Source organism: Proteiniphilum acetatigenes DSM 18083, assembly GCF_000380985.1.
Lineage (GTDB): Bacteria > Bacteroidota > Bacteroidia > Bacteroidales > Dysgonomonadaceae > Proteiniphilum > Proteiniphilum acetatigenes.
In genome coordinates this window covers 200,221-257,891 of the sequence record NZ_KB905696.1, presented here as the reverse complement: position 1 = coordinate 257,891, position 57,671 = coordinate 200,221, and the positions used below count along the sequence as shown (strand labels likewise).

Annotated in this window: 36 protein-coding genes (1 of these 36 running past the window's edge); 31 read left to right on the top strand and 5 right to left on the bottom strand. The window is 43.4% G+C overall.

Translation table 11 applies throughout. The annotated features are described in order from the left end of the window. Positions 1-1,313 carry the 3' portion of a methionine--tRNA ligase gene (metG, locus tag F597_RS0109430; protein ID WP_019539488.1) on the top strand. 730 nt of this gene lie to the left of the window's left edge, so only the last 1,313 of its 2,043 coding nucleotides appear in the window; the start codon falls outside the window, past its left edge; the stop codon is at positions 1,311-1,313. Positions 1,314-1,427: 114 nt separating this feature from the next. Further along, the gene (locus F597_RS0109425) at positions 1,428-1,967 is read left to right on the top strand and encodes a hypothetical protein (protein ID WP_019539487.1); all 540 of its coding nucleotides are present in this window, start codon (positions 1,428-1,430) and stop codon (positions 1,965-1,967) included. 187 nt (positions 1,968-2,154) lie between these two features. Here F597_RS0109425 and F597_RS0109420 read toward each other — a convergent pair whose 3' ends face one another. Further along, a complete protein-coding gene (locus F597_RS0109420) occupies positions 2,155-3,087 on the bottom strand; it encodes a manganese catalase family protein (RefSeq protein WP_019539486.1) in 933 nt (310 codons plus the stop codon). Positions 3,088-3,565: 478 nt separating this feature from the next. On the opposite strand from F597_RS0109420, the gene F597_RS0109415 reads away from it, so the two are divergent. The 3 genes from F597_RS0109415 to F597_RS0109405 all read left to right on the top strand — a co-directional run bounded on the left by F597_RS0109415 (position 3,566) and on the right by F597_RS0109405 (position 7,722). After that, positions 3,566-6,076 (top strand): YfhO family protein, encoded by a 2,511-nt coding sequence (locus F597_RS0109415; protein ID WP_019539485.1) that lies wholly within the window; start codon positions 3,566-3,568, stop codon positions 6,074-6,076. A 90-nt stretch (positions 6,077-6,166) separates the two neighbouring features. After that, on the top strand, positions 6,167-6,982 hold the full coding sequence (locus F597_RS20485; RefSeq protein ID WP_019539484.1) for a copper resistance protein NlpE N-terminal domain-containing protein: 816 nt from the start codon (positions 6,167-6,169) through the stop codon (positions 6,980-6,982). 77 nt (positions 6,983-7,059) lie between these two features. Then, positions 7,060-7,722 carry an HAD family hydrolase gene (locus F597_RS0109405; RefSeq protein WP_019539483.1) on the top strand — a complete coding sequence of 221 codons (663 nt, stop codon included), beginning with the start codon at positions 7,060-7,062 and terminating at the stop codon, positions 7,720-7,722. Here F597_RS0109405 and F597_RS0109400 read toward each other — a convergent pair. Beyond that, positions 7,700-10,702: a PD-(D/E)XK nuclease family protein gene (locus tag F597_RS0109400; protein ID WP_019539482.1), complete on the bottom strand. Its 3,003-nt coding sequence runs from the start codon at positions 10,700-10,702 to the stop codon at positions 7,700-7,702. The genes F597_RS0109405 and F597_RS0109400 overlap by 23 nt on opposite strands. A 327-nt stretch (positions 10,703-11,029) precedes the next feature. On the opposite strand from F597_RS0109400, the gene F597_RS0109395 reads away from it, so the two are divergent. Next, the gene (locus F597_RS0109395; protein ID WP_019539481.1) at positions 11,030-11,578 is read left to right on the top strand and encodes an RNA polymerase sigma factor; all 549 of its coding nucleotides are present in this window, start codon (positions 11,030-11,032) and stop codon (positions 11,576-11,578) included. A gap of 5 nt (positions 11,579-11,583) precedes the next feature. Here F597_RS0109395 and F597_RS0109390 read toward each other — a convergent pair whose 3' ends face one another. Then, positions 11,584-12,153 carry an HdeD family acid-resistance protein gene (locus F597_RS0109390; protein WP_019539480.1) on the bottom strand — a complete coding sequence of 190 codons (570 nt, stop codon included), beginning with the start codon at positions 12,151-12,153 and terminating at the stop codon, positions 11,584-11,586. A 343-nt stretch (positions 12,154-12,496) separates the two neighbouring features. Between F597_RS0109390 and F597_RS20480 the strand changes: the two genes are divergently transcribed. The 9 genes from F597_RS20480 to F597_RS0109340 all read left to right on the top strand — a co-directional run bounded on the left by F597_RS20480 (position 12,497) and on the right by F597_RS0109340 (position 29,666). Continuing rightward, the gene (locus F597_RS20480) at positions 12,497-13,681 is read left to right on the top strand and encodes a FecR family protein (protein WP_019539479.1); all 1,185 of its coding nucleotides are present in this window, start codon (positions 12,497-12,499) and stop codon (positions 13,679-13,681) included. Positions 13,682-13,907: 226 nt separating this feature from the next. Further along, complete coding sequence (locus tag F597_RS0109380; protein WP_044060212.1) at positions 13,908-17,159, top strand: SusC/RagA family TonB-linked outer membrane protein; 3,252 nt, start codon at positions 13,908-13,910, stop codon at positions 17,157-17,159. A 10-nt stretch (positions 17,160-17,169) separates the two neighbouring features. Continuing rightward, complete coding sequence (locus F597_RS0109375; RefSeq protein WP_026327318.1) at positions 17,170-18,783, top strand: RagB/SusD family nutrient uptake outer membrane protein; 1,614 nt, start codon at positions 17,170-17,172, stop codon at positions 18,781-18,783. An 11-nt stretch (positions 18,784-18,794) separates the two neighbouring features. Next, complete coding sequence (locus tag F597_RS0109370; protein WP_019539476.1) at positions 18,795-20,657, top strand: glycoside hydrolase family 127 protein; 1,863 nt, start codon at positions 18,795-18,797, stop codon at positions 20,655-20,657. 14 nt (positions 20,658-20,671) lie between these two features. Beyond that, positions 20,672-23,146, top strand: a complete 2,475-nt coding sequence (locus F597_RS0109365) for a glycoside hydrolase family 127 protein (RefSeq protein ID WP_019539475.1) — start codon at positions 20,672-20,674, stop codon at positions 23,144-23,146. A 4-nt stretch (positions 23,147-23,150) separates the two neighbouring features. Then, positions 23,151-24,746, top strand: coding sequence for an MGH1-like glycoside hydrolase domain-containing protein (locus F597_RS0109360; RefSeq protein ID WP_019539474.1), 1,596 nt, complete (start codon positions 23,151-23,153; stop codon positions 24,744-24,746). A 67-nt stretch (positions 24,747-24,813) separates the two neighbouring features. After that, the gene (locus F597_RS0109355; protein ID WP_019539473.1) at positions 24,814-26,859 is read left to right on the top strand and encodes a beta-L-arabinofuranosidase domain-containing protein; all 2,046 of its coding nucleotides are present in this window, start codon (positions 24,814-24,816) and stop codon (positions 26,857-26,859) included. Between the two features lie 266 nt (positions 26,860-27,125). Beyond that, the gene (locus tag F597_RS21605) at positions 27,126-27,638 is read left to right on the top strand and encodes a sll1863 family stress response protein (RefSeq protein WP_019539472.1); all 513 of its coding nucleotides are present in this window, start codon (positions 27,126-27,128) and stop codon (positions 27,636-27,638) included. Positions 27,639-27,809: 171 nt separating this feature from the next. Then, positions 27,810-29,666 (top strand): SLC13 family permease, encoded by a 1,857-nt coding sequence (locus F597_RS0109340; RefSeq protein ID WP_026327317.1) that lies wholly within the window; start codon positions 27,810-27,812, stop codon positions 29,664-29,666. A 127-nt stretch (positions 29,667-29,793) separates the two neighbouring features. Here F597_RS0109340 and F597_RS0109335 read toward each other — a convergent pair whose 3' ends face one another. Beyond that, positions 29,794-30,852, bottom strand: coding sequence for a class I fructose-bisphosphate aldolase (locus F597_RS0109335; RefSeq protein WP_019539469.1), 1,059 nt, complete (start codon positions 30,850-30,852; stop codon positions 29,794-29,796). A gap of 424 nt (positions 30,853-31,276) precedes the next feature. On the opposite strand from F597_RS0109335, the gene F597_RS0109330 reads away from it, so the two are divergent. The 8 genes from F597_RS0109330 (at position 31,277) to F597_RS0109290 (ending at position 44,758) form a co-directional block, all read left to right on the top strand. Beyond that, positions 31,277-33,124, top strand: a complete 1,848-nt coding sequence (locus F597_RS0109330) for a serine hydrolase (protein WP_026327316.1) — start codon at positions 31,277-31,279, stop codon at positions 33,122-33,124. A gap of 464 nt (positions 33,125-33,588) precedes the next feature. After that, entirely contained in the window at positions 33,589-34,125 is a 537-nt protein-coding gene (locus F597_RS0109320; RefSeq protein ID WP_019539467.1) for an RNA polymerase sigma-70 factor, read from the top strand. Between the two features lie 98 nt (positions 34,126-34,223). Next, complete coding sequence (locus F597_RS0109315; RefSeq protein WP_019539466.1) at positions 34,224-35,213, top strand: FecR family protein; 990 nt, start codon at positions 34,224-34,226, stop codon at positions 35,211-35,213. A 166-nt stretch (positions 35,214-35,379) separates the two neighbouring features. Continuing rightward, positions 35,380-38,610: a TonB-dependent receptor gene (locus tag F597_RS0109310; protein WP_019539465.1), complete on the top strand. Its 3,231-nt coding sequence runs from the start codon at positions 35,380-35,382 to the stop codon at positions 38,608-38,610. Positions 38,611-38,621: 11 nt separating this feature from the next. Further along, positions 38,622-40,160: a RagB/SusD family nutrient uptake outer membrane protein gene (locus F597_RS0109305; RefSeq protein ID WP_019539464.1), complete on the top strand. Its 1,539-nt coding sequence runs from the start codon at positions 38,622-38,624 to the stop codon at positions 40,158-40,160. A gap of 204 nt (positions 40,161-40,364) precedes the next feature. Then, on the top strand, positions 40,365-41,765 hold the full coding sequence (locus F597_RS0109300; RefSeq protein ID WP_019539463.1) for a hypothetical protein: 1,401 nt from the start codon (positions 40,365-40,367) through the stop codon (positions 41,763-41,765). 125 nt (positions 41,766-41,890) lie between these two features. Further along, complete coding sequence (locus F597_RS0109295) at positions 41,891-43,408, top strand: endo-1,6-beta-glucanase (RefSeq protein WP_245542016.1); 1,518 nt, start codon at positions 41,891-41,893, stop codon at positions 43,406-43,408. Positions 43,409-43,426: 18 nt separating this feature from the next. Beyond that, positions 43,427-44,758: a DUF5125 domain-containing protein gene (locus tag F597_RS0109290; RefSeq protein WP_026327313.1), complete on the top strand. Its 1,332-nt coding sequence runs from the start codon at positions 43,427-43,429 to the stop codon at positions 44,756-44,758. Positions 44,759-44,905: 147 nt separating this feature from the next. Here F597_RS0109290 and gdhA read toward each other — a convergent pair whose 3' ends face one another. Continuing rightward, positions 44,906-46,243 (bottom strand): NADP-specific glutamate dehydrogenase, encoded by a 1,338-nt coding sequence (gdhA, locus tag F597_RS0109285; RefSeq protein ID WP_019539460.1) that lies wholly within the window; start codon positions 46,241-46,243, stop codon positions 44,906-44,908. Positions 46,244-46,605: 362 nt separating this feature from the next. On the opposite strand from gdhA, the gene trmB reads away from it, so the two are divergent. From trmB to F597_RS0109245, 8 genes are all read left to right on the top strand, one after another. Further along, complete coding sequence (trmB, locus tag F597_RS0109280) at positions 46,606-47,343, top strand: tRNA (guanosine(46)-N7)-methyltransferase TrmB (protein WP_019539459.1); 738 nt, start codon at positions 46,606-46,608, stop codon at positions 47,341-47,343. 196 nt (positions 47,344-47,539) lie between these two features. Next, positions 47,540-48,649, top strand: coding sequence for an Mrp/NBP35 family ATP-binding protein (locus tag F597_RS0109275; RefSeq protein ID WP_019539458.1), 1,110 nt, complete (start codon positions 47,540-47,542; stop codon positions 48,647-48,649). Between the two features lie 104 nt (positions 48,650-48,753). Continuing rightward, complete coding sequence (locus tag F597_RS0109270) at positions 48,754-49,278, top strand: NUDIX domain-containing protein (protein ID WP_019539457.1); 525 nt, start codon at positions 48,754-48,756, stop codon at positions 49,276-49,278. Positions 49,279-49,286: 8 nt separating this feature from the next. Continuing rightward, a complete protein-coding gene (locus tag F597_RS0109265) occupies positions 49,287-52,277 on the top strand; it encodes a tetratricopeptide repeat protein (RefSeq protein WP_019539456.1) in 2,991 nt (996 codons plus the stop codon). A 96-nt stretch (positions 52,278-52,373) separates the two neighbouring features. Continuing rightward, positions 52,374-54,083, top strand: coding sequence for a TonB-dependent receptor (locus F597_RS0109260; RefSeq protein ID WP_019539455.1), 1,710 nt, complete (start codon positions 52,374-52,376; stop codon positions 54,081-54,083). Positions 54,084-54,441: 358 nt separating this feature from the next. Continuing rightward, entirely contained in the window at positions 54,442-56,760 is a 2,319-nt protein-coding gene (locus F597_RS0109255) for a transglycosylase domain-containing protein (protein ID WP_044060209.1), read from the top strand. Positions 56,761-56,794: 34 nt separating this feature from the next. After that, positions 56,795-57,175: a GtrA family protein gene (locus tag F597_RS0109250; RefSeq protein ID WP_019539453.1), complete on the top strand. Its 381-nt coding sequence runs from the start codon at positions 56,795-56,797 to the stop codon at positions 57,173-57,175. A 211-nt stretch (positions 57,176-57,386) separates the two neighbouring features. After that, complete coding sequence (locus tag F597_RS0109245; RefSeq protein WP_026327311.1) at positions 57,387-57,659, top strand: hypothetical protein; 273 nt, start codon at positions 57,387-57,389, stop codon at positions 57,657-57,659. Positions 57,660-57,671 lie beyond the last annotated feature (12 nt).

Sequence of the window (57,671 nt, the reverse complement as noted above, 5' to 3'; positions counted from 1 at the left end):
CGGTCCCTGTGGAAGGAGCCGAGGGCAAAGTGCTTTATGTATGGTTTGACGCTCCCATCGGATATATCTCCAACACCAAAGAATTGTTGCCCGACACCTGGGAAAAATGGTGGAAAGATGAAGAGACCAAACTGGTGCATTTCATCGGCAAAGACAATATTGTGTTCCACTGCATTGTCTTCCCCGCCATGCTGAAAGCAGAAGGTTCTTTCATTCTGCCGGAAAACGTACCGGCCAATGAGTTCCTCAACCTTGAAAATGACAAAATCTCTACCTCACGCAACTGGGCGGTATGGTTGCATGAGTATCTGGAAGAGTTCCCCGGCAAACAGGATGTCCTCCGCTACGTACTCACTGCCAATGCCCCGGAAACCAAAGACAACGATTTCACCTGGAAAGATTTTCAGGCACGTAACAATAATGAACTGGTAGCCGTACTGGGTAACTTTGTAAACCGTGCATTAGTACTTACACAGAAGTATTTCGACAATAAAGTGCCCGTACCGGGAGAACTGACCGAATATGATCGTGAAACGATTGCCGAAGCGGGAAAAGTAAAGGCAGCTGTTGAGTACAATCTCGATAATTACCATTTCAGAGAAGCACAAAAAGAAGCGATGAATCTCGCTCGTCTCGGGAATAAATACCTGGCGGACTCTGAACCGTGGAAGATAGCCAAAACCGATATGAAACGGACTGCCACTATCCTTAACATCGCACTGCAGATCACGGCCAACCTCGCCATTGTTTTTGAACCGTTCCTACCTTTCTCATCGGCAAAGATCAAGACTTTTATCAATACCGAAAATCTGGAATGGAACGATTTAGGCAACTTCAATATGCTTCCGGAAGGACACACATTGGGAAATTCTGCATTGCTGTTCGAAAAAATAGAAGATGAGGTAATTGAAAAACAGGTTCAGAAATTGCTTGACACAAAGAAAGCCAATGAGGCGAGTGAACACAAGACGAATCCAATAAAAGAAACTATTCAGTTCGACACATTTGAAAAGCTGGATATCCGTGTGGGTACGGTGCTGGAATGTGAAAAAGTTCCCAAGACAGATAAACTTCTCCGGTTCCTTCTCGACGATGGGCTGAAAAAACGGACTATCCTCTCCGGTATTGCTGCCTACTATCCCAATCCTGAAGAATTGATCGGTAAACAGGTGTGCTTTATTGCCAATCTCGAACCAAGAAAAATGAGAGGCCTACTCTCCGAGGGGATGATCCTTTCGGCTGAAAAATCTGACGGAAGTCTCGCCTTAGTCGCTCCTACGAAAGATGTACAACCGGGTAGCCAGGTAGTATGATTTTGATTATTTTAACTACGTATTTGGTTATTTTAATGCAGACCAGGTAACTTTTTTGCTGTATTTGCATCTTTATAAAAGATATTGTTCTTTTAAAAAATAAAATAATCAAATATGAAACATCTACTTACTCTTGCTATCGCGTTGCTGGTCAGCTTTACTGCTTTTTCCCAAAAGACACATCGGGTGATGGGATGGAAAATATCGAGAGATATTCCACAAAACGAAGTGAAATTAAACCTCGGAACTACTATTTTCGGGCTGTATCCCGAAGTTTCATACGAACGGATCCTCAGCGAAGACTTCAGCCTGGGGGTAACAGCGGGAATTAGTCTTGATGAGGACGAGTATCCTTTGAGTTTTGGACTAATGCCTTATGCACGTTGGTTTTTTGGAGGAAGTTCCCAAAATTTACAAAAGTATGGTGCCGGATTTTTCATTGAGGCCAACGGAGCCCTGTTATCTCAAAAAGAATATTACGACGGCGCCGGAAGCCCAACATCTGAATTTGGCGCCGGATTGGGATTAGCCTTAGGATGGAAATACCTTACACGCAATAACTGGGTAGGAGAATTCTATTTCGGAGCGGGACGGGATTTTGTCAACGACGGCGCTTATCCCCGGTTAGGTATCTCCATCGGAAAGCGATTTTAGAAGAACGGTTATAATAGGATACTTATCACAAACGATACCGCTTATTTTAAAAACATCAAAGGTTTGCGCCTGGATAATTGGGTGAAATAATTTTAAATACAAGAGGGTGCGTCAAGAGACTTTTTGACACACCCTCTCATCGTTTATCGGAAGAATGTTTGCTTCGATTTCACCAAAAATGCTTAAATTATAATCCTTTTGATTTCTTATAAAGGATATTGGCAATTTCTATTATCTCCTCCGGAGCATAGTTCGGAGAAAAAGCCGAAGCTATTCCTTCTAAATCCAGTTGCGGAGATCCTGTTGGAGGTTCATCCACAAACTCCAGCTTCCGGCTGTCTCCTATCCCTTCGCAATATACTTCAGGTGCTTCTCCGCTCCACACTAATTCAGATTCTTTAAAATCGTTCGGGGAGAATTTATAAAGCTTTAGATGCAATCCTTGTTCCATAAATTTTTTGGCTTCAGGGAATACTGTATTGCCAATATTCGGAATAGGTAGCATTTTGCTCATGTTCACTCCTGTCAACGTTTCAAGGGCTTTTGCATAGGCCAGGGCATGTACTCCACCCCGAACAAACAAATATCCCAGCATTTGGCGAGCTGCAGGATTTGTCGTCATTTGATATACACGTAATTTCTGGGTTCTGGCGCCATTCTCCAGGAAAAAATTGTGCAACAGGTCCAGGATCAGGTTACCTGATGAAAACACATAGTCGCCTGTCCATCCCACACCTCTTGAGTCTACCGGGAGAGCGGTCTGGGCAGAAGCAATGAAATGACTGCTTAACGAACCGGGGGGTAAATCAGACCATGGGCTATCTGCCGGATCTCCCGAGTCATCGAACTCCCTCCTTGGCCCTGTCAGGCAGGAGTTAATAGCCGCAGAAACAATTTCTATATGTCCTCCCTCCTCTGCTGCAATATTCGATATCAAAGCATAATAGGGGCGTATTTTCGATTTGCCTCTGAACGCAAACGATTGATAAGTATAATTCATTAACGTGGACATTTCTCCAAAACGTCCACCCAGCAATTCTTGCAAATTCCTGGCCGATACGGGGTCCACTTCTTTGGATACCGGTAACTCTACCGGAAGTTTATCAATTCTTAAAAACATAACTTTAAATTTTTAAATTGTTATTAATATAACTCTTTTGATAAAACCGAATACAACCATATCATCCACAAACATAATGAAAGCCGAAAGAGAAGCCAAGCTTGCTTGAGCTTATCCGAGGCGCATCTTATATTCTATAAATATAAGTAAATATCCACAAATGTAAGCATATACAATAATAGACACAAACTATAATATCTATTCATTTTAGATATAATCTATAACTAAACCTCTATCCGGTATCCTCACACGGCTGCAAATAAAGTACGTGCATCGGCATCCTCTTAGGAAAATGATTCTGACTTTACCGTTGCGAATTCCACAAAAAAGAACGGTCTTGTTTCCATTTTCATCCGTTTCTGCGGTTTTCAAAAGAAAATCATGTAAATTTGTAACCGCGGCTGGTAAACAATATGTTTAGTTACAAACGAAATAGTTCGTCAGGAAACAGCATGGAATAATCCCAACAGTAAACAAAATGAAAAATTCCGAATCTTTAAAAAAACTCCTACCCGATCTAATCGTGATCGCGGGATTCATCCTGGTCTCATTTATTTATTTTGCTCCAGCAGTAATGGAGGGGCGTGTAATCGCCCAGAGTGACTCACTGGCTGCCATCGGACAGGGACAGGAGCAGCGCGATTATATGGAACGCCACGATGGAAAACGTACAAGATGGAATCTCTCCATGTTCAGCGGAATGCCTTCCTATCAGATGAGCCCCACTTACGATTCATCCAAACCACAGGATGCTGTTAAAAAGGCCTATTCGCTCTTTCTGCCGAATTATGTCGGTCTGGTATTCATTATGCTGCTTGGGTTTTATATCCTGATGCGTGCATTGAAGGCCTCCCCTCTGTTGAGTGCACTGGGAGCTGTTATCTGGGCTTTCTCATCCTACTTCTTCATCCTTATTGCAGCAGGACATATATGGAAATTTGTCACGCTTGCGTATATTCCACCCACTATAGCAGGGATGATCTATATCTACCGAAAGAAATACCTCTTGGGCGGACTGATTTTCATGCTCTTCGTCGCTTTTCAGGTATCGTCCAACCACCCTCAGATGACCTACTATTTCCTGTTCGTCATGCTTTTTATAGCAATAGCCTTTTTTGTAGAAGCCATTCAAAAAAAAGAATTACCCGGTTTTGGGAGATCAACCGCAGTACTGCTGGTGGCCGGGATTATCGGTATAGCCTCCAATACGAGCAACCTTTATCATACCTACGAATACTCGAAAGAGACCATGCGGGGGAAATCTGAATTAGCCCATCATGGAGAAGAGAATAAAACCGGAAATGGACTGGAACGTGATTACATTACTGCCTGGAGCTATGGTATCAGTGAAACATGGACATTACTGGTTCCCAATACCAAAGGTGGAACCTCTGCCGCCCGAATTGCCGAAAATGAGAAGGCGATGAGCAAAGCACGCCCGGAATATCAGCAACTTTATCAACAGATCGGACAATACTGGGGAGAACAGCCATGGACAGCGGGACCTGTCTATGTAGGCGCCTTCGTACTGGCCCTCTTTGTGTTAGGACTTTTTATCGTAAAAGGCCCGTTGAAATGGGCACTGTTGGCCGGTACGCTCTTTTCCATCCTTCTTTCATGGGGGAAAAACTTTGTGGGCTTGACTAATCTTTTTATAGATTGGATACCGATGTACAATAAATTCCGGGCAGTCTCCTCTATCCTGGTAGTAGCCGAATTCTGTATTCCACTTTTGGCCGTACTGGCAGTGAAGGAACTGATTCAAAAGCCGGAAATACTGAAAAACAATATAAAACAACTCTATATCAGCCTTGGGGTAACCGGTGGAATGGCATTATTATTTGCCGTCGCACCAAAACTCTTCTTCTCTTCCTTTATCTCCGGATCAGAAATGCAGGCATTACAATCACTACCGCCCGAGCATATTCAGGCGGTAATTGCCAACCTGACCGATATGCGTGTTGCTATCTTCACTGCAGATGCCTGGCGCAGCTTTTTTATTGTTGCCATCGGAGGAGCTCTGCTCTGGATGTTCATCAATAAAAAGATAAAAGCAGAATGGACGGTAGCAGCCATTTTACTACTTTGTTTAGTGGATATGTGGGGAGTGAACAAACGCTACCTGAACGATAGTGATTTCGTACCGGAAAGCAACCAACAACAGTTATTTGCCCCATCACCTACCGATCAGTATATCCTGCAGGATACCACCAAATATTACCGTGTACTGAATATGGCGACCAATACCTTTGACGACGGTATTACGCCTTATCACCATAAAGTGATCGGCGGATACCATGCGGCAAAACTGCGCCGCTATCAGGATCTGATAGATGTACATCTTGGCACTGAGATGATGGATTTGCAGCAAGGTATCATCCGGACACAAGGAGAAATGGACTCGTTGAACGCCGACCAATTCAAGGTATTAAACATGCTCAATGCCAAATGGATCGTTATGCCGGCACAGGATGGCGCCACTATTCCTCTGGAAAATCCGTATGCCATGGGTAATGCATGGTTTGTAGATGATATACGTTTTGTAGAGAATGCTGATGACGAAATCGACGCATTGGGAGCCATCGATCTCCGGAAAGAAGCAGTAGCCGATAAAAAATATGAGTCAATCCTCACCGGCTTCCGACCAACACCGGCCGATTCGGCGTCAACCATCCAGTTGATCGACTACGATTCCGATTTTGTGACTTACGCTGTAGATGCAAAAAAAGATGAACTGGCTTTGTTCTCAGAAATTTATTATCCCAAGGGATGGCAGATTACTATCGACGGACAGCCGGCAGAGATGCTGCGGGCCAACTACACCCTGCGGGCACTCCATATTCCGGCGGGACAACATACAGTCGAATTCCGTTTCGATCCGCAAAGCATCAAGGTGACAGACAGCATCGCCTATGCAGCGCTACTCATCATGTTACTCACGGCTCTCTTCCTTGTGTATAATACAGTAAAACGTAAAAATCAACAATAATTTTTCGGGGATTCCCGCATGATATTGATGGAAGAGGAACGGGAATCCAGTCTGTAATTTCAAAATCAAATAATTAATACAAGCAAAACTATGAAAAAAAGTATTATTCTCGCATGTATAGTAATAGTATCACTTAGTGCATGCAATACAGGCAGACGTGGCAGCAACACTCAAACAACCGGGACAGAAGTCGCCGATCCCGCCCACAACAGCCGCAATTCACTGGATTGGGCGGGAGTATATAAAGGCATGTTGCCTTGCGCCGATTGTGAAGGAATACAGGAAGAGATTCGCCTGAACGAAGACCTGACCTATGAAATGGTCTCGATCTATCTGGGAAAGGGTGACAACCGGTTTTCAGATAATGGCCGGTTCGAATGGGATGAAGCAGGAAGCAGGATCAAACTCACCAGCGCCACCCTTTCCAACGATACAGACAGATGGTTCAAGGTGGGCGAAAACCAACTGATCGCACTTGATATCGAAGGGAATCCGATTGAAAGCAGCTTACCTCCGGAAATCTATATTTTCAGGAAAATAGATATGGATAACGTCATCACCGAAAAATACTGGAAACTAATCGAACTGAACGGAAAAGGGATTACTTTTGCTCCCGAAGGTCAAATCAGGGAAGCCCATTTTATCCTGAAAAATGAAGATAACCGGGTAATAGGTAATACGGGATGCAACAACATGAGCGGAAGTTATTCTTTTTCCGAAGAAGACAACGGTATTCATTTCACGCCTCTGGTAACCACCAGGATGGCCTGTATTGGTATTGATTACGAACAGGAGTACCTTCAGGTATTTGAGACGAGTGATAATTATACTGTCCGGAACGATACGCTAACGCTCAACAAAGGAGAAACATCTCTGGCCAGGTTTGTGGCAGTCTATCTGCAATAAGAAAGAAATACCGGGATACATTACATGAAGATTAAAAAAGTAAATGAACAAATAATCTGTGTCGTGGTTCATTCATTATGCAGAAGTTAGAGTTAAAGACAATTTTATTTGATATGGATGGTGTTGTGATTGATTCGGAAAAACTACACCTCCGGGCTATGGGTCTCACTTTGGAACAGCATGGTATCGAATATTCACAATCGTTTCTAAACGGTTATGTGGGGAGATCGGATGAATCATTCTTTCGGTATGTATATGAAAACATGGACAACACTCACTCCATGGAAGAGCTGCTGGAAGAGAAAAATGCCTTTTTTGAAGATCTTTTGAAAGAGTTGAAGTATGTAGAAGGTTTTACTGATTTTATTCAAAAAGTAAAACCCATAAAACTACAGGCCGGACTGGTTACCTCCTCCTCACTTTTCACAGTGCAAAAAGTGGACAAACTATTGAATCTGACTTCTTTTTTCGATATTGTCATCACGGAGGAGGATACCCAAAAACATAAACCAAATCCGGAGCCTTATCTTCTGGCGTTGGAAAATTTAGGGGCTAATCACAGATCGACCCTCATTATTGAAGATTCCATCAATGGGATACTCGCCGGAAAAGCGGCCGGATGCAGGGTAGCCGGATTGACAACTTCATTTGACGCTGCAACCTTAAAGGATGCCGGAGCAGATTGGGTGATCAGTAATTTTTCCGATTTCCCCCCATTCACCTATTACAAAGATCCTTAAAAGCACACCATTGGCAGTTTTTAGTATTCCTTGTTTGGGTAAACGGGATTTCGGGATTGAAAATCTCCTCAAGGCAATCGTTGAATAACAACAGAAATTCGTCCATAAAAACCGAGATATCAGATATAGGACGTTTATTACAGGTGACAGCCGGTGATGGATCACCAAAAATGGAACGAAGGTAATAAATGGCCGGTGATAATCGCACATCAGGATATTCCTGGGCGTAAAACAGTGCGTACACGAATACCTGCAGGATCTGGTATGGTCGGTTCGGTTTTGATCCGTCAAACAGGTCAGCGATCTGCTTGAAATCAGTCATCCCCGTTCCGGTCTTATAGTCGATGATACGATAACTATCCCCCACTTTGTCGATCCGGTCTATAATCCCCTTGAAATTCACCGAGAGTTCAGCGTTCACACGATATGATGTACGGAAACGGTATTCCGCCCCTACAAATTCAAAGGGTGTAAACTGCTTATCCGTTTCCAGGGTTTGTTGAACATAGCTCCGGAGAATCTCCCCGATCAGATAATGCTGTCCCAGCAACGGCCGGGGTTCATCCTTCTGTTTGAAATAATACTCCGCAAATGCCTTTTCGAGCAGCTTCGTCAGCAAAGCATCATCTTTCGCAATCGATGTCAGCACATCAGGCGTAACCGTTTTGGCTTTATAACGGCTATAGATCGTCTCCATCAACTTGTGGAAGATCGAACCGAACAGGTCAGACTCTACCGACTCCCGTACTTCATCTTCTTCGTAGAGACCTTCCACCGCTGTAAAGTAAAATTGCAGGGGACAATTGATGTAGTTGTTGATGAGCGAGGCCGACAGAAACAACTCCCCTCCCTTTCTGAATGCATCCAACTTCCGCAATACTTCCGGCGTTTTGGTGACCGATACCGGTAAGATTTCGGGTGCAGCCACATCGTAAGCCACCACTCGTTCCGAAACATTGAAATAATCGGGATAAAGATACTTCAACTGATAAAAATAACGGCTTACTTCGCCCGTCTGCATCTCTTCCGTACGTGTATCATACAGCATAAACACCCTCTTCGCACGGCTGATCATACGATAAAAATGATATGCATAGGTACTGTCCTGATGTTCGTATACCGGAAGACCGAATCCTTTCCGCAATGTGAACGGGATAAAAGAGTTGACCGGATCTTTCAAGGGAAAAACGCCTTCATTCATCGAAAGGATAATCAGGTTTTCGAAATCAATCACACGTGTTTCCAACACACCCATCACCTGCAAGCCCGAGAGCGGTTCACCGCTGAATGCCACACTGATGGAATGTGCCAGTTTTTTCAACAGCCGGAAACAGGTTTCCAGCGACATGTTTCTCGCAGTATGAAGCCTATCCTGCAAACGGGTCACGGTTTTATGATACTGTACGATAAACTCCCGTTCCAGATCTACCGGCCGTGTACTGTCTCCGGCCTCTTCCTTAACCCGTTTTTCATCTGTAAGGGTGTTGTAGATAAAGGTGAGGATGTTTTTTATATATTCAAAAATATCATGCCATGCAGTTAGCGGTCGAAATATCAGTTGAAGCAGAGGATGTTGCGGAAATTCCGAATCCGACACAACAATCCGGTTATTGGTAAGGATATATGTTTTTAGCGCTTCAACCTCCTCTTTGGCTGATGTATACACCAACGGATGATTCAGTATCGATAACACATTACGGTGATAAAACATCTTTTCTCCGGCCGATTCCCGTATATTACGCTGTAAACCGGCAATATGTTCCATCAGCGCCGAGATCGATGAATAAGAGAGCCCATACCCCATAGTGACGTTTATCTTTTCAATCTCTTCGGGAATGGAATAGAGTACCGGTAACAAAAGCCGTTCATCCGGCAGTACTATGGCCGTATTGATCGCCTCATCCGGATTGGGAATATTCCCAGACTCAATCAATCGCGAAAGAATTTGCGCAACATGTTTCGCCTGTCCTACTCCGGAGGGGATACCAATCACTTCTATACTTGTTTTCGCCTCCCTTTGCTTATTTCTTTCACCTGCCTCTTCTAAATTAACCGTTCCTGACTCTCCGCTTCTATCTTCCGAAAAATTTCTGCCAACAGATTGAGATGAAATGCTGGCTCTATCACTATCGTGTAATATAAACCGGGAAGGAAACCTCCGCAGGTTTTCTTTTACCCATAAAGATGCCCGGTTTTGACTGTCCTGGATCTGTGGTGATTCGTAATCCCAGTAGAAATCGGCAATTCCCCGGTGTTTCAAGTGTTCAAGCAATACTGTCTCTGCAGGCGTAAGGGCATTCAACCCTACAAATATGTAGTTCAAAGGTTCTTTTCCAACCGTATTACCACCATTGTCCATATTAGCCAACTCCCCGGCCTTAGCACGTTCCGCCACCTCACGGAACATCATACCTTCATAGGCAAGTCCTTTTTGTTGTAGTTCTGTACGGAAAGAGGTGTAGAGCTGATACAATATCTGCCATGTCTCCTGAAACTTTTTCTTGGTCTCGCTCTCCCCGACCGGCATAAAATTAGTCCAAAAACGACGGATGGCATCTTTCTGCTTTTCGGTAAGATGGGTCAGATCATCATCCATCGACCTGAAATCATGTACATTGCGGAATAGTTGTTTAGCATCCGCCATATACTTATCCACATCATTAAAATCGTTCAGCAACATCTCCCCCCAGTAGAGAAAGTCATCAAACGACTCGTCGGAACCACTGATCTTTCCAAAATGATCGTAGAGCATCACCAGCATTTCAATTTTGTCAGCAAGCCGGTATGAAGACATGGACGCGAAAAGTTCCTGAATAGTCATTACAGAAGGAGAAAAAAGCGGCTTACCGGCAATCTCTGCGAGATACTTCTGGAAGAAGAAACCGGCACGGCGGTTTGGAAACACAAACGTATGCCGATGCAGCTCATTGCCGTATTGCGCATAAAAGACTTCCGCTATTTTATACAGGAATGGGGTCATATAAGGTTATTGCTCAATAGTAGCTATTACTTTGTTATTACCCATAAGATGAATCTCCTTTCTTCTACAAATTTAAGCAATTTATTTTGTACCGGAAAAGATTTATTTTTTTGTTTTCCTTGAATATATTTTATTATTCTTTTATTTTTTCATTATTTTGCACATCCATTCGATCAACTGTAGGTCTTTTTTCAAATAATTATTCGTAACGGAGGGACTATTAGTAATAAAACACTGCTTAATAGGCACCTATTGACAATCTGCTTACAAGAGTACTGAAAGAGAATTCACCAACTATTATTCAATTATTGAAACTCCAAAAAGAGAATGATTCAGTTTTCAAATATAGCTTCTACTTACAATGAATACCTGGATACCCTCTATTCGTATGCCCTGCATCTGGGTTTTGATGAACAAACCGCCATGGATGCTATTCACGATGTTTTTTACAAGTTATGTACCCATCACTCCTCTTTAAATGAAATAAACAACCTAAAATCTTACCTTTTCAGGTCATTAAGGAACAGGCTGATAGATATAAAACGGATCAACAGGGAAAATACCACCCCTTTCACCGGACAGGACGATGTATCAGAAGGACTTCCTTTTCAGCTACATATAACCATAGAGGATGAGTTGATTATGAAAGAAGACACAGAAGAGATCTGCAGAAAGGTAGAAAACGTACTGAACCGGCTGACCGACCGTCAGCGGGAAATCGTCTATCTGCGTTATATCAAGGAACAGGGTTATGAAGAAATTGCAGAAATTATGCAGATCTCCGTAGCCGCCTGCCGCAATCTGGTAAGTAAATCGATCAGCAAACTGAAAGAATCGTCGCTAACGATCTCCCTGCTTCTACTGGTAGTTAAATGAACCTACTATTCAATATCCTTAAATATCTGTTTTATCTTCCTCAATCGAATAGCTATGTAGATTCTATAAAATCCCATAGTAAGGAAAGTAAAAGCAGTCCATAACACAATGGATATACCGGCAAAGGCAGGATTGAAAAGCATGATCAACGACAGGATCACTCCGAGAATAGCAACAATCATCAATGTTTTCCAATCAACATCATAATATTCTTTTATAGCCAATGCGATACCGATACCGGTCACAGAATAAAAGAGCAGCATAAAACCGACATAAAATGTGAGGGTAACTGCCGATAAGCCCGGATTGACCATCATCAGAAAACCGACGATAATACTCATAATTCCCATAGCCAACGACCAGCCCCACTTTTCTGATCTATTCGCAATAGCGAAGAAAGTTTCAAAAACTCCACTGAGAAAGAATCCTACAGCAAAAACAATGGCTAACGCCAAATAAGATGCAGCGGGGGCAACAATACACCAAATCCCGACCGCAACCAAAACGATACCCACAAGCAGGGGAAGATACCAATGCTTTATTCCACTCTCAACTTCTTTTAAAAATGTTTCCATAATTTATTTTAATTAATTAGTTCTTGTATAATCAATTAACAATATACTATTTTTTTTGTTTAAAAAATCATTCTTTCCGGGATTGTATCAATCCTTATTAGTACTAATTCAGATCTAAGACAGGCACGAGAATCGTCCATTACTCTTATTGTTAAATTCTAAATAAAATCAACTATTTCGTTAAGCAATACGAGCAGAAGACAAGTTTACTTGGATTATGCCGTTGCGAGAAATAGTCTGATGAAATCGAATTTTTCTTAAAAAAAGTGATGATATTTTCAATTGATGTTCGTCTTATTATATATAAACCCATAACAGGGATGAACAATTTCGACGAGTATCTATGCGATTAAAAACAGACAATAATTACTTTCTTCGGTTCCTGAAAGATGAGAAATTCATTGAATGGAAATTATTCCCTACAGATGAACTGAACAGATACTGGGAAGAATATCTACAGCGACATCCTGATGAGAAGGCTGATATCCTGCTAGCCGAAAAACATTTCCAAAGTATAAACATATCGTCTTTAAAGATGCCGCAGGAAAAGAAAAAGGAGGCGATCCAACGTCTGGAACAATCGCTCGGTGCCTATAACCGTAAACGCAGTATCCGCCGGTTTGCCTACATTGCCGCCGCATGTGCTGCCGCATTGATCCTGTCAATACTATATATCCAAAAAGAGATGAGCCAATCCGGAGACGAACTGGTTGCCTCGCCAGGTTATATTGTAGGGAGCGAACTGGAATCGGAAGATATTTTGTTTATTACCGGCAATAGAACTACTTCTTTTCAAAATAATGTGGATATCCATTTAGATGGCAATAAAACTGCGCAGATAAGGAGTGAAAACGAAGAAGATGAGGAGATTTCCATTGAACAACACACAATGAATAAACTGGTCGTGCCTTATGGGAAAAGATCGAAAATCGTATTGTCCGATGGAACGCAAGTATGGCTGAATTCCGGCTCTTCTCTGGAATTTCCTTCCGCCTTCTCAGGAGAGAGGCGCGAAGTATTCCTCACCGGTGAAATGTATATAGAGGTAGCTTCTGATAAGAATAAATCGTTTTATGTGCACACATCCGGTTATGACGTAAAAGTGTACGGTACTAAATTCAATGTATCTTCCTACGCAGAATCTGCTTCCTCTGTTGTTCTTGTAGAGGGGAGTATTGGCTTGCAAACGACGAACAGGGAAGAAATTCTTTTATCTCCCGACGAACAGGCAACATTCAATAATGATGGCACATTTGAGAAACGAAAAGTAGATGCCCGCAGCTTTGTCAGTTGGAAAGAGGGATATCTCATATTTGAAGATACTCCTATAACCGAAGCGCTCAAACAGATAGAAAGATATTACAACTTTTCATTCAACTATGGAGAAGATGTTTCTCTCCACGGACTCACATGTACCGGAAAGATCATCTTATCGGACAATCTGGACAATGTGATGACAGCCCTTACACTGATTTCCGCCACAAAATACAAAAGAGAAGACAAACTGATATATATCTACAAAGAATAACTAACCATTAAAAACAGATATGCCTATGGATGAATAAAGTGAAAAGTGAAAAACTAAAAGTGAATCTGCCAACGGCAGAAAAAAGTCGAACGGTAGTGCGAATACCGTCCGACAGGATAATTCTAATTACCTTGTATATCAATAATTAAAATCATACAAAAATATGAATAAATATTCTATTGAAAGGGGAAAACCTGTCAATAATTTCAAACATGCTCTAAAAATCATGAGAATAACCTTATTCCTGCTGTTTTTCGGCATCCTCTTTTCGCAAGCCGCTACCGGTTATTCACAAGGAGTTGAACTGACACTCAATCTGAAATCCACCTCCATCAAGGAGATTTGTGAAGAGATTGAAAAGAAGAGTGATTTCCGGTTTATTTTTGCGGGAAATGCCAAAAAGATCATCAATAAAAAGGTCGATCTTACGGCCAATTCCCAGGACATCAACGAAATTCTGGATAATATTCTATCCAGTACGGGTTTAAAATACAGAATATTAGATAATCAAGTGGTTATTTATCGTGATGATACAAAGATTATTCCTAAAGAAATTGACGAAATTGTTTCCGAATTGACCATCCAACAACAGAAGAAACAAATTACCGGAAAAATTATAGACCAAAATGGCGAGCCAATAATAGGTGCCAATATTGTGGAAAAAGGGACATCCAACGGAACCGTTACCGATATTAACGGAAATTTCGCACTGAATATTGAAAACGATGCCCTACTTCAAATCTCCTATATCGGTTATTTAGCACAGGATATTAATACGGACAACAAATCTTTATTTGAGATCGTTTTACAGGAAGATACCCAGGCTTTGGAAGAGTTGGTAGTTGTGGGGTATGGCACACAGAGGAAAGGAGAAGTGGCAAGTGCAATAACCAGTGTAAAGTCTGAAGACTTTGTAAAAGTTCCGGCTCCCGATGCCGCTCAGTTGATTCGTGGACAAGTTCCCGGTTTAGCTATTGTTTCCCCAAGCGCCGATCCGACAAGTACCTCTCAGATTATTCTTCGTGGTACAACCACACTTACTTCATCTATGAGCCCGTTAATCATTATCGACGGCGTACCGGGTGAATTGAACTCCATCTCTCCGGATGAAATCGAACAGATCGATGTACTGAAAGACGGTTCTGCCGCAGCTATTTATGGCACACGTGGGACAAACGGTGTAATCATCATTACTACAAAAAATATACGTGGAGACATACCAACTACGGTAGATGTAAACAGTTACATTTCAACCCAGCAGATTACCCGGAAACTTCCTTTTATGACTTACGACGAATATATGGATAAAGTGGCGAAAGGAGTACCGGGTGCCCAGGATAATGGTGGACGCACGGATTGGATGGATGAAATCCTGCAGACACCTATTTCTCAGGTGTATAATATCAGCTTGCGGGGAGGAAGCCGTAATACCAACTATACGGCAAGCTTTGAATATCGCGGACTGGAAGGGATTATAAAACGTTCCGATAATAAAATGATCTATCCGCGGATTGAGATCACCCATCGGATGTTTGATGATATCCTGCGCATAAACGGAGGCTTGAGTGGATACATGCAGGAATATCATTCGGGGGGAGACGGTGGTAGTTTTAATACTGCTGTCTATCGCAATGCTTTGAACTTTAGCCCGGCAGATCCTATTAAGGATGAGAATGGCAATTGGTTCCAAAGTCCATCCAAAACAGATTATTCCAATCCATTGGCTTTACTCTATGAAACCGAAGGTAAAAACCAGGCAACCACCTTACGTATGCATTCTGCCATCAGTCTTATACCGATAACCGGGCTTGAAATAAAGTATCTTGTTTCCCGTGTTGCCTATAATCAGGTACGTGGCTATTACGAAACCCAGAAACACCTCTCTACTGTAAAAGATAATCGAAATGGTTTCTCATCCAGGGGTACTACACGTACAATCAATGACCAATCCGAACTAACGGCACAATACAATACAACAATTGCCCGGGACCATAATTTAACCTTATTGGGAGGTTACACTTGGTTGAAACGTAATTATCAGAACTATTGGATGCAAAACTGGATATATCCTTCAGATGATTATACTTATAACGCCATGCAGAATGGACAAGCATTGCGGGATGGACGTGCGAATATGAATTCTGAGCAGAGTGAAAATAAGTTGATCAGTTATTTCGGACGTATCAATTATAACTATAAAGGGAAATATATATTTGCAGCTTCTGTCCGTTATGAAGGATCGACAAAGTTTGGGGCTAACCATAAATGGGGAACTTTTCCATCTGTATCAGGAGCATGGAATATTCTAGGCGAAGGATTTTTGGAAAACAATACTCTGCTCAGTACACTGAAGTTGAGAGCGGGTTTTGGTATCACAGGAAATGAACCGGGTGATCCTTACCGTTCATTGAATACATTAAATTTTGATGATTATATCTATTATAATGGAAGTTGGATCAAATCTATCAGGCCTAACGAAAACGCCAATCCCAATTTGCGTTGGGAAAAGAAAGAAGAAACCAATATAGGTGTCGATTTTGGGTTCTTCAATGAGCGGTTAGGAGGTAGTATTGACTATTACTACCGTTATACAAAAGACCTTCTTTGGGCTTATGAAGTACCTTCACCCCCGTACATCTTCAACAGTATGTATGCCAATGCAGGAAAAATGGAAAACAGAGGTATCGAGGTTGCTTTAAGAGCAACGCCGGTAATGTCTAAAGATCTCCGTTGGGATACTAATCTGAATTTTTCGACAAACAACAATAAGCTGATTTCTCTTTCCGATGATAAGTTCATATCGAAAGGATGGGAAGATCGCGGTGGTACGGGTGAACCTTTACAGCAACCCACACACAGGTTGGAAGAAGGTAAGCCTATCGGCAATTTTTATGGTTATAAAACCATTGATATTGACGATGACGGTCACTGGATCATTGAAGGCGAAGATGGTAATCCCAAACCTATTTCTCAACAACAGCCGAATGATAAAAAAATTATTGGTAACGGGCTACCAAAATACTATCTGAATTGGAACAACTCCATTCATTTCAAAAATTTCGACCTGGGCATTACCATGCGTGGGGCATTTGATTTTCAGGTACTCAATATACCGGCATTACAGTATGCCGCTCCGGTAATGATGTCACGCGGAAACGTGTTAAGAAAAGCTTTTGAAGATGTATATGGTAAACGGCCGTTAGCTTATGACCAGGAGTTACAGTATGTAAGCTACTATGTAGAGGATGGGGATTATTGGAAAATCGACAATGTAACTTTAGGCTATACCTTTAATGTTAACAGTAAATGGATTCAGAATCTCCGTATTTATGGTTCCGTAAACAATTTGGCTACAATCACCGGTTATTCGGGAATTGACCCGGAAGTCAGAATTTTGGGACTTGACCCGGGTGTAGATGATAAAAATCGTTACCCGATGGCTCGTACTTATACATTTGGTGTTTCACTCAAATTTTAAACTGAAAGTCATGAAAAGATATATCAAATCTATAATCATTGTCCTAGTATTATCCGGTATGTTCAACTGTAGCAACGACCTGGATGAAGTTGTGTATTCCAAAGTAACCCAACAAAGTTATAAATATACGACGGATGATTTTGGCCCTGTTATTGCTAACATTTACAGATATCTCAGACATTTCCCCGATCACTGGGGTTATTTTACTGCCCAGGAGATAACAGCTGATTGTATTGTTCTCGCACCAAATGCTTCGGGTTGGGATGATGGAGGTGTCTATCGCCGAATGCATTATCATACATGGAACTCCCAACAAGACCACGTGAAAAATATGTGGAATCAATTTTACAGAGGTGCTTTAATTTGTAATAATATCATTCATCAGATTGAAAGTGAAGCATTACCGTCTCCTTCCTCTCAGGAAAAAGAAGCCGGGTTGGCTGAAGTAAGGGCGATGAGAGCATTTTATTACTGGCTGATATTGGATAATTATGGAGATGCCCCTTTAGTTACCGGGATAGAAACTGATCTCCCGGCTAAAACTCCCCGCAAAGAAATCTTTGATTTCGTGGTAAAAGAACTCAATGAAGTAATTCCTATGCTATCTGAAGAGGTAGGTGGAAATTACTACGGTAGAATGACAAAATGGGCTGCCAAAGCGACACTGGCAAATATATACCTGAATGGTGAAGTATATAGTGGACAGGTATACTGGAATGAATGTCTTGCTCAGTGTAATGATATTATCAATAGCCAGAAATTTATATTGTCTCCCAACTTTAAAGATCCGTTCCGTGCCACAGGCGTGGAGACCAATAAAGAGGTGATTTTCACAATCCCGTTCGACCGTGATTTTGGTGGTGGAAATTATATCCACATGTTCTCCTGGCATGGTGAACTGAAAAAAAAGTTCGTGATAGAAGCTACTCCGTGGGGAAGTGGTGCTGCAATGGGATTAACACAATTCATCAATACCTATGATGTGGACGATAGCCGTCTGACAGACACATGGTTGATGGGACCTCAATACGATGCCAACGGAGAACAACTCAAAGGAACCTACGATAAACAAGGAGAACCTTTTGTGTATACAAAAGAAGTACCAAGCGCAAGCTATACCAGCGAAATGGAAGGCTACCGTATGAATAAATTTGAAGTTGCCGAAGGCAGTACTCACAATAGTACAACAGACATTCCCGTCTTTCGGTACACTCATGTATTATTAATGAAAGCCGAATGCCTACTTCGTACAAATCAGGCAGGCGCAGGTGAACTGGTTACCCAGGTAAGGCAAAGGGCCTTTAAGGATAACCCGACGAAGGCAACGGTTACCGATGAACAATTGAAACAAAACTCTGCCTATCAATACGGATATGTAGAAAATTATCAGATTGTAGATCCGGGTAACCAGGATCCCATCCAGTTCGGAAGATTACTCGATGAATATGCCTGGGAACTCGTCTGGGAAATGCATCGTAGAAGAGATTTGATCCGCTTTGGAATATATACTAAAAAAAGCTGGTTATCACACAAACCCCAGGGGGACTACCGCACTGTATTCCCGATTCCTGACGGTATTATAAATGCGAATCCGAATCTGGAACAAAACCCTAACTACAAATAATTTTTGATGTCATGAAACGTTATTTGTTATTACTCATATCCTGTGCAGCCCTTTTGGGCTGCCAGGAATCTCAAAAGATAAAAGAACAGCCATTCAAAATGATCGAACAGGTTGATTTTTCGAATGTGCAGATTACAGATGACTTCTGGGCTCCCCGGTTAGAGAAACATGCTACTACTACCCTAGCTGTGTGTATCGATCAAATCGAGAATCAGACAGGACGTATTCGTAATTTTGAGAATGTGGCGAAAAAACAAGGAGAACACTCAGGGATCTATTTCGATGACTCTGATGTATACAAAGCTCTGGAAGGTATTGCTTATTCATTAATTAATAACCCCGATCCGGCACTCGAAGCAAAAGCAGATGAATGGATCGACAAGTTTGCGGCTGCACAGGAGCCGGATGGATATATAAATACCTATTACTCTCTGACCGGATTGGATAAACGCTGGCAAAATATGTGGATGCACGAAATGTATTGTGCGGGACATCTGATAGAGGCCGCTGTCGCCTATTACCAGGCTACGGGGAAGAGGAAACTGCTGGATGTATCTATCCGCATGACGGAACATATGATGGATATCTTCGGGCCAGGAAAACGGCATTGGGTTACCGGACATGAAGAGGTTGAACTGGCGCTGGTAAGACTGTATAATGTTACCGGCGATGAACGTTACCTTGACTTCTCAAATTGGTTAATCGAAGAACGTGGTCATGGGCACGGACGGGGTAAGGACGATAATGACTGGAACCCGGAGTATTGCCAGGATGATAAACCTGTGCGGGAAATGACAGATATAGCCGGCCATGCTGTCCGTGCAATGTACCTGTATTGTGGAATGGCTGATGTAGCGGCTTTAAAAAATGATACAGGATATATTCAAGCTTTAGATCGCTTATGGAATGATGTCGTTTTTCGTAAGATGTACGTTACCGGAGGAATCGGTTCTTCCCGCCACAATGAAGGATTTACTGAACCTTATGACCTTCCTAACTACGATGCGTATTGTGAGACCTGTGCTTCTGTCGGTATGGTCTATTGGAATTCTCGAATGAATCAATTCACTGGTGATAGTAAATATATAGATGTGCTGGAACGTTCAATGTATAATGGAGCCTTAGCCGGAATCTCTCTGGAAGGCGACCGTTTCTTCTATGTAAATCCATTGGCTTCCCGGGGTAATCATCATCGCCAGGAGTGGTATGGTTGTGCTTGCTGTCCGAGCCAGATTTCAAGGTTTCTCCCTTCTATCGGGAATTATCTATATGGGCTTTCCAATGAAGCTATATGGGTAAATCTTTACATTGGAGGTGAAACAGTGCTAGATATTGATAAAAATAAGTTAACGATTGTTCAGGAAACCAATTATCCATGGGAAGGCGATATTTCATTAACAATAAAATCCGTATCTTCACCGATTGAGAAAGAAGTACGTTTGCGTATACCCGATTGGTGCAAATCCTATTCATTAGCGATCAACGGACAAACGCAGATATCTCCTGTAACAGAAAAAGGATATGCTGTTATAAAGAACAAGTGGAACACAGGTGACAAGATCTCGCTTTCTTTTGAAATGCCGGTTGAGATTATTGCTGCTGATCCGCAAGTGAAAGAGAATGTAGGGAAGCGAGCCGTTCAAAGAGGCCCGTTAGTGTATTGCATGGAAGAAACCGACAATACAAATTCTTTTGAAAAAGCTTTTCTCACCCCAAATACTACATTTTCGACGGTTTATAATCCTTCACTCTTACATGGAGTAGTTTCCATTACAGCCTCTACCCCGGGAAAGGACATCACTTTAATCCCTTACTATGCATGGGATAACCGGGAAGCAGGAGAAATGAAAGTTTGGATTAATTATAAAGAATAACAGACATTTACATCATGAAAATTAAGCAGTTATTAATTGTGACGCTCACAATTTTATCTCTTTCATTACCGGTAGTACAAGGACAAGAGATATTAACCCCAATACCATTTAATGAAGTTACGTTAGAAGATAATTTCTGGCTTCCTCGCTTGCATACGCAAAAAGAGGTATTGGTTCCTTTTGCTCTTGATAAAACCAAACCAGCGGTTGAGAACTTACAAAGGACAGCCAATTTCCTGAAAGGTATTCCGGATGAATTACCTTTTCCTCACCGGTTTGTTTCTTCCGATTTGTATAAGGTAATGGAAGGGGCTGCTTATTTATTGAAACTGGAACGCGATCCTGAATTGGAAAAGGAGATGGACCGGATTATACACATTATCTCCGAAGCACAACAGGAAGACGGTTATAACTACGAATCCCATATTACGGGAGTAGCTACACACGATGTGAACGGTATGGGGGAAAGACCTTACTCTTATGTAGTGCATAGCCATGAGTTGTATAATATGGGGCATATGTATGAAGGAGCTATTGCCTACTACCAGGCTACCGGTAAAGACAAATGGTTACGTGTAGCGGAAGCCAATGCCCGCCATATTAACAAAGTATTCTTTGAAGGTGATCCCAACTATAACGACGGTAAACCTGTCAATCAGGCGCCCGGACATCAGGAGATCGAACTGGCACTGGTAAAACTTTTCCGGGTAACCGGCGACAGCCTCTATCTGGATATGGCGAAGAAGTTTATCGATATCCGGGGCGTTACCTATCGCCCGGAAGGAGAGGGCACCATGTCTCCCGAATATGCCCAGCAACATCTGCCGGTAAGGGAACAGACCAAAGCGGTAGGCCATGCCGTACGCGCCACGTACCTTTATTCCGGAATGGCGGATGTAAGTGTGTACACCCAGGATCGGAGTCTGCGACCGGCATTGGATAGTATCTGGCATAATATCGTAGATACCCGGATGCATATTACCGGAGGTTTGGGAGCAGTACATGGTATTGAAGGATTCGGCCCGGAATATGACCTGCCCAATAAAGAAGCCTTTGACGAAACTTGTGCAGCGGTGGGAAATGTTTTTTTCAATCACCGGATGTTCCTGATGGAAAAAGACGGCAAGTATATGGATGTAGCTGAAGTGGCCCTGCTAAATAACGTATTGGCAGGTGTCAATCTCGAAGGCAATCGTTTTTTCTATCTCAATCCTTTGGAAGCCGATGGCATCAAACCCTTCAATCACGGAATGCGGGGGCGTTCGCCCTGGTTCGGGACAGCTTGTTGTCCTTCCAACCTGGCACGACTGATTCCTCAGGTTCCGGGTTTAATATACGCAACCACTCAGAATGAAATCTATTGTTCTTTTTATGCGGGAAGCACAACAACCCTTACATTAGAAAAGGGTAACGTTCACCTGAAACAGACCACGGAATATCCGTTCAGCGAAACAATCCGATGGGAAGTAACACCAGAGAAAGAGGGACAGCCCTTCACCATGCACCTGAGGATACCTACCTGGACAGGTAACCAGTTTGTACCCGGAGAGCTATACTCATATATAAATGCTGCACCTTCCGGCTGGACCGTCAAAGTGAACGGTAAAGAAACAAAAGCCGATTTGAGAAAAGGCTTTGCCATCATCGACCGGACATGGAAAAAAGGAGATGTCGTAGAATTGACGCTACCTATGCCATTGCGCTACTCCAAAGCAATCAAACGGGTAGAGGCCAACAAAGGACGTATTTGCCTCACCCGTGGCCCGTTGGTGTATGCTGCCGAGGGAGTGGATAATAACGACCGTTTGCCGAATGTATTTATTACCGACATGTCCGGCCTCTTCAATATCTCAACTTATTCGGACGGATTGATGAATAGAATTCCAAAAATAGAAGTCCCTGCATGGGAAAAAAAACCGGCAGGAAATAAAGAGATCAGCCTGGTGCTTTTGCCTTATTATGCCTGGAATAACCGGAACGATGGAAGCATGATGGTCTGGTTCCCTGAATCGGATACTGTTCAACCTTATGTCGACCGTTATATGGCAACTCACGGTAAATACAAGGCATTAGAAGCTTCTTATACCCATAGGGGTGATAATCTGGTAGCGGTGGCCGACAATGACGTTCCTTCGTCTTCTTCCGACCGGGAGGCGTATCGCTGGACCAGTTGGGGAGAACAGGGAAAAGACCAGTGGATCGTGATCACACTGGATAAACCTACCAATATACAAAGCGTTTCTGTCTTTTGGTTCGATGATGGGAGGGGAACTAAGGTTCCACAGGAGTGGTCCTTAGAGTACGAATACCAAGGGATATGGGAAACATTCCCCCTGTATCTGACGGATGCTTATAATGTTTTTAAGGATCAGTTCAATATGGTTCATCCGGGACGCCAGGTCATTGCCGACAAAATACGGTTATTGCTGAAACCCCAACCGGAATGTGCGGTAGGCATTTTTGAAATAAATATTGAAGAAATAAAGTAAACCAATGAAACATAATATATTAGCATTACTGCTATTGATACTTCCATCAATAGCAGAAGCACAGTTATTATCTAAAGACCAATATAAGCATTATATTGATAGGTTTAATGAAAACGATTATGAACTCTATCGTTTAGGGAAATATACAAATGAGAAGGCCTGGGACTTCCTTGCGGAAAATATACCTTTCTTCAATTGCCCGGATAAACAATTGGAAGAAACTTATTACTTCCGTTGGTGGACTTATCGTAAACATATCCGAAAGACTCCGGAAGGTTATATTATTACGGAGTTCCTTCCCGATGTAAGCTGGGCCGGGCTATATAACTCAATCTGCTGTCCGGCCGCGCATCATTTTATGGAAGGTCGTTGGCTGAAAGATCCAAAATACCTGAAAGATTATGCCCGTTTCTGGTTTAACGGGAAATCAAGCCCCCGTGCTTATTCTTTCTGGTCTGCCGATGCAATTGCCAATTTCTGTAAAGTTCATCCGGATGATCCTTTATTAGAAGAACTATTCCCTTTGTTGGAAAAGAACTATGAAGCTTGGGAAAAAGATAAATTGCATGAGAACGGCCTGTTCTGGCAATATGATAACCGTGACGGGATGGAAGTTTCTATTTCAGGTTCGTATGCTGAACCTTACGGACACGGATACCGGGCGACAATCAACAGTTATATGTATGCCGATGCACGTGCTTTGGAAAGACTGGCTAAAAAAATGGGTGAATCGCAAAAAGAAACCCTTTACCGACAAAAAGCAGAAAAGATCAAACAGAATATCAATACCCGTTTATGGGACTCTAATGCAGAATTTTTTAAAGTAATTCCTTTGGGAAGGAATATGAGTTTTTCCGATATAAGGGAACAACACGGTTTTACACCGTGGTATTTCAATATACCTCCTGATTCCTATTCGGTTGCCTGGAAATACTTAATGGATACAAACCATTTCTTTGCTCCTTATGGTATTACCACAGCCGAACAATGTCATCCAAAGTTTATCATTGCTTATGAAGGGCATGAATGCCGTTGGGATGGCCCGGTATGGCCTTTCTCTACCTCGGTTACACTAACAGCATTGGCTAATTTACTGAATAACTATAAGCAAGAATATATATCAAAGAGAGATTACTGGACATTACTTTCGCAGTATAGCCATTCACACCGTATCCATTTTGATAGCAGCAAGTCAGTTCCCTGGATCGATGAGAATATTAACCCATATACCGGAGACTGGATTTCGCGTACCCGGCTAAAGAATGACTTCGAAACTTCCTGGCCAAAAAACAAAGGAGGGGAAGAGAGGGGTAAAGATTACAACCACTCAACCTTTAATGACTTGATTATTACCGGTCTGATCGGCGTACGCCCTTCGGATGACAATATCCTGACCATTAATCCTTTAATACCGGATCAAACATGGGAGTACTTCTGTCTTGATGATCTTCTCTACAAAGGAAAGAAAATATCTATCTGTTACGACCGGACTGGAAAATATTATAATTTGGGAAGTGGCTTTTTCATTTTTATCGACGGAAAAAGAGTCCACCATTCCGACAATCTCGCCAAAGTAATTATTAATTTAGAAAGCATTTGATTTTCAAACAATAATAATTTTCACATTGATATAGTACTATCATATCACATAAACTTTAAATAGAAATATGAAAAAGATCGGATTAGCATTTCTTTCTTTATTCACTGTGGCGGCAATGACCACAGCAGCATCCCCTCCGGGGAAAAACCTGAGCGGCAATTACCGGAATAACCGTGCTCCTTTGTTGACAAAGCCTTATATGGAACTACCCATTGGCAATATCAAACCTTCCGGTTGGCTGGAAGAGCAACTCAATCGTATGGCAACCGGAATGACAGGACACATGGATACTATTTACGAACAGGTCATGGGATCACGCAACGGGTGGCTCGGAGGAGACGGTGATGTATGGGAACGCGGCCCTTACTGGATCGACGGACTACTTCCTCTGGCTTATATTCTGGAAGATAAAACACTGATCGACAAGGTACAACCCTGGATCGAATGGACGCTGGCCTCACAAAAACCGAACGGCTATTTCGGGCCGGATACCGATCGTCCGCATGAACACGGACTCCAAAGGAATAATTCACAGGATTGGTGGCCTAAGATGGTCATGCTAAAGGTAATGCAGCAATATTATTCCGCAACCCGCGACCAACGGGTCATTCCGTTTATGACCAATTACTTCAGGTATCAGTTGCAGGAACTACCCAAAACTCCACTCGGACACTGGACTTTTTGGGGACAACAACGCGGAGGGGATAACCTGATGATCGTTTATTGGCTCTACAATATCACCGGCGATAAATTCCTCCTGGAACTGGGAGAACTCATTCATAAACAAACCCTGGACTGGACCGATATCTTTCTCCATCAGGATCACCTGAAACGCCAGCATAGCCTTCACTGCGTGAATCTGGCACAGGGTTTTAAGGAGCCGGTGATCTATTACCAGCAGAATAAAGAACCCAAACAGATACAAGCCGTAAAAAAAGCCGTAAAAGACATGCGTACTACTATTGCTTTTCCTACCGGCTTATGGGCAGGTGACGAGTTGCTCCGCTTTGGCAACCCGAATCTGGGTTCGGAATTATGTACCGCTGTAGAAATGATGTTCTCGCTGGAAAAAATGCTTGAGATCACCGGTGATGTCCAGTGGGCCGACCATCTGGAACGGGTCACTTTTAATGCCTTGCCGACCCAGATTACGGATGATTTCTCTGCCCGTCAGTATTATCATCAGATCAATCAGATAGCTGTCAGCCGCGAATGGCGGGATTTTGTAACTCCTCACGAAGATACGGATAACCTTCACGGTATCCTCTGCGGCTATCCCTGTTGTACCTCCAACCTCCATCAGGGCTGGCCGAAATTCCTGCAGAATCTATGGTATGCTACAGCCGACAACGGTATTGCGGCATTAGTGTATGCCCCTTCCAAGGTAAAAGCCAGGGTAGCGAACGGTACGGAGGTATATATTACCGAAGAAACTGCCTATCCGTTTGAAGAAGCCATCCATTTCAATATCTCCTTTACAGACAGAAATGTAAAGAAAGCCTTTTTCCCATTTCATTTGCGCATACCGTCATGGTGCAAAGAACCGGTTGTCCGCCTCAATAGTGAGGTAATCTCGGTCGACGCTTATCAGGGGGAAATTTTGCGTATTAACCGGGAATGGCAACAGGGTGATAAACTAACCCTCGAACTTCCGATGCATCTCGAAGCCACGTATTGGTTTGATGGGGCTGCAGTAATTGAGCGCGGACCACTGGTCTATGCTTTGAAAATGGAGGAAAACTGGGAAAAGAACAAAATGGAGCCTGAAAAAGTGCGTGAATTCGGAGAATGGTATTACGAGGTAACTTCCAATAGCCCCTGGAATTTTGCCCTCAGCAGTCGTCAACTCCGCCCGGAGGTTATTAATGAACACTTCAAAGTGGAGAAAACGCCTATAGTTGCCAACTATCCCTGGACATTGGAAAGTGCTCCGATCACTATCAAAGCGAAAGGTCGCCCGATTCCTACCTGGAAAGAATACAGAGGTTCAGCCGGTTCCGTTCCCTATTTCACCCAGCAAGGCCCCGACACCACCGAAGAGGTGGAAATCGAATTGATTCCGTTTGGCTGTACGACCCTTAGGATTACGGAGTTTCCAGTCAGAAATTATTAAATAGTAACGTTTTGCGTATAAAAACAATTTCCACCAATCAGATAGGAGAAAACACCCGAATCTGCTAAATATCTGATGTATTACCAGACAGATGTTACATGCATATTTCAATATTTCCGGAAAATATTATTTTGAATATACAAAAAACAACTATATTTACACCCTATAAATAGCACAGCATATTTACCTCAGCCTGGCACAAACAGGCTGAGGGAGTTTTCGAAACGTGAAATACGTAAATGATGTTTAACTTATAAAAAAGAATTATGGAAATTGTATTGTCAAAAAGAAATGGAACCCTGTTGACTTTTGCCTTATTGGCAACGGTTGTGTTGTTGTCATGCAACAATAAACAGAAGGATGGACAGAAAACAGAAGAAGTGAAGATAGAAGTCGCCACTTCAGAGGGAACGAAAGATTTCACGATTTATTCGTACGAGCAAAAAGAAGAAGCTGTTCGTGAAGCCAATGACGAACTCGACAAATTGAACCGGCAAATAGATGAACTTAAGGCCGATGCCAATGCCAAAGGCGATGAATTATCGACCGATGCCAAAGCTGAATATGAAAAGGCCATTGCCGATCTCGAAAAAACAAGAGACAGTTACAAGGAGGAAGTGGAAAAATTGCAGAACAGTACTCAGGAAAGCTGGGAGCAGACAAAAAAAGACATCAACAGCAAGTATGAAGACGTGAAAACAAGCGTGGAACGCGGATGGAAAAATTTGAAAAAAGATGTAAATGAGACAGTGAAAGAAGCGGAAAAAGTGCTTCAATAAATTTGTCAACGTGATTTATACATATGGAGGAGGCAGCGATTGCCTCCTTTTTTATAAAAACACAATACCGGAATACTACTGGTGAATTTCAACAGGATCTAGATAGGATAATTCCGGAGATATTGTATCTTCAAATCTTCTTAAAGCCCTGATCTGCGTATGAGTACACCTATGATTATTACCATTTCAGTACTGTTTGTTACGGCGGCTTTGTTTGTATGGGGAAAAATCCGTGCGGATATTGTTGCCCTTTGTTCTTTGCTTGTGTTGGTACTGACGAATGTCATTACAACGAATGAGGCGCTGGCGGGTTTCTCCAATCCGATTGTGATCATGATCCCCGCCCTGTTTATCATAGGAGGGGCCATATCCCAGACCGGCCTGGCAGGTTCCCTCAGCAATACCCTGCTTAAGCTGGCCGGCAATAGTTCTTATAAACTGTTTATTCTGGTAATACTGGTAACAACGCTGATCGGATCGTTTTTAAGCAATACCGGCACAGTTGCCATGCTGATGCCTATTGTGGTAAGCCTGGCTGTAAAAACCCGTTCGAACGTGCGGCGGTTACTCATGCCGATGGCTTATGCCAGCAGTATCGGTGGAATGATGACGTTGATCGGAACCGCCCCTACATTGGTCATACACAACGCATTAATAGAGGCAGGGTATCCGGGCCTGGAATTTTTCACCATACTTCCCGCGGGCATGATCCTGTTGGTGACCGGTATTCTGTTGCTATGGCCTTTGACTAAAGTACTCGAAAAGAAAGGGGACAAAGAGGCCGGAGAAAGAAAATCCGTCGTGAAATCCCCCGATCAGCTTGCATCGGCATACCAGGTGATCGATAACCTGTACCGGCTAAAAATCCCTGCAAACTCGCCTGTCATCCACAAGAGGCTTTCGGATCTCGATATTACGAAACGCTATGAAGTGGTCATTGCAGAGATCCATGCATGGTCTTATACTCCCCTTACCCGGAATATTACCGTACGCCTCCCTGAAGCCACAACGGTTCTGTTGCAGGATGAAGCGCTTTACGTGATAGGGGAGTATGAAGATGTTCTCAGGTTTGCAGAGGAAAACGGATTGAAATTTATGGATGAGATGGGCACCGGAGAGGTGCAAAAGCCAAAGTTTGCCGGAAGATTCAAGTTTGATGAGATCGGTATGGCGGAAGTGGTAATCCTTGCCAACTCCCATCTGCACAACCGGGCCGTCAAGGATTCGGGATTCCGCCGGAATTACAATGTAAATATCCTGGCCATACAACGAAAGGACCAGTATATCATTCATGATGTAATGGACGTGAAAATGCAGGCGGGAGACATGCTTCTGGTTCAGGGAACATGGGAAGATATTGACAGGCTGAGCCGGTTGGAAACGGATGTGGTAGTCATCGGACAGCCGGATTATGAAGCTTCGAAGATCACGTTGAGTCATAAAGCCCCCATTGCCGCAGCTACGCTTGTGCTTATGGTCCTGTCGATGGTCTTTAACTGGCTCCCGCCGGTCATAGCCGTTATGCTGGCCGCTGTAACTATGATCCTTGCAAAATGTTTCCGGACAGTAAAAGATGCGTATCGTACCGTTAGCTGGGAAAGCGTCATTCTGTTCGCCAGTATGATGTCCCTCGCCGTTGCCATGGAGAAAACAGGTACGTCTGCCGTAGTTACCAACGGCATTGTCGACACATTGGGCACTTACGGCCCGTATATGGTACTTGCCGGAATTTTAACGGCAACCTCCTTCCTTACCATGTTCATCAACAATACGGCAACAGCTATCCTGTTTGCTCCCATTGCCTTACAGGCGTCCGCTTCATTGGGCGTGAGTCCTTACCCGTTCCTTATCGGGGTAACGATAGCGGCAAGCATGTGCCTGGCGAGCCCGTTTTCCACACCCCCGAACGCAATGGTCATGTCGGCGGGAAAATACAATTTCATGGATTATGTAAAGGTAGGATTGCCTTTACAGGTGATTTATATCATTATCATGATTTTTGCATTGCCACTGATTTTTCCCTTTTAACCGGTGGAATTTCCAACATTTCCCCACTATCTGACGAATACCTATAAAGAACACGGACAACCAAGCGAGTCATCCGTATTCTTCAATCTGTATTTATACATATTGATTCGGGGAGGAGATCGCAATCTTAAGCCAGGGTGATCTCATTGTCGAGATAAACATCCTGGATAGCATGGATCAGTTCCACACCATCTTTCATTGGTTTCTGGAAAGCTTTACGACCGGCGATAAGCCCTATTCCTCCGGCACGTTTGTTCACTACCGCGGTATAAACCGCTTCTGCAAGATCACTCTCGCCACGTGATTCCCCGCCTGAGTTGATCAGTCCTATCCGTCCCATATAGCCGTTGATCACCTGATACCGGCAAAGGTCTATCGGGTGCTCGGAACTCAATTGGTCGTACATGCCGGGATTCGTCTTCCCGAAGCCAATAGCGGAGAAGCCTCCATTATTGGTCGGCAGCTTCTGCTTGATGATATCAGCCTTGATCGTCACACCGAGATGATCGGCCTGACCGGTGAGGTCGGCTGCACTATGATAATCCACTCCCTCTTTCTTAAAAGCGTTATTACGGAGATAACACCACAAAATAGTGCCCATCCCCAACTCATGTGCATATTCAAATGCTTCCGCCACTTCCACAATCTGACGGCGGCTCTCTTCCGATCCGAAATAAATAGTAGCCCCTACCGCGGCGGCACCTAAATTCCAGGCCTCCCTGACAGTTCCGAAAAGGATCTGGTTATAGGAGTTCGGATAAGTCAACAGTTCGTTATGATTGAGTTTGACAACGAAAGGGATCTTATGGGCATATTTTCTCGCTACGGAAGCTAATACTCCGAAAGTAGACGCTACGGCATTACAATCGGCTTCGAGCGCCAACTTCACAATATTTTCCGGATCGAAGTAAAGAGGATTGGGCGCAAAAGAAGCGCCGGCCGTATGTTCTATTCCCTGATCGACAGGTAATATGGACAAGTAGCCGGTATTGGCCAGACGTCCGTGTCCGAACAGACGTTGCAGATTATTCAGGGTCGGAATATTCCTGTCGGAATCAATCCATAGCCTTTCAATAACATCCGGTCCGGTAGGATGAATCATTGACTTCTCAACGGTTTTACTCACATGGTTCAGGAGATAATCACTTTGGTCTCCCAGCAGCTGTATTATAGTAGAATGTGCCATAATATGAATGAATTAATTGTGGATAATAATCTAATATATGTCAAACAAATGGTAGCGTGATTGGTTCGCTTTTTTACTTTTGTTATCACACTACTACCGACAACATATTATGGAGCACATCGGTAAAAATAAATAGTTACGTTTAATGAAAGCCGATGTCCGTTAATCTTAGCTGAAAATGTAAATCTAATTTAAAAAGAACTATTATCTTTGTGCCATATCGTAATAAATATACCACTTAAGAAACAAGCATGAGAATCATATGAAACGAGCATGATAATTGTTCATACCCAAGAAACATGAATTACGAAGTAATCGACGTAGTCAATATTGCGAGTTGCCTCCGGATATTACTTTTAAATGAAGTCGGCGATTTCGCTTCGCTCAATTGTCATACACCATAATAAAAAAATAAAATAATCGTATGAAACCATTATCAATAAAAAGGATATTATTCTTCACCCTATTTTCAGTCACCACGATCACTCTCTTCTCTCAGGAAAAGCCGCGTTTGATTGTGCGTTCTGATGACATGGGAGCGTTCCACTCTGTGAATGTTGCATGTATTGAGGCATATAAAAAGGGTATTCAGACCGTTGTCGAGGTTATGCCTGTCACTGCATGGTTCCCGGAAGCAGCCCGTATGCTGAACGAAAATCAAGGTATTGATGTCGGCATACATCTGGCCATTACCAGTGAATGGGAAAACATTAAATGGCGTCCGTTAACTTATTGTCCAAGCCTGACAGATGAGAACGGCTATTTTTACCCCATGATAAACCCACATAAGGCTTATCCCGGTCAGGCCATTCTTGAAAATAAATGGGATATAGATGAGATAGAAAAAGAATTCAGGGCACAAATAGAGCTGACGCTAAAAAATATACCCCAGGCAAGCCATCTTTCCGGACACATGGGCGCTTTGCGCTTTGACCCAAAAGTACTTGAATTGGCTCACAAGTTAGCCCGGGAATATAATCTGACATTTGTTGAGAGCGACGATTTAAGACAGAAATACAATACCACTTCTGTCTGGTATGACGGTTCTAATGAAACGGATAAAAAGGAAGCAGGTTTTGTCAGTATGCTGAACAAACTGGAAGCGGGAAAGAATTATATATTCGTTGATCATCCGGCATTGGATAACGATGAAATGAAAACCGTCGGACATATTGGTTATGAATGGGTGGCAGAAGACCGTCAGGGAGTCACAGACATATTAACCAGTGAAAAAGTTAAACAAACGATCAAAGAAAAAGGGATAGAACTGATCACTTATAATGATCTCACGAAAGCACTTCCCCGCAGTACTCCGGAAGCAGAAAAGGTTTCGGCAAAAGGTATCCGGAATTATCTGGATGCTGTAAAGAAAAGCGGGCAGGATTTACATAGCATTATGATTCTCAGGAATGGAAAAGTTGTTGCAGAACATTGGTTAGGAGAGCATGCAGCCAATAAACCCCATATAATGAACTCCGTAAGCAAGACCTATACAGCCACAGCCATAGGTTTTGCTGTCTCGGAAGGCAAACTCAATGTGACTGACAAGGTAATATCATTCTTCCCTGACAAGTTGCCTTCCGATATAAGCCAAAATTTAAAAGATCTGGAAATAAAGCATCTATTGACAATGTCCGTAGGGCATGATCCCAATGCTGTAAGAGAAAAAACACGGAATAATGACGACTGGGTTGAAGCATTTCTGGCTGAACCCATTACAGAGAAGCCGGGAACACAATTCAGCTATAACAGTTTAGCCACCTATATGCTTTCAGCCATAATACAAAAGGTGACAGGTGAGAAACTGATCGATTATCTGTATCCCCGTTTATTCCGTCCATTAGGAATAGTAGGAGCTATATGGGATGAATGTCCGCAAGGAGTGAATATCGGAGGATGGGGACTATATGTCAAAACCGAAGATATGGCAAAGCTTGGTCAGTTTTTCTTACAGAAAGGGAAATGGAATGGAGTGCAACTGCTTCCCGAATCATGGATCGACGAAGCCACTACTTCACATATAGCATCCCTTCCTGCAGGCGTAAAAAAAGAAGATCTGAAAATAAAACCGGATGAGAGTGACTGGCTTCAGGGATATGGCTATCAAATGTGGCGTTGCCGGCATAAAGGCTATCGTGCTGATGGGGCAAACGGACAATTTATTGTTGTACTTCCTGAAAAAGAAGCTGTTATTGTCACAACAGCCAATATTGGCGATATGCAGGCAGAACTTAATCTTATATGGGAATATCTATTACCTGCAATAAAATAGTAAACTTTCCCGACTGATTGTTGAATAACATGCACTTGAGAACAAGTCTCCGATGAAAAACGTTTTGATTATGCCATATGTTGATACGTACCCGTTGACGTATTTTCTATGGCCAAGGACACAAAGGGCAAGGACTTACAAACAAATTTCGATTGCATAATACTATCTTTGCCGCGAGAGGTACTTTTGATTTTGATAGTGTAGACCTTATGGAAGACTATCAGGTTGTGAGTGAATGGATGATTGAGATAAATGAACATTTTCGTTAAGCAATACGAACAGAAGACAAGCTCGCTTGGAATGTTTTCGTTAAGCGAACACAGAGAAAAAACTTGTTTTTACTCTGTTGAGCGTAGAAAACAACTAAGTTTTCTTGAATATGTTGTTGCGAGAAAATGTCTGATGAAATCGAATGGTTTTGTTAAGCAAGCATAAAAAATAGTCCAAATTTTTGAATATATTCCATGAATACTGAATCATACAGGAGGGAATTTGAAGAAATATTCATTCAGTATTTTCCGAAAGTCAGAACGTTTGCCGCCATTCTTCTTAAATCGGAACAGGAAGCTGAGGACATAGCACAGGATATCTTTGTAAAATTATGGGAACAACCTGATTTATGGGAAGGAAATCTTGTGAGGAATTATCTGTATACGATGGTTAAGAACCATGTTTTTAATCGTATTAAACGGAAAAATATAGAATCGAAATATATAAACTCCCGGATGAACCAGCTTTCTTTGGAGGAAATAACCGAATTTAAAGACCCTCTTAATGATATATACGTTCAAGAGTTACAGCTATTATTGAGATTATCACTGGAACAGTTGCCCGACAAGCGCAGGCAAATATTTGAGATGAGTCGTTTTGAAAATTTGAGCAATAACGAAATTGCAGAAAGATTGAATTTGTCGGTGCGAACAGTAGAACAACACATCTATTTGGTCTTAAAGGATCTCAAAAAACTTTTCCTTATTGCATTTTTTTTCATAAAATTTTAAGTAGTGATCTAATCTCGATTGTATCTAATATATAATCGGTAAACCAAATATAGCCGGGCTTATTGGGAAAGACCGCTTTTATTAGATAGACACACGAGATGGAAAACTATTTTAACAAGATTATCGAATTATTTGTAAAATCCGATGTTTCAACTTCTTCGCAAGATGAATTTTATCGGTGGCTTATTGGAGAAAAATTCTCCGTGGAAAAAGAAAAAGCGCTGTACGGTTTGTGGGATAACTTGAAGGAAGGCACGCCTGCAGAAACTTCAACTCAAACCCAACAATCACTGTATGATGTCCAAAAAAAGATAAAACAACGCCAACCCGGGGCCAATGTCAGACTTATCCGTTTCTGGCAGGTATCGGCTGCTGTTCTGCTAATCGCCCTGCTTTCAGCACTATATTTCACTTCCAATAAAACGCTGGTGAACGCCGACCTTATAGAGCAGTATGTACCGGTCGCAGAAATGACCCGCCTGACCTTACCCGACGGGACTGAGGTACAAATGAACTCCACCACGACCTTGCTCTATCCGGAACAGTTCACCGGGGAAAGCAGAAGTGTTTATCTGCTCGGGGAAGCAAATTTCAAAGTAGCGAAAAATGAGAAACAGCCTTTCATTGTAAAATCCAATGATTTTCAGGTAACGGCATTGGGAACAGAATTCAACATGAAGGCATATCCCGGCGATTCGACCCTTTCAGCCATTCTGCTTTCAGGAAGCGTGGAGGTCAGGTTCAACAACATGGCTTCAGCCCTGATATTAAAACCGAGTGAGCAATTTACGTATAACAGACAAACGAAAGAAGAAACGATCAGCCATCCCGATCTATATGATGCAACGGCATGGCAAAAAGGTGAACTTGTATTTAAGTCGACAAGCCTGAGAGAGATCATCACCGTGCTGGAACGAAAATACCCCTACTCGTTCGTTTATGCCCTGAATACCTTAAAAGATGACAAATACACCTTCCGTTTCAAGGATAAAACTTCATTGCAGGAAGTGATGGATATCATTGCAGAAGTATCGGGACATATCAGATACCGCATAGAAGATGATAAATGTTACATATTACCATTATAATCAACTAATTATTTACAATTAAATTTATTTATAACATGGATACATCATAATAGAAAAAAACCGGAATAAAGTGGCACCTTTATTCCGGAAAAATAAGCGTTAGAGTTATACTCTTGAAGAATAAGTCAAATTTCTAATCTAACACTAAGAAATAAATACTAAAGTTATGAAATTTTTTTACGTGAAAAAGGCAAAAACCCGATTTTTTATCTTTTTCGTCTGTTTTATTGCTTCGCAGACATTTTTGTTTGCCCAGAACAATGCCTTAATAACCATAAAACAAAACAATATTTCGGTTATAGAAGCGTTACAGGCAATTGAAAAACAGTCGAAAATGTTCGTAGCCTACAACGAATCACAGCTGAAGAATCAAAAGAGTCTTGATTTAAATATCAACAATCAGCCAATAGAGGATGTGCTGGCCCTGATACTGAAGGGGACGGGGTTTTCATATCAACTGAAAGACAATTACATAGTGATTGTCCCGGAGAGACAAATCAGTCAAATCAGTCAAAGACCGGTAAGCGGAACAATTATCGACGGGAACAACGAGCCGGTAATAGGTGCCAATGTAGTGGAAAAAGGTACTACAAATGGGACTGTTACGGATATCGATGGTAATTTCACATTGAACGTTGAAAACAACGCGGTGCTTCATATTTCATATATAGGTTATCTGTCACAGGAAATCAATACCGCCGGAAGAAACACTTTCAATATTGTTTTACAGGAAGACTTGAAAACTTTGGAGGAAGTCGTGGTAATCGGTTACGGCACGGTAAGAAGAGGCGATATTACGACAGCCGTCTCCTCGGTCTCACTGAAAGACCTCGATGAACGGCCGATCACCTCTGCCGCCCAGGCCATACAAGGCAAGGCAGCGGGTGTGAATGTATATCGCCCCAGCGGTACACCCGGAGGAGAGATGGTAATACGTGTACGCGGAACAACCTCCTTTAACGGCAGCAATGACCCACTGTACGTGGTGGACGGTGTCCCTGTCGACAACCTCAATTTCCTGTCTCCTATGGATATTGCCGATATGCAGATTTTGAAAGATGCCTCATCGGCGGCCATTTACGGTTCGCGCGCTGCGAATGGCGTGGTGCTGGTCACAACCAAACAGGCGACGGCGGGAGCAAAGGTTGCCGCAAATATACAGTATGGAATGAGTCGGGTAAGCAACCCCATTCAATCGTTAAATGCCAGACAATATAAGGAATTAATCGCAGAGATCAGTCCCAACACCGTCATCGAGGAAACTACCGACCGGACAGACTGGTTCAAGGAGGTATACGGTACCGGAATCACCCAAAACTATCAACTACAGGTATCCGATGGAAACGACAGGTTGCGTTATTTCGTATCAGGAGGATATCTCGATGAACAAGGCATATTGAGTTCTGCATTTTTCCGCAGGTTCAATCTACGCAGCAATGTGGAGAGTCAGGTACGCAAATGGCTACGTTTCGGATTAAACTTATCTTACTCCGACAACACAAGTAATGGCGTTACCACAGGACAAGGATCCAATCGTGGAGGCGTGGTGTTGGCTGTGGTAAACCTCCCTACTGCCGCTACCATCCGGGATGAGGAGACCGGGTTGTATAACCGTCTTTTCTACGGACAGAACATTGCCAATCCCATCGAAGAGATTGAAAACGGTAAAAACAATAAGAATAACGAAAACCGTTTGATCGCTTCCGGTAACACAACCATCACTTTTATGCCGGAACTGGTTTTGAAAACATCATTCACATTGGACCGTCGTAACGGTAAGGAAACCGGCTTCACCCCTCCTTCACACGGTCCGGGCAGGGACGATTGGGGAAATGCGTGGGATAACCGTTCAATGAATACATTGCTGGTATTCGATAATGTACTGACTTATAAAAAAACCTTCGCAGAAAAGCACAATTTTGAGGGTATGGCCGGTACATCATGGACCGATTCCAAATGGTCGAAAAGTTATATCAGCGGATCCCATTTCAAGGATGGTCATATCCATACACTCAATGCAGCCAATAAAATTGACTGGAACAGTACAAGATCAGAAGCATCTGAATGGGCTATTATGTCGGGATTCGGACGAGTTTCCTATAATTACGACAGTAAATACCTCTTTACTTTCAATATTCGTGGTGACGGATCATCCAAACTGCATCCCGATCACCGGTGGGGATATTTCCCGTCGTTTTCCGGTGCATGGCGCTTATCATCGGAAGACTTCATGAAAGATCTTACCTGGATTGAAGATCTGAAGATAAGGGGTGGCTGGGGACAAACGGGTAACCAGTCCGGCGTCGGTGATTACGCCTATCTGCAGCGGTATACTATTCACCGGGAGCCCTGGTTTGAAGAAGGCAAGGGGAATGCGCTGCCACAAATCAGGCCGGAGAATCTACGTACGGCAGACCTCACCTGGGAAACAACATCACAAACCAATATCGGTCTGGATGCAACGTTGTTAAAAAACCGGCTCACCATCGGCATGGATTACTATTACAAGCATACAACCGATATGCTGATGTATGTTGACGTTCCGGCCGGAGGAGGAGAGATAACCTCCATTGTAAGGAACGAAGGTGTAATGACCAACCACGGTTTTGAGTTCTCGGTAAATTCGCGTAATATGACCGGAGCATTTACCTGGGATACAGATTTCAATATTTCATTTAACAGGAACAACTTAAAAAGTCTTGAACTGCAGAAAATTTATAAAGCTGCCCAAACCACCGACGCCTTTCATCAGACATACATCGTACGCAACGAACCGGGACGTCCTTTAGGAGGCTTCTGGGGATATATCAGCGACGGGGTAGATCCTGAAACCGGAGACTTAATGTACCGCGATATAAATGAAGACGGAAGAATCTCTGCTACGGATCAAACCTATATTGGGGATCCCAATCCGTTATTCACTTACGGATTGACTAATTCTTTCTCCTATAAAGGTTTCAGGCTGAATATATTTATCCAGGGATCACAGGGAAATGATATCTTTAACGCTTCAAAAGGTGATACGCAAGGGATGCATGATTTAAAAAACCAATCGGTAGAGGTATTGAAACGCTGGCGTACGCCGGGACAGATTACCGATGTACCTAGAGCACGCTTTAACCTCCAACCCTCGACCTACTTCGTGGAAGATGGAAGTTACCTCAGGGTAAAAGATATCACATTGTCATACAGTTTTAAAGGGAGTATCCTGGAAAGGGCCGGCATCTCACGCCTCCAACCTTACGTGACGGCCAACAACCTGCTGACACTCACCAAATACAAAGGAATGGATCCTGAAGTGAATCAATGGGGCAATAACGGTGCCGTACAAGGTATTGACTGGGGAACCTATCCCCATAGTAAAACATTTGTTTTTGGAGTGAATCTTGAATTTTAAATCATAAAAGAATGAAGACAAAATATATTTTATCAATCCTTTTCGCTTGCTTACTGGCTTCCTGCTCGCTGGATTATGATCCGGTAGGCATCTATTCGGATGTAACCGAAGGTGTGGAGACCGACAGTGTAAGGATCGTATTTAAAGACAAAGCGGCGTTGCTGTCCCACAGGCAAACGCTGTTGAACCTGTTCAAAAACGGGCAGGAACACTGGTACCTCGATATGTTGCTGCTTGCCGAATCGCATTCCGATAATGCGTATGCCGGTGCGCCTAATGCCGAAACAACGCCGTTTGAGGTGAACTCCATCGAAGGATCGAACACAAACATGAGACGCGACTGGAACGGCCATATGACAAACATAGCCCATGCAAACAGGATGATCGTCAACATCGACAAAGTACCCGATCCGGCGTTGACCGAAGCAGAAAGAATCCGATACAAGGCCGAAGCCAAAATACTGAGGGCAATGGTTTACTTCGATATGGTAAGGATATGGGGGAATGTTCCACTGATCACTACCATAGCGGGGGATATTACTTCCGAAACCATTGCCGAAGTATATCCCGCCTATTTTCCACCTCAAACGGATGCTCTCACGATCTATCAACAGATTGAGGAAGACCTGTTGGAAGGGCTGCAATATGCTCCCGATAATAATCCGGCTGATAAGACACAGTTTTCGAAATCCGTAGCCCGTGCATTGCTGGCGAAGGTCTATGCCGAAAAACCGTTACGTGATTACGATAAGGTCATACAGTACGTTGATCAGCTTACGGCCGACGGTTTTGCGCTGGTCGATGATTACAGTGATCTGTTTGAAGTGGTGCTGGCGGACCCGAACCTTCCTCCGTCACAACAAAACATGGCAATAGATGCAAAAGCTCGTAACACGAAGGAAAGCATCTTCGAAGCACAATTTTTTACGGGAAGTGGCAGTTGGGTCACCTGGATGTTCGGTCGTCCACTGAATAACTGGACGGAAGCATTCACCTGGGCAAAATGGATCACGCCATCCCGCGACCTGATCAGGGCTTTTAACAGCGAACAAGGTGATAAACGCTATAACCAGACTGTTGTATTTTATCAGTGCGATTGGAGCATCTATTATCCGATGAATAATTATGCCTTCATGTACAAATGCCGTAGCGCTTATAACAGTATAATTAAAATGCGATATGCCGATCTTCTCCTGCTCAAAGCGGAGGCGTTGATCGGAAAAGGCGATTACAGCGGCGCAGCCCAGATTATCAATCAGACACGCCGGCGGGCGGGGTTGAATGATTTACCCGCTTCGGCGTCGGCAAGCAAAGAAGCCATTCTCACCGCTTATCTGAAAGAGCGTCGTCTCGAGCTGGCGCTGGAGGGACAACGCTGGTTCGACCTGGTTCGTCTCGATAAAGTGGAAGAGGTGATGAATGCTGTATTTGATAAAGATGAAGGCCGTCCGGCACAGGTTTATCCTTACACAAGCCTGTCATATATTTTGCCTATTCCGCAGGATGTGATCGATCAGAATCCGAACCTTGTTCAGAATCCGGGATATTAAAAGAACAAAGAGCCAAGAACCAGGAGTCAAAACTCAAGAACAAAAAATAAAGACTAATTTACGAATGAGCCAATGTGGAAAATGATAGTATGCTTCACACGATAAACAAGATAACGAATTCAATTTTTCACTTTTCACTTTTAATTTTTCATTTATAAAGTCTTGGTTCTATAATTGTTCCATACAATAATAAAAAACAGCCATATGAACTTGATACATAAAATATTATTCACGACCGGAATAACTTCATTGTTGCTTATATCGTGTAATGATGATGAATACGGTCCCCGAAAAGAATCAACTCCGGTATTTGAGTCGGCAGGTATGAGTCCGTCCTCCTTTACGTTCGGCGATTCTGTTACGCTTACGGCAAAAATAACCGATCCGGCTACCACCCTTACCACGTTGGTTTATGAAATAGTTTCCGAAAACCGGGTCATTTCGTCGGGGGAAATACCCATAGGAGGCGACTCCTACGAAGTCTCTCATGCAATCTTTGTGCCGCTTCTGAATAATCAGGCCGATAATTCAGAAGTACAGGTCAACCTGGTTGCACGGAATATTTTGAAAGGATTCGCATCAACTCAGATCACTGGTCTGACGGGGAACCGTCCGGTTTACCAACAACTTTATCTGGTTACTGACAATGGAGGTATAGCTATTCTGGAGCCTCAAGCCTCAGATAAAAATAAATACCAGGCCGGAGAACTGACTTTCGACAGTTCATTTCAGTTCAGGATAGCGGAAAAACTCAATGCCGACAATACGATTGATTATACAGGAGATGTATATGGAAATGTGAACGGAAGGATAGCGATGATCGACGAGACCGGCGAATCGGCTTTTGTGTATGCCCCATCGGCTGATTATACAAAAGAACTCATCTTCGATCATTATGGATTTTCCGTAGCAACAACGGGAAGTACTCTCGGCGCGGAAGACCTGGCATTAAGTCTTTTCACCCAACAGGATATCAACGGAGAATCTTTCCTTGTGCTTAAACGTACACTGGAGAACGGTAAGACCTATTCGGTATTCGGAGTACTGGCTGAAACAAGAAATCTATTTAATCCGGATTTCTTCGGACGTACAGCTGCCGATAAGGTTACTTTCTTAGGAAAAACAGGGGAATATACTATTTATTATAATCCTGTCCGTAAGAACACTTTCGTGGGTGTAGAGAATCCTTCGTATCCCGATTATCTTCTGGCTTGCGGCTGGGGGTTGGGGTATCCAACAAATATCACTTCCGAACAAATTGCTTCGGTATATCCGGGGAAAGGTAGAACCCATACCGATTGGGGATTCGGGCATGTTATGAACTATGTGTTACTGCGTCAGATCGAAGAGGACGTGTATCAGGGAACATTCTATACGCCGGGTGACCACGACCATTATGCAAGCTTCAAACCGTTTGAAAATACCGGTTGGGGTAATGAAAAGCAAGCAGGTGGATTTACTTTTACCGGCGAACAAATTATTTCGGGTACCAATAACTGGGATATCCCGAACGGAGAGAACGACCCGGTGATAGAATCCGCCAACTACAGGTTCACTATTAACCTGAATGACAACACAGTACATATTGAAAAGGTAACACCCTGATAATGTGACGATTCAATGATGTGATGATGTGATGATGTAAGATTCATAATTGAAATCAACAAATCGGTAAATCATCAAATCTATAAATCAACTTACTAGCTAATTGCCCTAAATAAAATAATCGTATGAAGTTAATATTCAATTTAAAAATGACAACACTACTGATGCTGGCATTCTGCTGTCTTACATTCTGCAGCGGTGTCGAAAAAGAGGATAACGGGGGTATCACTCCCCCGCCGGAACCACCGGTAACAGGCGATGTAACGATGTATATCACCACCAACACCCGTTCCCAGGATTTCAAAAAACAGACGGTCGATTTCAGCACAAAGGACAACATGTCGCCGACAACCCTCAAGCTGGAACCCGGTACACGTTACCAGACCATGGACGGTTTCGGGGCCGCCGTAACAGGATCTACCTGTTATAACCTGATGCAAATGACACAGGAGAACCGCACCAAATTCCTGAAGGAGACATTCTCCACGACAGAGGGTATGGGGCAGAGCTACATCAGGATATCCATAGGCTGTTCCGATTTCTCGTTGAGTGAATACACCTGTTGTGACACGCCCGGGTTGGAGAATTTTGCCCTGACCTCGGAAGAGACGGATTATGTGATCCCTATCCTGAAAGAGATCCTAACAATCAATCCCGATATAAAGATCATGGGTTCACCGTGGACTCCTCCACGGTGGATGAAAGTAAATAATCTCACCGACCTGCAACCGTTCAACTCGTGGACCAGCGGTCAGCTCAACCCGGCATATTATGCTGATTATGCCGATTATTTTGTAAAGTGGATTCAGGCTTTCGAGGCACAGGGAATAAAAATCTATTCGGTAACCCCGCAGAATGAACCGCTCAACAGGGGGAATTCGGCTTCACTGTATATGACGTGGCAGGAACAGCGTGATTTTGTAAAAACCGCGTTAGGTCCTAAAATGGAAGCGGCAGGGTTAAATACCAGAATATATATCTACGACCATAATTATGATTACGACCGCAATAAACCCGAGAATGCCGATCAGGGACAATATCCGCTGAAGATATATGAAGATGCGGCAGCGGCTGAATTTATTACCGGCGCGGCCTATCATAATTATGGAGGGAATAAGGAGGAACTGAACTTTATCCATCAGTCACGGCCGGACAAGGAACTGGTATTTACCGAAACATCCATCGGCACATGGAACGACGGCCGTAATCTGGAAGTCCGACTGATCGATGATATGAGGGAAGTGGCGCTGGGTACGGTAAACAACTGGTGCAAGGGTGTCATCGTGTGGAATCTGATGCTCGATACCGATCGCGGCCCCAACCGCGATGGCGGTTGCCAGACCTGTTACGGAGCTGTCGATATAGACCGTTCCAACTATTCGACCATCACCCGTAATTCACATTACTATATAGTCGGACACCTTTCATCGGTGGTAAAGCCTGGGGCAGTACGTATCGGCACATCGGGTTTTTCGGAATCCGGTTTCTACTATTCTGCATTTGAAAACCCCGACGGCACATACGCCGTAGTGTTGCTCAACAGTACTTCGGCAAACAGGATGATTACCCTCGACGACGGGGCTCATCATTTCGCCTATGAAGTACCAGCCAAATCAGTTATCTCTTATCGATGGAAAAAATAATAAATAACAAGTATGAACATGAAAAAAATAAAATATTGGATGTCTGCATTCATTGTTTCCCTTACTCTGGCGTCATGCTCCAATGAGGTAGAAGAGCCTCAACAGGAAGGGAATCCCACTATGCAGATAGAAAATCAATTTACCAATGTGCATTTTGGAGATGTCCTGCCGTTCGAAGTGACAGTCAATGACAATATACCCTTATCTACGTTGACAGCCATATTGTATTTCGGAGAAGAGGAAGTGTCTAAAACAACCATACGTACGAAAGAGAACGGTCAATATTCAGGAAGCATAGAAGTCCCTTACGGGAAAAATATTCCCGACGGAACTGCTACATTGGAATTTATTTTGGTGAATACCACGATGAAGAAAGCAACCCAGACATTCGATGTATCGGTTACCCGCGCCCCCTACCCCTACCTCATCCTGGTAACCGCCGATGCATCTTATCCCATGCTTCCTACCGGTCAGCCTAATGAATATGCGGTCTCATCTGCTTTTCCATCTACCGAATTACCGGCTTACATAAAAACACCGGTATTGGATGACAAAGGTCGTGAAATCCTTTTTGGATGGAACGAAGGCGAAGGAGGAGTTGCCGAAGGCATTTCTACTGACATTCCGTTTGCAAGTCCGTCCGGCGGCACTTATTCCGTAACTTTCAATACCAGGACGTTTGATGCGTCACCCTTCTTCGAAGTAGTACTTAACGGTCAAAAGATGAATATGCTCGACAAAGACAATTACCAGTTGGATATCGATCTGACCCAGGGAGAGGAAATCACTTTTGAAGGACTGACAGATTGGTGGGTAGATCCGGATTTCTTCGCAGAAGACGGAGATAAGATGACTTTCGTTCCTATTAGCGGAAAATACCGTGTAACGGCCAATCTCCCGCTCAACTACCTGAAAGTGGAAGCGCTTATTGGCAGCAACTTAGCTACACTTCAGCCAGACGGAACCGGTGCGATCTGGATTATCGGTGATAACATTGGTAAGCCTTCATACACAGCCAATCATGTAGGATGGACCCCACCAAAGGCATTGTGTATGGCTCCTGTAGGCGATAAAAAGTATCAGGTGACCGTAGTTGGGGGTGAAACCGTAAGTGTGGATGCTATAAACTTCAAATTCTTCCACCAGAAAGACTGGGGAGGAGAATTTGGAAGTCAATCGCTTACCAGCGAAAGTGACATCGTATTTGTCGGTAACGGAACCAATGGCCGGGATAACGGCAACCTGGGTATTATCGAGGGCAAAACGTTGACGGCTGGTAAAACGTATGTATTTACTGTAGATGTATCCGGAGGGATAAATAATGCGGTATTAACAGTAGAAGAGAAGTGATATTGAAGAAGTCAAGTTAAGAAGTAGAGAGATTGGTTAACAATCGGACAAGGGGCGCGTACCATAACGGTATGCAGCCCCTTGCCTTTTCAATCTCCAGCCGGGTTCCTGCCCGGAAGGCCATATCCCCGGTAGTTTCTTACGTTGTTATATCACTCCTTGCGCCATCATGGCGTCGGCTACTTTCATGAAACCGGCAATGTTGGCTCCTTTTACGTAATTGATGTATTGTCCGTTTTTACCGTGCATAACACATTGTTCATGAATATCACTCATGATCTGATGCAGCCATTTGTCTACCTCCTCATTGCTCCATGAAATATGCATGGCATTTTGCGTCATCTCCAGACCCGAACAGGCCACACCGCCCGCATTGACTGCTTTCCCGGGAGCAAAAAGTATCTCATTCTCCAGGAAGAAATCCACCGCTTCGGCGGTACAACCCATATTAGAGACTTCCGCTACGAGCAACACTCCGTTCTCTTTCAATCGCTTGGCATCTTCCAGGTTCAATTCGTTCTGAATAGCACACGGTAAGGCGATGTCGACTTTGAGTTCCCATGGTTTCCTTCCGGGATAGAAAGTCGATCTGGGGAATTCTTCGGCATAAGGTGCCACCACATCATTTCCTGAGTTACGCAATTCAAGCATATAGTCGATCTTTTCAGGAGTATTCACACCATCCGGATCATAGATATAACCATCGGGGCCTGAAATCGCCACCACTTTGGCACCCAACTCAGTAGCTTTTATGGTTGCACCCCATGCTACGTTTCCGAATCCGGAAACAGCTACGGTCTTTCCTTTGAGATCGATATTGTGTGCCTCGCACATCTTCTGCACAAAATAGAGTGCTCCGAATCCCGTAGCTTCCGGGCGAAGTCTCGAGCCTCCGAATGACATTCCCTTTCCTGTAAAGGTTCCCGTATGTTCGCGGGCCAACTTCTTGTACATACCGAACATATAGCCCACTTCACGTCCACCAACACCAATATCTCCGGCAGGCACATCGGTATCCGGACCGATATTGCGCCACAGTTCCATCACAAAAGCCTGACAAAAACGCATGATCTCCGCCTGGGAACGTCCCTTGGGAGAAAAATCAGAGCCTCCTTTGCCGCCACCCATCGGAAGGGTGGTAAGCGCGTTCTTGAAAGTCTGCTCAAATCCCAGAAATTTGAGAGAAGATAAGGTAACCGAGGCATGAAAACGGATACCCCCTTTATAAGGTCCTATGGCTCCGTTGAATTGCACCCGGTAGCCGATATTCACATGCACTTTCCCATTATCGTCCACCCATGGGACTCGGAAAGTAAACACACGGTCGGGCTCTACTATCCGTTCGATAATACCCGCCCTCTCAAATTCAGGATGTTGGTTATATACGTCTTCAATTGAGACCAACACTTCTCTCACGGCTTGAAGATACTCAGACTCACCCGGGTGTTTTGCCTCGAGTTGTGTCATAATGTCATTCACTCTCATATTAATAAGGTTTATTTAGGAATTCAGTCTGACAAAGGTATAGAATAATTTGGAATATTGATACTTCTGAGATCATTAATTATTCAGAATGAAATTTCAAATTCCACTATGTTGACTCTCAATTTCAGATTCAAGATTTCAGATTCAAGATTCAAGATTCAAGATTCAGGATTCAAGATTCAAGATTCAAGATTCAAGATTCAGGATTCAGGATTCACAATCAACAATTTATCAGCGTGCCCCCTTCTCCCCGCCTTCCAGTCCCCACTTTTCCACCTTATGCAACGGCATAATCCCAAAAAGTTTCGGATGTTAACGGTTAAATGCCTATTTTTGTGGTGAATTTCTGATCTATCATTGAAATGGCAAAGAACAAACTGGCCAAATTTGCCGATATGGCTACTTACGGAAACGTGTTTCAATATACCTTTGAAACCTTGAAAAAAGACGGGTTTCCATATAAGGGAAAATGGCAGGCCTATTTTGGCAATAATAATCCTATTGTGCTCGAACTGGGTTGCGGCAAAGGGGAATATACCGTCGGGCTGGCACGTAAATTCCCGGAAAAGAATTTTATCGGGATCGACATCAAAGGTGCACGAATGTGGACCGGCGCCACACAGGCATTGGAAGAAGGGTTGACAAATGCAGCTTTTCTCCGGACACGCATCGAACTTATCAACCACTTCTTTGCACAGGATGAAATATCGGAAATATGGATCACTTTTCCTGATCCTCAAATGAAGAAGACCAACAAGCGGCTCACCTCCACCCGGTTTATGGAGCAATACAGCCGGATGCTAAAAGAGAGAGGAATCATCCATCTAAAAACAGATAGCAATTTCCTTTACAGATACACCAAAGCAATGATAGCGGAAAATCGGCTTGAAGTGCTTTTTGGCACAGACGATCTATACAACTCCGGACTGAACGAAGATATCCTGGAAATCCATACTTTCTATGAACAACAGTGGCTTTCACGGGGTTTAAACATCAAATATATCCGTTTCCTCTGTCCCAAAAATCACTGCTGGACAGAACCGGACGTAGAAATAGAAAAAGACGAGTATCGCAGTTTTGGAAGAGATGCCCGTATTTAGATGTGATAATTTGATGATTTACTGATGTGATGATGAGAAAGATTGGTAAGTATGAAAAAATTGCTCTCGAAAATAATCTCATCTACTAAAAAGAAAATCAATAATTAGCAGTAATCATCTAATCTGCACATTACCAAATCAACAAGAAATAAGAAATCAACAAATCAACACATTATCAAATCAACGAATTAACACAATGGCTATATACCCACAACTAATCATCGACGCATTGAAGAATGTGCGTTACCCGGGAACGGGACAAGATATTGTTTCTGCCGGCATGGTAGCGGACGATATTCGCATTGAAGGGATGAAAGTGAGTTTCTCGCTTATTACCGAAAAAGTGCACGATCCGTTTATTAAATCAGTCGTAAAGATGGCGGAACAGGCTATTCTTACATATGCCGACAAAGATATTGATATCAAGGGAAATATCACTGTAAAATCTAAACAACCGCCTCGCCCGGAACTCCCCGAACTACTGCCGGGAGTAAAAAATATTATTGCTGTGGCATCTGGAAAAGGCGGTGTTGGAAAAAGCACTGTATGTACTAACCTTGCAGTGGCTCTGGCACAAAAAGGATATAAGGTAGGCCTGCTCGATGCCGATATTTTCGGCCCGTCGGTTCCCAAAATGCTCGGAGTAGAAGATGCAGGGCCTGAGTTAGAGAAAAAAGAGGGACGTGACCTCATCGTACCCATCGAAAATTACGGAGTAAAAATGCTCTCCATAGGTTTCTTCGTCAAGAAGGAAGACGCCGTAGTCTGGCGTGGGGCAATGGCAGGTAATGCGTTGAAACAACTTATCGGCGATGCCGATTGGGGAGAACTCGATTATTTCCTGATCGATTTTCCGCCGGGTACAAGCGATATTCACCTGACGCTGGTACAGACGCTACCCATTACCGGTGCGGTGATCGTAAGCACTCCCCAGGAGGTGGCACTAGCTGATGCTCGCAAGGGGATCAGTATGTTCGCCGGAGATAAGGTAAACGTACCCATTCTGGGCCTGGTGGAAAATATGGCATGGTTTACACCTGCTGAATTACCGGAAAACAGGTATTATATCTTCGGAAAAGAAGGATGTAAGCGATTGGCGGAAGAGCAAGGATACGCTTTATTAGGACAAATACCCATTGTACAAAGTATCCGTGAGGGCGGTGATGACGGTCAGCCGGTAGCGTTACATCAGGAAAGTATTACAGGTATGGCTTTCTCCCAACTGGCCGATAATCTGGTTGAAGCTGTCGATAAACGAAACCGGGAACAACCCAAAACACAGATTGTAGAAGTCACGCGGAAGTAGAACGATTAGCAGATTTACTGATGTACCAATTAGTAGATTAACAGATTGTAATTGTCAATTGTCAACTAATCTTCACATCAATAAATCATCATATCAACAAATCAATGAATCATCCTCTACATCAATTTCGGTTTTGTCCGAAGTGCGGTTCAGAACATTTTCTCGAACACAACGAAAAGTCGAAGAAGTGTTCCGACTGCGGATTTATATATTATTTCAACTCGTCAGCTGCTGTGGTGGCGGTAATTGAAAACAGTAAAGGAGAAATACTTGTCGCCCGCAGGGCGAAAGATCCGGCAAAAGACACACTGGATCTTCCTGGCGGCTTTATTGATATGTACGAAACGGCAGAAGAGGCTGTAGCTCGTGAGATAAAGGAAGAAACAGGCTTATTGATAAATTCATGCGAATATCTGTTCTCTATTCCGAATATTTATCTATATTCGGGGTTTGAAGTACATACTGTGGACATATTCTTTAAATGCAGAGTAAAAGAATTCAATCATTTAACTGCTCAGGACGATGTCTCAGAATTACTTTTTATTGCATACAACAGAATCAATCCGGCTGATTTCGGGTTAATCTCTATTCGTAAGGGAATAGAAAAATTATTAAGTGAGAATAAATAATCTAAAATATGAAGAAAATCATCTTACTGTTTACCCTTGCTCTTATAGCACAGGTTTCCATAGCGCAAAAAACGGTATACCATGCTCAGCCCGAGCAACTGTTCAACCGTGGAAAAGAGATGTTCCTTGAAGGGAATTACGAAGGTGCGGAACAATTGCTGGGAAAATTCGTTGCCGGAAGCGACGATGCTTATTTGAAAGAGGAGGCTGCCTACATGATGGCTCTGTCCTCATTCTATCGCGGCAGCAATAACAGTGGGAATATCCTGGAAGCGTTTCTCGACACACATCCTGAAACTATCCACCGCCATCAGGTCAATTTCCTGATCGGCTCATACTATTTTGATAAAAAAGAGTGGCAGGCTGCAGGAGAGCGGTTCAATCAAGCGGACCTCGATTATCTCACCCTGTCGGAACAGGAAGATTACAGTTTCCGTTCGGCTTATACCCAATTGCAATTGGGAAATAAAGAAGATGCTACCCGTCTTTTCGGACTACTCTCGCAAAACAGTAGCAAATACCGGGATGCGGCCACTTTTTATCTTGGTTACATCGAATATTCCAACGGAAATTATGCAGAGGCGTTGCGCCGTTTTGAACGATTACAAAATTATCCCGAATATAGTGAAGAAGTAGCATTTTATACAGCTCAGGCTACTTTCTTCGATGGCAAGGTCGAGGAAGCCGTCAGGTTGTCGGCAGCTTTCGTAAGCAGATATCCGTCAAGTGAACATCTTACCGAGGCATACAGAGTTCTTGGGAACGGTTATTACAGGCTGGGACAAGCCTCGAGGGCAGTACCCTATTACGAGAAGTATCTTGCCGGCGTGGACAGGCCGCTTAGAGGGGATGCTTACTTCCTGGGATTATCATATTTCGAAACAGGCAATTACAGTAAGGCAGTACAGATGTTCCAGCAGGCGGTGGGAGAAGCCGATGAACTCACTCAGAACGCACAATTGCAACTGGGGCAAACCTATTTACGACTGAATCAGAAACAAGCAGCCCAAATGGCTTTTGAGGCGGCTTCCCGCAGCAATTTCAACCCACAGGTACGTGAAACGGCTATGTTCAATTACGCTTTACTGGCCCACGAGACCAATTTCTCCGTCTTCAGCGAATCCATCACCCTGTTTGAGAACTTTCTCAGGGAATTTCCCAATTCACCCTATAAAGACCAGGTAAACGATATTCTGGCTGAGACTTTCCTGACTACCAAAGATTACAATGCTGCCCTGAATGCGATCAACCGTATCAGTAACCCCGGACGTCGGATACTGGAAGCAAAGCAGATGGTGCTTTTCCAGTTGGGAGCTCAGGCCTTTATCAACGGTAACATGAACGAAGCAGTACAGCATTTTAACAATAGCATCAGTCTGGGTAATCAGGATGCCAAAGCCCGCAATAATGCCTATTTCTGGCGGGGTGAAGCATATTACCGGATGGGGAACTACAGCAATGCAGCCAATGATTTCCGCCAATTCACCCAAAATGCGGCCCCTGCAGACGAGAATTACTCTCTCGGATGGTACAATCTGGGGTATACACTCTTCAAACAACAGCAATATAATCAGGCCGTCAATGCTTTTCAGCAATACATCGCAGCAGAAAAAACAAGGAATCGGCCGGAATATGCCGATGCACTGAATCGTGTGGGAGATAGTTATTACTTTAACCGCAGCTTCAGCGAAGCGGAACGCTATTATGCACAAGCAGCGGATATCAACCCTTCCTCTGCCGATTATGCCGCCTACCAACGGGCATTTGTAATGGGACTGCAACACAACTACCAGGGAAAGATCACGGCGCTGGACAACCTGATGCGCAACTATCCCAATTCACAATATTTTGATGATGCCCTTTATGAGAAGAGTCGTGCACTTACGATGCTCAACAGAGAGAATGAAGCCATTGCGGTACTGCAACGACTGGTGAATGATTTCCCGAAAAGTCCTCTTGCCAGTCAGGGAGGGGTCCAATTAGGGCAATTGTACTACAATATTGGTAATTATCAGCAAAGTATCACTGCTTACAAGAACGTGATTGTCAATTTCCCCGGTTCAGACGATGCACGTAATGCGCTAATCTCTTTAGAGACAGTCTATCGTGACATGAACGATATCGACAGCTATGTAAAATATGCCAACTCTTTGCCGGGGGGTATGCGTATCACACCATCAAGACAGGATTCGCTTACCTATTTAGCAGCCGAAAGTATATATATGCGTGGCGAACGAGCAGATGCCGAGGCGGCCATGACAAAATATATTCAATCTTATCCAAATGGAGCATATAGCAGCGATGCCCATTATTATCTCGGAGTAATTGCCGACGAAAGGAAAAACCAGGATTTGGCACTATCACATTTCCGGAAGGTAATCGATGCCGGCAATATAAAATTCCTCGACAATGCACTTATCTATACTGCGCAGACTGAATATGAAAATGGAAACTTCCGCCAGGCGCTTGCTGATTATTCCCGATTGGCTAATTCAGCCCGTAATGCCACCAACCGACAGTTGGGACAAATGGGAGTTGTGCGGTCACAATCGCAACTGGGCAGTTATCATGAAGCAGCCAGAGCAGCTACCGACTTGCTCTCCAATAATAATCTCTCACCCGAAACGATCATAGAAGCGAGATATTTGAGAGGAAAAGCGTACCAGCAAGTCAATGAAACGGATAACGCCATGGCCGATTTCCAGTTTGTAGCCAATGATACCCGCAGTATCTACGGGGCAGAAGCACAGTTTATCCTTGCCGACACCTATTACCGGTGGAAATCATATGATCGTGCCGAAGCACAGGTCAAAGAGTTCATGCAAAAAGGCACACCACATCAGTACTGGATGGCAAGAGCACTTATTATCTTGTCGGATACCTACCTTGCCAAAGGCGATGAATTCCAGGCACGCCAATATCTGGAAAGTCTGAAATCCAACTATAAAGGAGATGAGGCCGATATCCAACAAATGATCAATGAGAGACTTAAAAATTGATTTACGGATTTATTGATGTGCTGATTAGCAGATTATAATTACCTATCATCACATCATCAAATTAGCACATCATCAAATTAGCAAATTAATATTCATATGAAGAAAATATATATCGTAATAGCAGCATTGGCGTTATCCGCCGGAAGTTTTGCCCAGACAGCAGATTCTCTGCTGAGACGTCAGATGGAGTTGGAACGGGATTTCAACCCTACCCTCCTGGATGCCGACAAAATTAATTCGCTGCCGGCCCTCCGTGAACCTTCCGTTCAGAAAGCCAATACCAATTACTCCACCTGGGCAGGACGTACTACTCCCCCCTTGGAAATAGCACTACCCCGGCCGGGAAGTATCATGACGGAGATTCCTTATAGTCAGAAAAAGGGATACCTTTCCTTCAACGCAGGTAATTATGCCAATCTGGATGGGGTATTTGGTTACCGTCTCCTGGAAGATGACAAGAACAGTCTCACTTTCTCCTTTCTGCACAATTCCTCAAACGGAGATATAAAATATGTACAAAATGTGGAAGCGGAGACCAACAAAGCCTATTTCATGGATAATAAAGGTGGTTTGGGCTATCAGCACCGGGCCGATGCACTCACGATCAATATGGAACTCTCCTACCTTCATTCGCTCTTCAACTACTACGGAAACAGATTCGATAACCCGGCTTTCTATGAAGATGAAAACCAACGCCTGGGAGTATTGAACGCTAAAGTCGGCATCGCATCGCATGAGACGGATCTGTTGAATTACAGGGGATATATAAATCTTCGCAACTTCTCCACAGAATTCGGTGAACTTCTCAACCAGGAAGGAATAAAGGGAAATGAGATAAACGCCATGGTGGGATTCGATAAACCTTTCGGTGACGCACAAAGTAAATTAGGTATCGATGGAAAGATTTTTACAACATTTTACAATAATGATATCAATAATTACTACCTGATAAATGCAACTCCTTATATTACGTTCGGAAGTTCAAACAGTTTTGCTAAACTAGGGGCTGACATATTATTCCAGAACTCCAATGGCACAAAGGCTCGCGTTGCTCCCAACGTAAAGGCGCAATGGGCGGTAACTGAGCACTCATCGCTTTATGCGAATATCCACGGTGGTTTCAGCAATAACACTTTCCTCGAAATGGTACAGGAATCGAGATACATTCGTCCTTATGGAACTGTAAATCCCTCCTACTCTATCGTAGATATAGATGCCGGAGCAAAGATCGGTGAAGTCAGCGGATTCCGGTTCGATATCTTCGGTGGATTCAAAAAAACCGATGATGAACATTTCCTGATACTGAACGGCCAGGATGTGATCGATGGAGATGTGCCGGGGGCTCATAAAGAGGTACTCAGGCCTGTATATGGCGATTTATCACATGCTCATATTGGAGGAATGATCCAAAGCAATATCTGGGCTCCCCTCGATATTTCGTTGCGTCTGAAAAAGAATTTCTATAATCTGGACTATGTCAGTATAGATGAGACTCAGATCGAAGACCCCAAAGCTTATAACAAACCCGGCTTTGAAGCTGACCTTCGTGCCGCATTCACCCTTACCAGTTTCCTGAAACTTACGGCCAATTATTACTTTGCCGGAGACCGATGGTCATACTACGATGGGTCAAACAGACAAATGGACAATATCAACGACCTCAATGCAGGTGCACTCTACCAGATCAACGACGCTTTTTCGATCAACCTGAGGGTAAATAATCTGCTCTCTCAGAAATATGATATCTGGTATGGTTATCCGGCACAGGGGCTTAATGCTTCCGGTGGATTCACCTTCCGGTTCTGACGATATTTTCCCGTGAACGAACCGCCCGATTCTCCCTTCCGAAAGCCCGGGCGAATCCCGCTTCCCGGTCTGACAGTGAGGTTGCATAGCACTGAAAAGCGTTTGAAACTATTTTTAATAGATCTCCCTTCTTGTTTACAATGCTTTTGTGTACTTTTGTAGAAAGTAAGATGCGTTTCGGGCAAGTCTGAAAATCTATTTTCGCCTTGCCGCTCAACCTTCATTACTTTTGTCGCAATCTTTTAGCATCTATAAATTATACGGGAGAATAAGATAAGATATGGGTAAACAAACAAAGGGGCAGAAGAAAAACCCGAAAACAAAGGATATATCACAAAAGAATGGCATCATCAAAGCCATGTGGAGCCTCTTCGGCCTTATGGTAGGGGGTGTAGTCCTTTTTTTCCTGCTTGTTGCTGCGGGGATGATAGGTTATATTCCCAAAATTGATCAACTGGAGAACCCGATTGACAAATATGCCTCGCAGGTGATCTCTACGGATAATGAGTTGCTTTTCACCTATTCTCGAAGTGATGATAACCGGATATTCGTGGATTACTCCGAACTCTCTCCCTATCTCATCGATGCGCTGATCGCCACGGAAGATATCCGTTATTACTCCCACTCCGGCATCGATATCATCGGTCTGGGGAGAGTCGTATTTAAGACACTTATCCTCAGCCGGGAAGAAAGCGGAGGGGGTAGTACTATCACACAGCAGTTGGCAAAACTACTCTATTCACCAAGGGCTAATAATAAAATAGAACGTATTTTTCAGAAACCGGTCGAATGGGTAATTGCAGCCAAGTTGGAACGCTTTTATTCAAAAGACGAAATCATCAATCTCTATCTAAACAAGGTAGATTTCAATTATAACGCGGTTGGGATTGAATCCGCCGCCCGTACCTATTTCAACAAAACGCCTAACGAGTTGAATATAGAAGAGTCGGCTATGCTGATAGGGATGTTGAAAAACCCCTCTCTCTTCAATCCCAGACGTCGTCCGGAGTTAACCAAAGAGCGCCGAGATGTGGTAATCAACCAAATGCGAAAAGCCGGACACCTCACTAAACAGGAAGTTGATTCGTTGAAACAGCTTCCTATCGAACTCGATTTCAACCGTTCCGACCACGTCGATATTATCGCACCTTATTACCGCCAGCATCTGGCAGAGATAATGATGGCAAAAAAACCGGAGAGGAAGAATTACGCATCGTGGCGAGGGCAGCAGTTCAGGGAAGATTCGGTTGCATGGTTAGAAGACCCGCTTTTCGGCTGGTGCAACAAAAATGAAAAACCCGATGGTTCCAACTACAATATCTACACCGACGGACTAAAAATTTACTCTACCCTTGACTCCCGTATGCAACGTCATGCGGAGGCAGCTGTAAAAGAACATTTGGGAGGCTATCTCCAGGATCAGTTCTTCCGGGAAAAAAGGGGAAAGAATTATGCACCCTACTCCCGTGAAGTAAGCGATAGGGTAGACAACCTGATGATGGCCGCCGTAAGGCAAAGCGAGCGTTACCGTGTCCTTAAACAAGGTGGCCTCAACGAAGAGGAAATCATCCGGAACTTCAAGGAAAAACCGGTGGAAATGAAGGTCTTTTCATGGGAACACCGGGAAGTAGATACACTCATGACACCGTGGGATTCCATCCGTTACCACAAAAATTTCCTGCGAACCGGCTTCATGGCAATGGATCCTTTGACGGGACATGTGAAAGCCTATGTGGGAGGCCCTGACTTCAAATTCTTTAAATATGACAGCGCCACCGGTAAACGCCAGATCGGTTCTACCATCAAACCCTATCTCTACACGTTGGCAATGGAGGAAGGGATGAGCCCCTGTGACGGTATGATCCACGGGCCGGTAAGATTAATGGATGAGAATGGTATTCCATGGGAGCCAAGAAATACACGTCCGGCAAGCGGAGAGTTTGTATCTATAAAATGGGGGCTGCAAAACTCCGACAACTGGGTAACCGCCTGGCTGTTGAGCCAGTTCTCGCCCTATGCGTTTGCCAGGATGCTCCAATCGTTCGGGTTAAAGACACCTGCCGATCCGGTAGTCTCCCTGGCATTAGGACCGAATGACGCTTCTGTATATGAGATGGTGGGCGCTTATTCAGCTTTCATCCATAGGGGTATCCGTGTGGAACCGGTATTGGTAACCCGAATTGAAGACTCTTACGGAAATGAAGTCGCTTCATTCGTCCCACGTATGAAGGAGATCTTCAGTGAATCAACTTCCTATAAGATGCTTGATATGCTGAAAGGAGTCGTGGACGGCGGAACAGGTGGCCGGTTACGCCGCGTCTATAACCTGAAAGGACAAATGGGTGCCAAGACCGGTACTACCAATAACAACTCCGACGGTTGGTTCATGTCGTTTACTCCCAACCTGGTAGCAGGTTGTTGGGTGGGTGGTGAAGAACCCTCTATCCATTTCGATCAGATGGCTTATGGCCAGGGAGCCAGTATGGCACTCCCCATTCACGGTATTTTCTATCAGAAGGTCTATGCCGATAAGGAATTGAGTTACACCGATAACGGTGTCTTTGATATTCCTGCCGATTTTGATCCCTGCCATGATATGCAGCGATATTCTCCCGATTTCTACCGCGGAAACGATCCGGTAATCGAAAGCCAGGGGATTGACGATATATTCAACTAATGAAAAATCTGTTACCATAGCCATCCTTTAAGTGATGATGGAGTTATTATTAAAACTCCTGAAATTCTGTACTGTAGGATTATCGGGATTTGTGATTGATTTTTTCTTTACCTGGTTATGTAAGGAGAAATTCAAATGGAATAAATTCGTTTCAAATTCTATCGGATTTACACTGGCAGCTTCCTCCAATTATCTGCTAAACAGAACATGGACCTTTAAGAGTGAAAATCCTGATTTAGGAGGCGAATATCTCTCTTTCCTTGCGGTGTCACTCATTGGCCTCAGCCTGAATAATCTATTTCTTTATCTTTTCCACGAAAAAGTGAAGGTGAATTTCTATCCCGCAAAAGTGTTTGCCATTGCTCTTGTCACACTCTGGAACTTTCTGGCGAACTACTTCTTTACTTTCCGGTAAGTACTGAATATAATTTGATATACCTCAATATGTTTTATAACATATCTAAAACATTTGTAATAATTAAAATAATACCCATATTTGCATTTTATCAGTACAATACTGATATAAAAGCGTTTATCACAATTGCAATGACAGACGAATAGTACCAGAATAGGTAATAACCAAAAACGAGCCGGTCCGATAGAATGAAAACATAATTCTTTTCCTTATGGAAACACAAAGGCCATCTATCTTTTCTTTCCGCTACTTGTATTTCATAATACTGGGAGTGTCTGCGGTGGTAGTATATTACCCTATCCTTAATAATCAACTGCTCGATTTCTGGGACGACCAATGGGTCGTGATGAACCAGTATACCGAAGGGGATTCTTATAAAGGTGTTTTTCAGCGGTTACCTGTATATTTCGGGATTTATATCTACCAACGCACGTACACGTGGTATAATACGGATACGTTGAAACAAGAATTAAGAAGTTACTGAAACAACAGAATG

Bases quoted from the DNA above. Each gene is read 5' to 3' on its own strand.
- F597_RS0109335 (WP_019539469.1), bottom strand. From the start codon at position 30,852: ATGGCACATTCTACTATAATACAGCTGCTGGGAGACCAAAGTGATTAT.
- F597_RS0109420 (WP_019539486.1), bottom strand. From the start codon at position 3,087: ATGTTTTTAAGAATTGATAAACTTCCGGTAGAGTTACCGGTATCCAAA.
- trmB (WP_019539459.1), top strand. From the start codon at position 46,606: ATGGCAAAGAACAAACTGGCCAAATTTGCCGATATGGCTACTTACGGA.
- F597_RS0109295 (WP_245542016.1), top strand. From the start codon at position 41,891: ATGAAGTTAATATTCAATTTAAAAATGACAACACTACTGATGCTGGCA.
- F597_RS0109360 (WP_019539474.1), top strand. From the start codon at position 23,151: ATGAAACATAATATATTAGCATTACTGCTATTGATACTTCCATCAATA.
- F597_RS0109305 (WP_019539464.1), top strand. From the start codon at position 38,622: ATGAAGACAAAATATATTTTATCAATCCTTTTCGCTTGCTTACTGGCT.
- F597_RS0109255 (WP_044060209.1), top strand. From the start codon at position 54,442: ATGTGGAGCCTCTTCGGCCTTATGGTAGGGGGTGTAGTCCTTTTTTTC.
- F597_RS0109375 (WP_026327318.1), top strand. From the start codon at position 17,170: ATGAAAAGATATATCAAATCTATAATCATTGTCCTAGTATTATCCGGT.
- F597_RS0109260 (WP_019539455.1), top strand. From the start codon at position 52,374: ATGAAGAAAATATATATCGTAATAGCAGCATTGGCGTTATCCGCCGGA.
- F597_RS0109390 (WP_019539480.1), bottom strand. From the start codon at position 12,153: ATGGAAACATTTTTAAAAGAAGTTGAGAGTGGAATAAAGCATTGGTAT.
- F597_RS0109380 (WP_044060212.1), top strand. From the start codon at position 13,908: ATGAGAATAACCTTATTCCTGCTGTTTTTCGGCATCCTCTTTTCGCAA.
- F597_RS0109330 (WP_026327316.1), top strand. From the start codon at position 31,277: ATGAAACCATTATCAATAAAAAGGATATTATTCTTCACCCTATTTTCA.
- F597_RS0109365 (WP_019539475.1), top strand. From the start codon at position 20,672: ATGAAAATTAAGCAGTTATTAATTGTGACGCTCACAATTTTATCTCTT.
- F597_RS0109340 (WP_026327317.1), top strand. From the start codon at position 27,810: ATGATTATTACCATTTCAGTACTGTTTGTTACGGCGGCTTTGTTTGTA.
- F597_RS21605 (WP_019539472.1), top strand. From the start codon at position 27,126: ATGGAAATTGTATTGTCAAAAAGAAATGGAACCCTGTTGACTTTTGCC.
- F597_RS0109425 (WP_019539487.1), top strand. From the start codon at position 1,428: ATGAAACATCTACTTACTCTTGCTATCGCGTTGCTGGTCAGCTTTACT.
- F597_RS0109405 (WP_019539483.1), top strand. From the start codon at position 7,060: ATGCAGAAGTTAGAGTTAAAGACAATTTTATTTGATATGGATGGTGTT.
- F597_RS0109355 (WP_019539473.1), top strand. From the start codon at position 24,814: ATGAAAAAGATCGGATTAGCATTTCTTTCTTTATTCACTGTGGCGGCA.
- F597_RS0109315 (WP_019539466.1), top strand. From the start codon at position 34,224: ATGGAAAACTATTTTAACAAGATTATCGAATTATTTGTAAAATCCGAT.
- F597_RS0109370 (WP_019539476.1), top strand. From the start codon at position 18,795: ATGAAACGTTATTTGTTATTACTCATATCCTGTGCAGCCCTTTTGGGC.
- gdhA (WP_019539460.1), bottom strand. From the start codon at position 46,243: ATGAGAGTGAATGACATTATGACACAACTCGAGGCAAAACACCCGGGT.
- F597_RS20480 (WP_019539479.1), top strand. From the start codon at position 12,497: ATGCGATTAAAAACAGACAATAATTACTTTCTTCGGTTCCTGAAAGAT.
- F597_RS0109245 (WP_026327311.1), top strand. From the start codon at position 57,387: ATGGAAACACAAAGGCCATCTATCTTTTCTTTCCGCTACTTGTATTTC.
- F597_RS0109275 (WP_019539458.1), top strand. From the start codon at position 47,540: ATGGCTATATACCCACAACTAATCATCGACGCATTGAAGAATGTGCGT.
- F597_RS0109310 (WP_019539465.1), top strand. From the start codon at position 35,380: ATGAAATTTTTTTACGTGAAAAAGGCAAAAACCCGATTTTTTATCTTT.
- F597_RS0109395 (WP_019539481.1), top strand. From the start codon at position 11,030: ATGATTCAGTTTTCAAATATAGCTTCTACTTACAATGAATACCTGGAT.
- F597_RS0109265 (WP_019539456.1), top strand. From the start codon at position 49,287: ATGAAGAAAATCATCTTACTGTTTACCCTTGCTCTTATAGCACAGGTT.
- F597_RS0109300 (WP_019539463.1), top strand. From the start codon at position 40,365: ATGAACTTGATACATAAAATATTATTCACGACCGGAATAACTTCATTG.
- F597_RS0109400 (WP_019539482.1), bottom strand. From the start codon at position 10,702: ATGACCCCATTCCTGTATAAAATAGCGGAAGTCTTTTATGCGCAATAC.
- F597_RS20485 (WP_019539484.1), top strand. From the start codon at position 6,167: ATGAAAAAAAGTATTATTCTCGCATGTATAGTAATAGTATCACTTAGT.
- F597_RS0109320 (WP_019539467.1), top strand. From the start codon at position 33,589: ATGAATACTGAATCATACAGGAGGGAATTTGAAGAAATATTCATTCAG.
- F597_RS0109250 (WP_019539453.1), top strand. From the start codon at position 56,795: ATGATGGAGTTATTATTAAAACTCCTGAAATTCTGTACTGTAGGATTA.
- F597_RS0109415 (WP_019539485.1), top strand. From the start codon at position 3,566: ATGAAAAATTCCGAATCTTTAAAAAAACTCCTACCCGATCTAATCGTG.
- F597_RS0109270 (WP_019539457.1), top strand. From the start codon at position 48,754: ATGAATCATCCTCTACATCAATTTCGGTTTTGTCCGAAGTGCGGTTCA.
- F597_RS0109290 (WP_026327313.1), top strand. From the start codon at position 43,427: ATGAAAAAAATAAAATATTGGATGTCTGCATTCATTGTTTCCCTTACT.